This is a genomic window from Rhodococcus sp. NPDC055024, from assembly GCF_053608585.1.
On the sequence record NZ_JBSGVT010000014.1, the window covers coordinates 57361 to 113758 of the forward strand.

The 56398-nt window shown below is 62.5% G+C and carries 57 protein-coding genes, 1 tRNA gene and 1 other RNA gene (2 of these 59 running past the window's edge); 39 read left to right on the forward strand and 20 right to left on the reverse strand.

The window, feature by feature from the left end; all coding sequences use genetic code 11:
- Positions 1–470 carry the end of an isopenicillin N synthase family dioxygenase gene (locus ACWF6P_RS25370; protein WP_452622935.1) on the forward strand. The gene continues 508 nt to the left of window position 1, outside the view, so only the last 470 of its 978 coding nucleotides appear in the window; its start codon lies off the left edge, out of view; it ends in the stop codon at positions 468–470.
- Between the two features lie 40 nt (positions 471–510).
- A complete protein-coding gene (locus tag ACWF6P_RS25375) occupies positions 511–1839 on the forward strand; it encodes an amidohydrolase family protein (protein ID WP_452622936.1) in 1329 nt (442 codons plus the stop codon).
- A gap of 6 nt (positions 1840–1845) precedes the next feature.
- Here ACWF6P_RS25375 and ACWF6P_RS25380 read toward each other — a convergent pair whose 3' ends face one another.
- The 3 genes from ACWF6P_RS25380 to ACWF6P_RS25390 all read right to left on the reverse strand — a co-directional run bounded on the left by ACWF6P_RS25380 (position 1846) and on the right by ACWF6P_RS25390 (position 6336).
- On the reverse strand, positions 1846–3483 hold the full coding sequence (locus ACWF6P_RS25380; protein ID WP_378635964.1) for an acyl-CoA synthetase: 1638 nt from the start codon (positions 3481–3483) through the stop codon (positions 1846–1848).
- Positions 3484–3654: 171 nt separating this feature from the next.
- On the reverse strand, positions 3655–4860 hold the full coding sequence (locus ACWF6P_RS25385) for an acyl-CoA dehydrogenase family protein (protein WP_378449181.1): 1206 nt from the start codon (positions 4858–4860) through the stop codon (positions 3655–3657).
- Between the two features lie 27 nt (positions 4861–4887).
- Positions 4888–6336 carry an acyl-CoA dehydrogenase family protein gene (locus ACWF6P_RS25390; protein WP_452622993.1) on the reverse strand — a complete coding sequence of 483 codons (1449 nt, stop codon included), beginning with the start codon at positions 6334–6336 and terminating at the stop codon, positions 4888–4890.
- Positions 6337–6439: 103 nt separating this feature from the next.
- On the opposite strand from ACWF6P_RS25390, the gene ACWF6P_RS25395 reads away from it, so the two are divergent.
- On the forward strand, positions 6440–7585 hold the full coding sequence (locus ACWF6P_RS25395; protein ID WP_452622937.1) for a sensor histidine kinase: 1146 nt from the start codon (positions 6440–6442) through the stop codon (positions 7583–7585).
- Positions 7582–8220 carry a response regulator gene (locus ACWF6P_RS25400; protein WP_452622938.1) on the forward strand — a complete coding sequence of 213 codons (639 nt, stop codon included), beginning with the start codon at positions 7582–7584 and terminating at the stop codon, positions 8218–8220. The genes ACWF6P_RS25395 and ACWF6P_RS25400 overlap by 4 nt, the downstream gene beginning before the upstream one ends.
- Here ACWF6P_RS25400 and ACWF6P_RS25405 read toward each other — a convergent pair.
- The 3 genes from ACWF6P_RS25405 to ACWF6P_RS25415 form a co-directional block, all read right to left on the reverse strand.
- On the reverse strand, positions 8214–9752 hold the full coding sequence (locus ACWF6P_RS25405) for a multicopper oxidase family protein (protein WP_452622939.1): 1539 nt from the start codon (positions 9750–9752) through the stop codon (positions 8214–8216). The genes ACWF6P_RS25400 and ACWF6P_RS25405 overlap by 7 nt on opposite strands.
- A 136-nt stretch (positions 9753–9888) precedes the next feature.
- Entirely contained in the window at positions 9889–10671 is a 783-nt protein-coding gene (gene hisN, locus ACWF6P_RS25410; protein ID WP_064112620.1) for a histidinol-phosphatase, read from the reverse strand.
- Between the two features lie 19 nt (positions 10672–10690).
- Entirely contained in the window at positions 10691–11185 is a 495-nt protein-coding gene (locus ACWF6P_RS25415; RefSeq protein ID WP_452622940.1) for a beta-class carbonic anhydrase, read from the reverse strand.
- Between the two features lie 133 nt (positions 11186–11318).
- On the opposite strand from ACWF6P_RS25415, the gene prfB reads away from it, so the two are divergent.
- The 7 genes from prfB to ACWF6P_RS25450 all read left to right on the forward strand — a co-directional run bounded on the left by prfB (position 11319) and on the right by ACWF6P_RS25450 (position 16977).
- The gene (gene prfB / locus ACWF6P_RS25420) at positions 11319–12425 is read left to right on the forward strand and encodes a peptide chain release factor 2 (protein ID WP_058038579.1); all 1107 of its coding nucleotides are present in this window, start codon (positions 11319–11321) and stop codon (positions 12423–12425) included.
- Positions 12426–12447: 22 nt separating this feature from the next.
- Complete coding sequence (locus ACWF6P_RS25425; RefSeq protein ID WP_003942304.1) at positions 12448–13332, forward strand: mechanosensitive ion channel family protein; 885 nt, start codon at positions 12448–12450, stop codon at positions 13330–13332.
- Positions 13329–13811, forward strand: coding sequence for a hypothetical protein (locus tag ACWF6P_RS25430; protein WP_452622941.1), 483 nt, complete (start codon positions 13329–13331; stop codon positions 13809–13811). The genes ACWF6P_RS25425 and ACWF6P_RS25430 overlap by 4 nt, the downstream gene beginning before the upstream one ends.
- A gap of 71 nt (positions 13812–13882) precedes the next feature.
- Positions 13883–14563 carry a cell division ATP-binding protein FtsE gene (gene ftsE / locus ACWF6P_RS25435; RefSeq protein ID WP_020969258.1) on the forward strand — a complete coding sequence of 227 codons (681 nt, stop codon included), beginning with the start codon at positions 13883–13885 and terminating at the stop codon, positions 14561–14563.
- A gap of 81 nt (positions 14564–14644) precedes the next feature.
- Positions 14645–15550: a permease-like cell division protein FtsX gene (gene ftsX, locus ACWF6P_RS25440; protein ID WP_378449174.1), complete on the forward strand. Its 906-nt coding sequence runs from the start codon at positions 14645–14647 to the stop codon at positions 15548–15550.
- 87 nt (positions 15551–15637) lie between these two features.
- Positions 15638–16111: an SsrA-binding protein SmpB gene (gene smpB, locus ACWF6P_RS25445; protein WP_003942330.1), complete on the forward strand. Its 474-nt coding sequence runs from the start codon at positions 15638–15640 to the stop codon at positions 16109–16111.
- A gap of 8 nt (positions 16112–16119) precedes the next feature.
- Positions 16120–16977, forward strand: coding sequence for a DMT family transporter (locus ACWF6P_RS25450; RefSeq protein ID WP_317553422.1), 858 nt, complete (start codon positions 16120–16122; stop codon positions 16975–16977).
- Positions 16978–17029: 52 nt separating this feature from the next.
- On the opposite strand, the gene ACWF6P_RS25455 is transcribed toward ACWF6P_RS25450, so the two are convergent.
- Positions 17030–17614, reverse strand: a complete 585-nt coding sequence (locus ACWF6P_RS25455; protein WP_283303635.1) for a helix-turn-helix domain-containing protein — start codon at positions 17612–17614, stop codon at positions 17030–17032.
- A gap of 65 nt (positions 17615–17679) precedes the next feature.
- Between ACWF6P_RS25455 and ACWF6P_RS25460 the strand changes: the two genes are divergently transcribed.
- From ACWF6P_RS25460 to ssrA, 3 genes are all read left to right on the forward strand, one after another.
- Entirely contained in the window at positions 17680–18639 is a 960-nt protein-coding gene (locus ACWF6P_RS25460; RefSeq protein WP_452622942.1) for an NAD(P)/FAD-dependent oxidoreductase, read from the forward strand.
- 20 nt (positions 18640–18659) lie between these two features.
- Entirely contained in the window at positions 18660–20234 is a 1575-nt protein-coding gene (locus tag ACWF6P_RS25465; RefSeq protein ID WP_452622943.1) for an SDR family oxidoreductase, read from the forward strand.
- A gap of 66 nt (positions 20235–20300) precedes the next feature.
- Positions 20301–20671: a transfer-messenger RNA gene (gene ssrA / locus ACWF6P_RS25470) on the forward strand.
- Positions 20672–20783: 112 nt separating this feature from the next.
- Here the strand turns inward: ssrA and ACWF6P_RS25475 are convergent.
- The 3 genes from ACWF6P_RS25475 to ACWF6P_RS25485 all read right to left on the reverse strand — a co-directional run bounded on the left by ACWF6P_RS25475 (position 20784) and on the right by ACWF6P_RS25485 (position 24090).
- On the reverse strand, positions 20784–21773 hold the full coding sequence (locus tag ACWF6P_RS25475; protein ID WP_452622944.1) for an alkaline phosphatase family protein: 990 nt from the start codon (positions 21771–21773) through the stop codon (positions 20784–20786).
- Between the two features lie 92 nt (positions 21774–21865).
- Complete coding sequence (locus tag ACWF6P_RS25480) at positions 21866–23176, reverse strand: DUF222 domain-containing protein (protein ID WP_452622945.1); 1311 nt, start codon at positions 23174–23176, stop codon at positions 21866–21868.
- An 83-nt stretch (positions 23177–23259) separates the two neighbouring features.
- The gene (locus tag ACWF6P_RS25485; protein WP_452622946.1) at positions 23260–24090 is read right to left on the reverse strand and encodes a GNAT family N-acetyltransferase; all 831 of its coding nucleotides are present in this window, start codon (positions 24088–24090) and stop codon (positions 23260–23262) included.
- A gap of 53 nt (positions 24091–24143) precedes the next feature.
- Here ACWF6P_RS25485 and ACWF6P_RS25490 point away from each other — a divergent pair, with 53 nt between their 5' ends.
- The 14 genes from ACWF6P_RS25490 (at position 24144) to ACWF6P_RS25555 (ending at position 36664) form a co-directional block, all read left to right on the forward strand.
- The gene (locus ACWF6P_RS25490; RefSeq protein WP_452622947.1) at positions 24144–24788 is read left to right on the forward strand and encodes an alpha/beta hydrolase; all 645 of its coding nucleotides are present in this window, start codon (positions 24144–24146) and stop codon (positions 24786–24788) included.
- Positions 24785–26065 carry an NAD(P)/FAD-dependent oxidoreductase gene (locus ACWF6P_RS25495; protein WP_378449167.1) on the forward strand — a complete coding sequence of 427 codons (1281 nt, stop codon included), beginning with the start codon at positions 24785–24787 and terminating at the stop codon, positions 26063–26065. Before ACWF6P_RS25490 ends, ACWF6P_RS25495 begins: the two co-directional genes overlap by 4 nt.
- Entirely contained in the window at positions 26056–26799 is a 744-nt protein-coding gene (locus ACWF6P_RS25500; protein ID WP_452622948.1) for a DUF1365 domain-containing protein, read from the forward strand. The genes ACWF6P_RS25495 and ACWF6P_RS25500 overlap by 10 nt, the downstream gene beginning before the upstream one ends.
- Positions 26796–28085, forward strand: coding sequence for a class I SAM-dependent methyltransferase (locus ACWF6P_RS25505; RefSeq protein ID WP_452622949.1), 1290 nt, complete (start codon positions 26796–26798; stop codon positions 28083–28085). The genes ACWF6P_RS25500 and ACWF6P_RS25505 overlap by 4 nt, the downstream gene beginning before the upstream one ends.
- On the forward strand, positions 28082–29398 hold the full coding sequence (locus ACWF6P_RS25510) for a class I SAM-dependent methyltransferase (RefSeq protein ID WP_452622950.1): 1317 nt from the start codon (positions 28082–28084) through the stop codon (positions 29396–29398). The genes ACWF6P_RS25505 and ACWF6P_RS25510 overlap by 4 nt, the downstream gene beginning before the upstream one ends.
- The gene (locus ACWF6P_RS25515) at positions 29395–30198 is read left to right on the forward strand and encodes a DUF1295 domain-containing protein (RefSeq protein WP_452622951.1); all 804 of its coding nucleotides are present in this window, start codon (positions 29395–29397) and stop codon (positions 30196–30198) included. Before ACWF6P_RS25510 ends, ACWF6P_RS25515 begins: the two co-directional genes overlap by 4 nt.
- Before the next feature lie 23 nt (positions 30199–30221).
- Positions 30222–30599 (forward strand): fluoride efflux transporter FluC, encoded by a 378-nt coding sequence (locus ACWF6P_RS25520; protein WP_378544758.1) that lies wholly within the window; start codon positions 30222–30224, stop codon positions 30597–30599.
- Positions 30596–30940 (forward strand): fluoride efflux transporter CrcB, encoded by a 345-nt coding sequence (gene crcB / locus ACWF6P_RS25525; RefSeq protein ID WP_452622952.1) that lies wholly within the window; start codon positions 30596–30598, stop codon positions 30938–30940. The genes ACWF6P_RS25520 and crcB overlap by 4 nt, the downstream gene beginning before the upstream one ends.
- A 97-nt stretch (positions 30941–31037) precedes the next feature.
- Entirely contained in the window at positions 31038–32675 is a 1638-nt protein-coding gene (gene pgm, locus ACWF6P_RS25530) for a phosphoglucomutase (alpha-D-glucose-1,6-bisphosphate-dependent) (protein ID WP_452622953.1), read from the forward strand.
- A 42-nt stretch (positions 32676–32717) separates the two neighbouring features.
- On the forward strand, positions 32718–33971 hold the full coding sequence (locus tag ACWF6P_RS25535) for an MFS transporter (RefSeq protein ID WP_452622954.1): 1254 nt from the start codon (positions 32718–32720) through the stop codon (positions 33969–33971).
- A 25-nt stretch (positions 33972–33996) separates the two neighbouring features.
- Positions 33997–34485, forward strand: a complete 489-nt coding sequence (locus ACWF6P_RS25540; RefSeq protein WP_452622955.1) for a MauE/DoxX family redox-associated membrane protein — start codon at positions 33997–33999, stop codon at positions 34483–34485.
- A 42-nt stretch (positions 34486–34527) separates the two neighbouring features.
- Entirely contained in the window at positions 34528–35268 is a 741-nt protein-coding gene (locus ACWF6P_RS25545; RefSeq protein WP_452622956.1) for a DsbA family protein, read from the forward strand.
- A gap of 145 nt (positions 35269–35413) precedes the next feature.
- A tRNA-Ala gene (locus tag ACWF6P_RS25550) sits at positions 35414–35486 on the forward strand.
- A gap of 62 nt (positions 35487–35548) precedes the next feature.
- Positions 35549–36664 carry an NAD(P)/FAD-dependent oxidoreductase gene (locus ACWF6P_RS25555; RefSeq protein WP_452622957.1) on the forward strand — a complete coding sequence of 372 codons (1116 nt, stop codon included), beginning with the start codon at positions 35549–35551 and terminating at the stop codon, positions 36662–36664.
- 10 nt (positions 36665–36674) lie between these two features.
- Here the strand turns inward: ACWF6P_RS25555 and ACWF6P_RS25560 are convergent, their stop codons facing one another.
- Positions 36675–39209 (reverse strand): AMP-binding protein, encoded by a 2535-nt coding sequence (locus ACWF6P_RS25560; RefSeq protein WP_452622958.1) that lies wholly within the window; start codon positions 39207–39209, stop codon positions 36675–36677.
- Positions 39210–39412: 203 nt separating this feature from the next.
- Between ACWF6P_RS25560 and ACWF6P_RS25565 the strand changes: the two genes are divergently transcribed.
- The 3 genes from ACWF6P_RS25565 (at position 39413) to bluB (ending at position 41775) form a co-directional block, all read left to right on the forward strand.
- Complete coding sequence (locus ACWF6P_RS25565) at positions 39413–40015, forward strand: lipocalin family protein (protein ID WP_452622959.1); 603 nt, start codon at positions 39413–39415, stop codon at positions 40013–40015.
- Between the two features lie 81 nt (positions 40016–40096).
- On the forward strand, positions 40097–41149 hold the full coding sequence (locus ACWF6P_RS25570) for a CobW family GTP-binding protein (RefSeq protein WP_452622960.1): 1053 nt from the start codon (positions 40097–40099) through the stop codon (positions 41147–41149).
- Positions 41146–41775 carry a 5,6-dimethylbenzimidazole synthase gene (gene bluB / locus ACWF6P_RS25575; protein WP_452622961.1) on the forward strand — a complete coding sequence of 210 codons (630 nt, stop codon included), beginning with the start codon at positions 41146–41148 and terminating at the stop codon, positions 41773–41775. The genes ACWF6P_RS25570 and bluB overlap by 4 nt, the downstream gene beginning before the upstream one ends.
- A gap of 33 nt (positions 41776–41808) precedes the next feature.
- Here bluB and ACWF6P_RS25580 read toward each other — a convergent pair whose 3' ends face one another.
- The 4 genes from ACWF6P_RS25580 to ACWF6P_RS25595 form a co-directional block, all read right to left on the reverse strand.
- Complete coding sequence (locus ACWF6P_RS25580; RefSeq protein ID WP_452622962.1) at positions 41809–43254, reverse strand: DEAD/DEAH box helicase; 1446 nt, start codon at positions 43252–43254, stop codon at positions 41809–41811.
- Between the two features lie 228 nt (positions 43255–43482).
- Positions 43483–43896, reverse strand: a complete 414-nt coding sequence (locus ACWF6P_RS25585; RefSeq protein WP_007731311.1) for a molybdenum cofactor biosynthesis protein MoaE — start codon at positions 43894–43896, stop codon at positions 43483–43485.
- The gene (gene moaCB, locus ACWF6P_RS25590; protein ID WP_452622963.1) at positions 43889–44875 is read right to left on the reverse strand and encodes a bifunctional molybdenum cofactor biosynthesis protein MoaC/MoaB; all 987 of its coding nucleotides are present in this window, start codon (positions 44873–44875) and stop codon (positions 43889–43891) included. The genes ACWF6P_RS25585 and moaCB overlap by 8 nt, the downstream gene beginning before the upstream one ends.
- Positions 44876–44903: 28 nt before the next feature.
- Positions 44904–46106: a molybdopterin molybdotransferase MoeA gene (locus tag ACWF6P_RS25595; protein WP_452622964.1), complete on the reverse strand. Its 1203-nt coding sequence runs from the start codon at positions 46104–46106 to the stop codon at positions 44904–44906.
- 111 nt (positions 46107–46217) lie between these two features.
- Here ACWF6P_RS25595 and moaA point away from each other — a divergent pair, with 111 nt between their 5' ends.
- The 3 genes from moaA to ACWF6P_RS25610 all read left to right on the forward strand — a co-directional run bounded on the left by moaA (position 46218) and on the right by ACWF6P_RS25610 (position 48596).
- Positions 46218–47276 carry a GTP 3',8-cyclase MoaA gene (gene moaA / locus ACWF6P_RS25600; protein WP_452622965.1) on the forward strand — a complete coding sequence of 353 codons (1059 nt, stop codon included), beginning with the start codon at positions 46218–46220 and terminating at the stop codon, positions 47274–47276.
- Positions 47269–47526 (forward strand): MoaD/ThiS family protein, encoded by a 258-nt coding sequence (locus ACWF6P_RS25605; RefSeq protein WP_317555389.1) that lies wholly within the window; start codon positions 47269–47271, stop codon positions 47524–47526. The genes moaA and ACWF6P_RS25605 overlap by 8 nt, the downstream gene beginning before the upstream one ends.
- A 314-nt stretch (positions 47527–47840) precedes the next feature.
- Entirely contained in the window at positions 47841–48596 is a 756-nt protein-coding gene (locus ACWF6P_RS25610) for a hypothetical protein (RefSeq protein ID WP_452622966.1), read from the forward strand.
- Positions 48597–48609: 13 nt separating this feature from the next.
- Here the strand turns inward: ACWF6P_RS25610 and nadE are convergent, their stop codons facing one another.
- Positions 48610–49434, reverse strand: a complete 825-nt coding sequence (gene nadE, locus ACWF6P_RS25615; protein WP_378650131.1) for an ammonia-dependent NAD(+) synthetase — start codon at positions 49432–49434, stop codon at positions 48610–48612.
- Between the two features lie 68 nt (positions 49435–49502).
- Between nadE and ACWF6P_RS25620 the strand changes: the two genes are divergently transcribed.
- A complete protein-coding gene (locus ACWF6P_RS25620; RefSeq protein WP_452622967.1) occupies positions 49503–50057 on the forward strand; it encodes a nucleosidase in 555 nt (184 codons plus the stop codon).
- 19 nt (positions 50058–50076) lie between these two features.
- Here ACWF6P_RS25620 and ACWF6P_RS25625 read toward each other — a convergent pair whose 3' ends face one another.
- Positions 50077–50856 (reverse strand): META domain-containing protein, encoded by a 780-nt coding sequence (locus tag ACWF6P_RS25625; protein WP_452622968.1) that lies wholly within the window; start codon positions 50854–50856, stop codon positions 50077–50079.
- Positions 50857–50891: 35 nt separating this feature from the next.
- Positions 50892–51491, reverse strand: coding sequence for a TetR/AcrR family transcriptional regulator (locus ACWF6P_RS25630; RefSeq protein ID WP_003944690.1), 600 nt, complete (start codon positions 51489–51491; stop codon positions 50892–50894).
- Positions 51492–51597: 106 nt separating this feature from the next.
- Between ACWF6P_RS25630 and ACWF6P_RS25635 the strand changes: the two genes are divergently transcribed.
- Positions 51598–52164 (forward strand): NAD(P)H-dependent oxidoreductase, encoded by a 567-nt coding sequence (locus tag ACWF6P_RS25635; RefSeq protein ID WP_283303672.1) that lies wholly within the window; start codon positions 51598–51600, stop codon positions 52162–52164.
- A 72-nt stretch (positions 52165–52236) separates the two neighbouring features.
- On the opposite strand, the gene ACWF6P_RS25640 is transcribed toward ACWF6P_RS25635, so the two are convergent.
- Complete coding sequence (locus ACWF6P_RS25640; protein ID WP_452622969.1) at positions 52237–53064, reverse strand: siderophore-interacting protein; 828 nt, start codon at positions 53062–53064, stop codon at positions 52237–52239.
- Between the two features lie 291 nt (positions 53065–53355).
- Between ACWF6P_RS25640 and nrdH the strand changes: the two genes are divergently transcribed.
- From nrdH to nrdE, 3 genes are all read left to right on the forward strand, one after another.
- Positions 53356–53586 (forward strand): glutaredoxin-like protein NrdH, encoded by a 231-nt coding sequence (gene nrdH / locus ACWF6P_RS25645; RefSeq protein WP_019747886.1) that lies wholly within the window; start codon positions 53356–53358, stop codon positions 53584–53586.
- A gap of 82 nt (positions 53587–53668) precedes the next feature.
- Positions 53669–54148 carry a class Ib ribonucleoside-diphosphate reductase assembly flavoprotein NrdI gene (gene nrdI / locus ACWF6P_RS25650; RefSeq protein ID WP_230812772.1) on the forward strand — a complete coding sequence of 160 codons (480 nt, stop codon included), beginning with the start codon at positions 53669–53671 and terminating at the stop codon, positions 54146–54148.
- A complete protein-coding gene (gene nrdE / locus ACWF6P_RS25655) occupies positions 54106–56289 on the forward strand; it encodes a class 1b ribonucleoside-diphosphate reductase subunit alpha (RefSeq protein ID WP_378449137.1) in 2184 nt (727 codons plus the stop codon). Before nrdI ends, nrdE begins: the two co-directional genes overlap by 43 nt.
- Before the next feature lie 60 nt (positions 56290–56349).
- On the opposite strand, the gene ACWF6P_RS25660 is transcribed toward nrdE, so the two are convergent.
- Positions 56350–56398, reverse strand: partial view of a hypothetical protein gene (locus tag ACWF6P_RS25660; protein WP_003944723.1) — the 3' end only. It continues 164 nt past the right edge of the window; 49 of the gene's 213 nt are visible here — the last part of the coding sequence; its start codon lies beyond the right edge, outside the window; it ends in the stop codon at positions 56350–56352.

Consider the following 56398-nt stretch of genomic DNA (forward strand, 5'->3'; position numbering starts at 1 on the left):
TCACCAAGGCGCACGATCCGTCGGTGGAGAGCTACCAGAGCACACTGCGGCTGCTGCATTACTTCCCCCTTGCCGCCGACGCGGATGTCGAAGGGATGTGGCGCGCCGGTGCGCACACCGATTTCGATTGCCTGACATTGCTTTTCCAGCGTGACGGTCAGGGTGGTTTGCAACTGTGCCCGGGCAAGGAGATGGACACCCAGGAATGGACGTCGGTGGTGCCGGCTGAGGAAGCGATCACCTGCAATATCGGCGACATGCTGATGAGATGGAGTGATGATGTCCTGCCGTCGAACTTTCATCGGGTGAAGAGTCCCGGCGTCACCGACTACCGGGGACCTCGCTACAGCCTCGCGTTCTTCGCTCAGGCGAACCGCGACGTGACCATCGAGGGCCCCGCGGGCAAGTACCCTCCGATCACCGCGGAGGACTACATCGACCAGCGAGTACGCGCGAACTTCGCACGTTGATCCGCACCCGTTCCGTCACACACTTTCAGGAGAATTGTCGATGACTACCGCACACCGGAACTCGGCCGACACGATCGTCACGGACGTCACGCTCTACAGCGGCGGCCAATGGCTGAGCGGCCGCGATGTCGTCGTCTCGAACGGCGTTGTCGAATCGATCGAGGTTTCCGCCGGGAGCGCCGGCGCAGGCAGTGTGGACGGATCGGGGGCGTATCTGATCCCGGGGTTCGTCAACACCCATACGCACCTTCAACAGTCACTGATGCGTGGGATCGCCGAAGGGACACCGCTTCTCGAATGGTTGCTCGCGGTCGCGGAAGAGTCCGTCCAGATCACTCCGGAGCGCGCCTACGCGGCCGCCGTCGCAGCATCGTTGGAAGCGTTGCGCAGCGGTACGACCACCCTGGTCGAACACATGTGGCCGCACCCGTCCAGTGAGGTGCACGACGCCGTGATCCGGGCGTTGCGCGACACCGGGATTCGAGCAGTGTTGGGGCGTGGGGCCGCAGACAGGGCGGACCCGACGAGGAAGTGGGGGTTCGATCCACGGCTGATGCAGCCACTCGGAGATGTTCTCGCACATACAGATCAGATGATGCACGACGTGACTGGTTCCCGCGTCGACGTGGCAGTGGCGGTACCGAATCCGCGATCGTTGACCCCGGAGGGGATGTCGGCAGTGCGTGAATTCGCGCAGTCTCGCGACATGACGGTCTCGATCCACCTGCTCGAGACGCAGACCGACAACACGATGTGTACCGAACATGCAGGCGTGAACGCTGTCGACTACCTCGATTCCCACGGATTTCTGTGGGATCGGGTGCTGGCGGTCCATTGCGTGGAACTCGACGACCGTGGCCAGAAAGTGTTGGCGGAGCGCGGCGTCGGAGTGTCGTACAACCCGGTCAGCAACATGCGCCTCGGCAGTGGAATCGCACCGGTCCCGAGCTTCCTCGACGCGGGAATCGCGGTGGGGTTGGGCGTGGACGGTGCGGCCAGCAACGACACCCAGGACATGCTGGAGACGCTGCGCACGGGCGCCTACGTGCAGCGAGCCGCGCGCGGCCGCGCCGACCTGTTCGGCTTCGAAGCCATGATCGACATCGCGTCCGGCGGCGTGAACGCAGCGCTCGGTCTACCCGCCAGGTCCGGCGGAATCTCCGTCGGTGATCTCGCTGACCTCACCATGATTCGATTCGAACGAGACTTCGGGTGCCTCCCGGTACGAGATCCGGGTGCGTCCATTCTCACGACGGGAAGTCGTCAGATCGTCGACACGGTGTTGGTTGCAGGCGAGGTCGTGATTCGTGACGGGCATTCCACTCGCGTCGACGAGGCGGAATTGATCCGGACGCTCAGCGCGTTGTGACTGCGCTCAGTCCTCACTGACCTCCATCTCGATGAGGACGCGGCGCAACAGCTTTCCCGTGGCGTTGCGGGGAAGTTCGTCGATGAAGACGATCTCGCGGGGAACCTTGTAGCGGGCCAGGTTGGACCGAACGTGGTCTTTCAATTCGTCGGAGTTCTGCTCGGCGCCGTGAGCGACGACGACGAAGGCTCGCAGGCGGTGGCCGAAGTCGGCGTCTTCGACTCCGATCACGGCGGCTTCCAGGACGTCCTCGCGGTCGGCGAGGAGGTTCTCGACCTCGAGCGGGTAGACGTTCTCGCCGCCGGAAACGATCATGTCGTCGTCGCGGCCGTCGACGAAGAGGAGGCCGTTGGCGTCGAAGTGTCCGACGTCGCCGGTGGAGAGAAGTCCGTCGATACGTTCCTTGTCCCGCCCGTCGGTGTAGCCCTCGAAGCTCAGTCCGCTCGCGACGAAGATTCGGCCGATCGTGTGGGGAGTGGTAATTCTCTTGTTGTTTTCGTCGAAGAGTTCGACGTGGCACGTCACTGGAGCTCGGCCCGCGGTTCCCGGAGCGATGGTCAGGTCCTCGGGAGTCGCGACCGTGGCCACGGCGACCTCGGTGGATCCGTACAGGTTGTAGAGGACGTATCCGAACGAGGCAGTGACTCGCTTACACAGGTCGGGGGAGAGCGACGAACCTGCCGAAAAGATGATCTTCAGGTTCGACGTGTCGTACTTGGACAGCACCTCGGGGCCGAGGTCGATGATACGAGTGAGCATCGTCGGGACCACTACCAGACTGTCGCACTTGTGTTGCGCGACAAGTTTGATCGTGTTCTCCGGGTCGAACTTTCGATGCATGATCACGGTCTGCCCGAGCGCCAACGCGAGAGCGAACTGCGAGACGCCGGTGCCGTGGAAGGCCGGGGCGGCCATCATCATGGTCTGTCCGCGGCGCAACGGAACGCGGTCGAGGAACTGCGCCGAAGCGAGCGGGGAGGTGTGTCCGCGCGGCGCGCCTTTGGGAGTTCCAGTCGTACCGCTGGTGAGGAGGACGAAGCCACCGTTCTTCTCGGGAGCTTGCACCGAGGACGTGGTGCGTCCGGCGATGGCCTCGTCGAGAGTCGTCGCTGAGGAGCTTTCGGCGGACGCGTCCGTCTCCGGCCACGAGCGATACCGGACGACGTCGCCTGGCAAGGCATCGGCGACGTTCGCGAACTCGTCGTCGTAGACGAAGGCGACAACCTTCTCGCGCGCGGCGACGTCCACGAGTTGGGGTCGAGCGAAGCCCGTGTTCATGAGGACGAGCTTGGTTCCGTTCTTTGCCGCAGCCAGCATGGTCAGCACCAAGCCACGATGGTTGCGGCACATCGCGCCCATGACGGAGTCGGACGTGATGCCGTCCGCCTGCCATGCTCGGACCAACGCGTTGCTCTGACGTTCGAGTTCGGCGTAGGTGATGGGTCCACGTTCGTCGATGATCGCCACCGCGTCGTAGCCGTTCTCGGCGTGCGCGTGAACCGGCCCGGCGAAGGGCCCGTACTTGTCTACCGCTGCAATGGATTTGAGTCCGCGATCGAGGCGGGGGAACGGAACGAGCCCGGCTCGGAACATGACCCCCGCCGCGCCGATGGTGTCAGTGACCTTGGTGACCAATCCGGGCATACGTGAACCTCTTCCGAGCGTCGTTGTAGGACTGATTACACACTAATGCGCAAACACGGCTCGGTGGTGGAATTTCCGGATGGCGACCGAGCACTCCGCCCCGCCATCTCGGAAGGTGGCGGGGCGGAGCATGTGCGATGTCGTATTTCTGGTGACCGACCTACGGAGCCGTCACTTCAGTTCGGCGGACGACTTTCCGAGCAGACGGCGAGCGACGATCAGCTGCTGGATCTGCTGAGTGCCCTCGAAGATGTCGAGAATCTTCGAGTCGCGGCCCCACTTTTCGAGCAACGGGCGCTGCGAGTAGCCGTAAGTGCCGGCCAACTCCACTGCCTTGAGCGTCACGTCGGTGCCGGTGCGGCCGGCCTTCGCCTTGGACATCGACGCTTCCAGCGAGTTCGGCTTCTTGTTGTCGGCCATCCACGCCGCGCGCAGAGACAGCAGGTATGCGGCCTCCCAGTCGGCTTCCAAACGGATGAACTCGGCTGCAGCTGCATGCTGGTTGTAGACCGGTGTGTCGTAGGAGATCTCGACTCCGGCTTCGGTCAGGATGGTGCGCAGTTCTTCGAGAGCTGCGCGTCCGACGCCGACGGCCATGGCCGCAACGAGCGGGCGGGTGTTGTCGAACGTCTGCATGACGCCGGCAAAGCCCTGCTCCACGTTGACCTCCGGGCTGCCGAGGATGTTGTCTGCCGGAATGCGGCAATCCTGGAGTAGGAGGACGGCGGTGTCGGAAGCCTTGATGCCCAGCTTGTGCTCGAGACGAGCGACGCTCAGGCCCGGGGCGTCACGAGGTACGACGAACGACTTGATGGCCGCGCGGCCCTTCGACTTGTCGACCGACGCCCACACGACGATGTGCGTCGAACGCTCACCGGCGGTGACGAAGATCTTCTCGCCGTTGAGGACCCACTCGTCGCCGTCGAGAACAGCGGTGGTGGTGACGGCAGCGGAGTCGGAACCGAAACTCGGTTCGGTGATGGCCATCGAGGCCCACACCTTGCCGAAACGTTCGAGCTGCTCGTCGGTGGACACTGCGGCGATCGCGGCGTTGCCGAGTCCCTGGTAGGGAATCGAGAGCATGAGTCCGACGTCGCCCCAAGATGTTTCGAGCGAGTTGAGAAGCGCGGACATGTTGCCGCCGTTGGCGTTGCCGCCCTTGGCGCTCGCGTCGGAACGTCCGCCGCTGGCACCGCCGATGTCTCCACCGGAATCGGAGAGGCCTTCGACCATGGCGGCCATGGTGTCGAGCTCGACGGGGTACTCGTGCTCGGCCAGATCGTACTTACGTGAAATGGGTCGGAAGATCTGCGCCGCGACCTGATGTGCCTGGTTCGCTGATGCTTTGAGCTTCTTGGGAAGTTCGAGGTTGATCATCGTGGTTCTCCTGGAAGTTCAGCGGCGTCAGATGAGGACGATGCCCTCGGCAACGCCGATGGCACGGAGGTCGCGGTACCAGCGCTCGACCGGGTGTTCCTTGGTGAACCCGTGTCCACCGAGGAGTTGCACACCGTCGAGGCCGATCTGCATGCCCTTCTCGGAAGCCAGCTTCCGGGCCAGAGCGGATTCGCGGGCGAAGGACAAGCCCTGCTCGGCGCGTGAAGCGCCGCGAAGCGTGACCAGACGCAGTCCGTCGAGTTCGATGCCGATGTTGGCGACCATGAAGGCAACCGCCTGGCGGTGGCTGATCGGCTCGCCGAACGCTTCGCGCTCGTTGACGTACGGAATCACGTAGTCGAGAACTGCCTGGCTGGTTCCGACGGCCATGGACGCCCAACCGAGGCGGGCCAGGCGAATCGCGTCGGCGTATTCGGCCTTGCGCTGATCGGCGTCACCGTCACCGAGCAGTGCGGCTTCCGGCACCGCGACGTCGGTGAGGATCAGCCGACCCAGACCGGCGGCGCGCAGACCCATGCTGGGATCTGCCTCGACGACAAGTCCCTTGGTGTCGGACTCGACGATGAAGAAGGACGGCTTGCCGTCGAGTTCTGCGGCGATGACGAAGAGCTCGGATGTGGCCGCTGCCGGCACCAGGCTCTTGACGCCGTTGAGCTTGTAGCCGCTGGGGGAGCGAACTGCCTTGGTCTGCAGGGCAAACGGGTCGAACAGAGCGCGAGGCTCGTTGACCACCACTGCTGCGCCGGGTACCTGCTCGCCGGTGAACGCCGGGAGGTAGGTCTTCTGCTGCGCGTCGGTGCCCCACTGCGTCAGTGCGACTGCAACACCACTGGGTGCGAGGATCGGCAGTGCCAGACCCATGTCTCCGTGCGCAAGTGCCTCGGCAACAAGAGAGTTGGTGACTGCGCCACGATCGGCGGCCGCTCCGTCGAGTTCTTCGGGAACGTTGATCAGCGTGATACCGAGCTCGGCCGCACGCTTGGAGAGATCGGCGGGTGCCTGAGCTGCACCGTCGGCGTCGTAGGCCGCGGGACGCAGAATTTCGGCCGCGAACTCGCGCACGGTCTCGACGATCATCTTCTGATCGTCGTCCGGGGTGAGGTCGAAGTAGTCGGCGTTCTTGCTCGGGTTGTCGGGGAGGCGCTTGGGTGCACCGTTGCCCGAGACCTTCTGGAATCCACGAGTAGCGGCGCCCAGGGTTTTGAAGCCCGTCTTGGTGCCCTCGTAGGTCACACGATCGATGGTCTGACGCAGGTTGAACTTCTCGGCCAGTTCCGAACCGGTGATCTTGGTAAGCACGCGCATGGCTGCGCCCATGGCGTCGCGTTTGATCGGGTTCAGGCCGACGGCGGACGTGTCGCGGGGCGCACCCTTGGCGCCGCCGCGCTGCGCGCCCGATTCGCTGCGCTGAGCGCTCTTGTCGGAGGCAACACTGTCTTGCTTGGTCATGATCACCAGCTGTTTCTCGGTGTTGGGGCGTTGGACGATTCTTATCTTACTCATCAGTAAGGTCTGTTGTCGAGAAACGGCAAAATGATGCGCGTCATAGGCTCGACGGGTGAACCGGACAGAGGTGCCAGATCGGATACAGCGGTACGTGCGCTACGCGCCGCTGGTGGTTGTTCCGTGCCTGTTGATCGCCAGCACGTATCCCGGGGAGTATCGAGTCCCGCTCACCTACTGGATCTTCTCGATGCTGTCGGCGCTCGTCTTCGTCGCCGGCCGTCGATGGCCGGTCCTCGCGTCCCTGGCCGTCTCGGCGCTGGCCATTCCGATGTTCGTCGCCGACGCCTGGGGGCTGTCCGAACTTGTCCCGTACCTCGGCGCGGTAGCCGTTGTGGACGTCACGATGCGGGCCGATCGCAGAGAGTGGGTCGCCGTTTCGGCAGCAGGCTGGTGCGGTTCGGTGCTCGCGGGGATCTGGTTCGAATCTCACGAAGCACTCTGGTCGGTCACCACTGCTGTGAAAGTGCTTGCGTACGTTGGATTGCCGCTGCTGCTCGGACTGTATCTGCGCTCGCAGCGTGAATTGGCCGCGAACAATCTTGCGCAGACCCGCGCTGCGGAGCGAAGCGCGCTCGCCCGCGAACTCCACGACCTCGTTGCGCACCACATGGCGTCGATCGTCCTGAGAATCGGTGTGGGTCAGCATGTCTTGGCGCCCGAGGACGAGGCCGTGCGTGAGGTCCTCGCGGATGTGCGTGCGACGGCGTCGGATGCGCTGACCGATATTCGTCGCCTTCTGGTAGCACTTCGTGATCCCTCGCTCGGCGAGGTCGCTCTGGTCGAGCCGGATGCCGTCGACGCCGAAATCGCGGCGGCGGTCGATCGTGTGCGTGCAGCGGGTTTCGAGGTGCAGGCGGACTTCGATGTTCAGGGGAATGTCGAGTCAGGCGCAGCTGATCTCGATGCGATCGGCAGGCTGACGTTGTTACGGGTGATTCAGGAATCACTGACCAACGTCATGAAGCACGGCGATCGGAAGGGGTCGGTCTCGGTCTCGGTTCGTCGTTTCGACGGTCGGGTGGACGTAAGGGTGATCAACAGCTGCGAGGGATCGGCAAGGAGTGCCGGACACGGACTGGTCGGAATGCGTGAGCGTGCAGAACTGGTCGGCGGCGAGATGACTGCCGGCATCAACAGCGACGGGAAATGGGAAGTCCACGTGAGTATTCCACTCGTTACCACAGGCGGTGCCTCGTGATCAGCGTGCTCATCGTCGACGACCAGCGATTGGTGCGTGCGGGTTTACGGATGTTGTGCACGGCAGCCGAGGACATGACCGTAGCGGGTGAGGCGTCGAACGGGGTCGAGGCGGTAGCGCTAGCTGCCGAACTGGATCCCGACGTGGTTCTGATGGACTTGCGGATGCCGGGGCTCGACGGGATCGGTGCCACACAGCAGATCGTCAAGGCCGGTCGGCGAGCACGCATCCTCGTGCTGACAACCTTCGACGACGACGATCACCTGTATCCCGCGCTCGCCGCCGGGGCTTCCGGGTTTCTGGTGAAAGACACCGAACCGACCGAGTTGCTCGGCGCGATTCGACGGATCGCCGAGGGAGAGATGGTGTTCTCCCCGGAACTGCTCCGCCGTGTCGTGGATCGTGCCGTGATCGGCGCAGACGCCGACACTGCTGTGACAGTGAAGGTTCCGCTGACCGAGCGCGAATCACAGGTCCTCGCATTGGTGGCAGAAGGGCAGAGCAATCAGGAGATCGCGGACGCGCTCCATCTGGGTGTGACCACGGTCAAGACGCACGTTGCGAACCTGATGTCGAAGACCGGCTGTGACAATCGGGTTCGCCTCGCGGTGTACCACCTGCAGAACCGTCAGTGACCGGAGTGCGCACCAGACGACGGCATCGGCATGTCCATCGGCATGTCCATCTGCATCGGCATTGCTTTCTGTCCCGGCCCTAGTACGAGGAATTGGCCCATCATCCCTTGGTCCTCGTGCATCAGCAGGTGGCAGTGGAACATGTACGGGAAGGTGGGATCGGTGTACTCGGACCACTGCAGCGCGACGCGAATCCTGCTGCCCGGTGGTGTGTACACAGTGTCCTTGAGTCCGCGTAAGTGAGGCGGAGGAGTGCGGCCGTCGACGTCGAGGACCTGGAATTGCACGTCGTGGACGTGGAAGTTGTGCGGCCAGTTGTCTTTGTTGGTGATCGTCCACACTTCGGTCGCGCCAACCTCGGCCTCGAAGTCGATGCGGTTCATGTCCATTCGTTGCCCGTTGATCATGTACCACTGCAGATCGAAGGTTCGGGAAACGCGTGCCTTCGACGGGTCGAGGCGCGCCAGGGTGGCCAACGGCGCCGGGAGACTCGACCGCGACGCGCGAGTGCCGACGCCCCGTAGTTCGACGATGTCGAAGCGGTCGTTCATGCCGAAGTTCTCTGCGTCCGACGAGTTCACACCACCGCCGTCCTCGATCGGGAACGACACCAATGTGGTCGTCGCGCCGGGGTCGACGCGAACCACGATCTCGGCTCTTTCCCCGGGGCTGAGCTGAATCCGCTTGATCGCAATCGGTGATTCGAGCAGTCCGCCGTCGGTGGCGATCAGATCGAAGGTCCGGTCGTCGGGGAACCCCAGGTTGTAAAGACGGCCGGAAGAGCCGTTCAGGATGCGCAGCCGGACGACCCCGGTGGTGACGTCGAGGTAGGCGTCGGAGATGCCGTTGGTGACGATGGTGTCGCCGAGCAGGCCGATGTCGGTCGGGTCGGACTCGTCGAAACTGCCGTCGCCAAGGAATCGACGATCCTGGATTATCAACGGAACATCGTCAACCCCATAAGTTTTGGGGACGTCCAGCCTGTCGGTATCGGCGTCGTCGATCAGGAACAGTCCGGCGAGTCCGCGCTGCACGTGCCGCTCGGTGGATCCGTGCGGGTGTGGGTGATACCAGAGCGTCGAAGCCGCTTGGTCGATCGTCCACGCTGGTTCCCAGCGTCCGCCGGCTTCGATGGTCTGGTGCGGGCCACCGTCGAACCTTGCCGGCAGATGCATGCCGTGCCAGTGGACGGTCGTCGGCTCGGCCAGTGTGTTGTCGATCGTGAATGCGACAGATTCTCCGCGTGCGGCTCGAATGGTCGGTCCAAGGATGGATCCGTTGAAACCCCAAGTCTCGGTGATCTTTCCCGCGACGATCTCGGTGGCTGCGGCACCGGCGCGGAGTGTGAAGTGGCGAACGCCGGCGTCGTCGACAGTCGATTCGGCCAGCGGCGGAACCGGTAGCGGGCGAGAGGTTCCGGGTACCGCCTGTGCGGCGCTTCGTGCTGCCGAGTCGGCCCCGCAGCCCACTGCGAGCCCGAGGGGCGCGGCGGCAAGACCGAACAGAATGGTGCGCCTGGAAATCCGGTTCATCGTTCTCCTGGAAGTAGTGCGTGATCAACTACTTCCAGTCAACGGGGCGCGACGTGCTGCCGAATCCTGCCGACGGGCCTGTCGGGACTCCTCCCTCGGACCCTTGCGGCGGGTGGGATCTTCTGGTACCCGGTTGTTACCGCAGGCGGGCGAGAACGTCTTCGTGCAGCAGGCCGTTGGTGGCGACCGCACTGCCGCCGTGTGGGCCTGCGCCACCGTCCAGATCTGTGAATGCGCCGCCGGCCTCACGGACCAGAACATCGAGCGCTGCCAGATCCCACAGGGAAACCTCGGGTTCGGCAGCGATGTCGACGGCGCCCTCGGCCACGAGGCAGTAGGAGAAGAAGTCGCCGTAACCGCGCACGCGCCACACATGGTCGGTGAGTTCGACGAACTGGTCGCGAATTCCGCGGTCCTTCCAGCCGGACAGGCTCGAGAAGCTCAGGCTCGCCGATTCGCTGCGATCGACGGCGGATACCTGGATTGCCCGCGCATCGCCGTCTCCGAAAGACGTATGTGCGCCCAATCCTGTTGCAGCCCACCATCGCCGATTCAGTGCCGGTGCGCTCACGACGCCGATGACCGGGACGCCGTCCTCGAGCAAGCTGATCAGAGTGGCCCACACCGGTACGTTCCGAACGAAGTTCTTGGTCCCGTCGATGGGATCGACCACCCACTGCCTGCCCTCGAAGACTGCGTCGCCGCCGAATTCTTCGCCGAGCACGGAGTCTGCAGGCCGATGCTCACCGAGCGTCGCGCGCACTGCCCGCTCGACAGCGAGGTCGGCGTCGGAGACGGGGGTGAGGTCCGGCTTGTCGTCCACTCGAAGATCGAGTGCGCCGAAGCGGGCGCGAGTGATCGCGTCAGCCTCGTCGGCGATGCGGAGGGCGAGTGCGAGGTCGGATGCGCGATCGGTCACGGGTACACAACCTACCGGCTCAGACGGGGAGGACTTCCTTCAGCTTTCCGGTCGCGACGTCGAAGACGAATCCGCGGAGGGACGTCGTCGCGGTGATGAACGGACTGTTCTCGATACGCTTCAACGACTGACGGACGTCCTCGTCGATGTCGGGAAACGATTCGGCGGCCCAGTTGGGTTTGATGCCGATCTCGTCTTGGATCGAACGCTTGAAGTCGTCGTCGGTGAACGTCAGCATTCCGCAGTCGGTGTGATGGATGAGGATGATCTCGGTAGTTCCCAGCAGCCGCTGGCTGATGGCCAGGGATCGGATCTCGTCGTCGGTGACGACTCCACCCGCATTGCGGATGACGTGCGATTCACCTTCCTTGATTCCCAGAACCCGATAGACGTCGATGCGGGCATCCATGCAGGCGAGAACGGCAACGTGTCTGCTGGGTGGGAGGGGGAGCGGTCCGGTGAACTGCTCGGCGTAGACGGCGTTGTTCTGGAGGTATTCGTCGGTGACAGTCATCGTTCCAGTAGGTTCCCTCGGACCGACGTTGGCAAGGCTTCGAGTCCCGGTGATCTCAATACGTGACGCGCGGCGGACCTGAGAAGGTGACGCACGGCAGAGCCGAGGTCGGCACCCGGTAGCCTTGAGAACCGTGCATCCCGACGTAATTGCAGACCTGAACGCCCTCGACACCACCCTTCGTACCTGCGAATCGGTTGTGGACGTCGAGGAGCTGCGCCGACGCATCGACGAGCTCGAGCACCAGGCAGCCGACCCGGGTCTGTGGAACGACCAGGAACACGCCCAGCAGGTCACCAGCCAGCTCTCCCACGCGCAGGCCGAACTGCGGCGCATCGTGGCACTGCGCGAGCGGCTCGACGAGATGCCGATCCTCTACGAATTGGCCGAAGACGAAGGCCCCGACGCGCTGGCCGATGCCGACGCCGAGCGAGCCAGCCTGCGTGAAGACATCGCGGCGATGGAAGTCAAGACCATGCTCTCGGGCGAGTACGACGAGCGCGACGCACTGATCAACATCCGCTCCGGTGCCGGCGGAATCGACGCCGCGGACTGGGCCGAGATGCTCATGCGCATGTACATCCGCTGGGCTGAGAAGCACGACTACGGCGTCGAGGTCTACGACACGTCGTACGCCGAAGAAGCCGGACTCAAGAGCGCGACGTTCGCGATCAAGGGCCCGTACACCTACGGAACGCTGTCCGTCGAGATGGGCACTCACCGGCTCGTCCGGATCAGTCCCTTCGACAACCAGGGACGCCGCCAGACGTCGTTCGCCGAGGTCGAGGTCCTGCCGGTCGTCGAGACCACCGACCACATCGAGATCAACGAGAACGACATCCGAGTCGACGTCTATCGCTCGTCCGGTCCCGGTGGTCAGTCGGTGAACACCACGGACTCCGCAGTTCGACTCACACACATCCCGACCGGAATCGTCGTCACCTGTCAGAACGAGAAGTCGCAGCTCCAGAACAAGGTGTCGGCGATGCGCGTTCTGCAGGCCAAGCTGCTCGCGGTCAAGCGTCAGGAAGAGCGCGCCGAGATGGATGCGCTCAAGGGCGACAGCGGCAGCTCGTGGGGCAACCAGATGCGTTCTTACGTCCTTCATCCGTACCAGATGGTCAAGGACCTGCGTACCGAGTACGAGGTCAACAACCCGTCGGCAGTGCTCGACGGTGACATCGACGGGTTCCTCGAGGCCGGCATCCGTTGGCGCATGAGCGAGAACCAGTCCGCATAGCGTTCGGATATCGAAAGGCACGATGACTTTACTCAGACCTGGGCAGAACCTGCTCGATTGGCTTCAAACCACCGGTTTGTCCGTCCTCATGACCGTACTCGGCGCGATGATTCTCGCCCGGTTGGTCAGTTGGGGAGGCAACAAGGTCACCGACCAGATCGACTCCAACTATCAGTTGGGCGATGCGCTGGTGCGCTCGGAGGCGACCAAGCATCGTCACTCGGTCGCACAGGTCATCACCTGGGTCGTCATCACGTTCATCTACGTGATCGCGACGCTGAAGGTTCTCGACCAACTCAACCTGCCGATCGGTAGTCTCGTCGCGCCGGCGACTGTTCTCGGTGCGGCGCTCGGTTTCGGCGCGCAGCGCGTTGTGCAGGACATCCTTGCCGGTTTCTTCATCATCACCGAACGCCAGTACGGCTTCGGCGACACCGTGCGACTTGCAATCACCGGTTCCTCCGACGACGCCGAAGGTGTCATCGAGGACGTGACCCTGCGCGTGACGCGGATGCGTAACTCCGACGGCGAGGTCATCACCGTCCCCAACGGCCAGATCGTGAAAGCGACCAACCTGTCCAAGGACTGGGCCCGCGCCGTCATCGACGTTCCGGTACCGGCGACTGCCGACCTCACCCGGGTCAACGAGGTACTTCGTCAGGTCGGAGTCGACGCGATGGCCGACCGCGGACTCAAGAAACTGCTGCTCGACGAGCCCACCGTCATGGGCGTCGAAAGCCTCGAGGTCGATCAGGTCAACGTGCGGATGGTTGCGCGCACGCTTCCTGGCAAACAATTCCAGGTCGGACGCGCACTTCGGGTCCGCGTCGCGGCAGCGCTGCGACGTCAGGGGATCACGGTGTCACCGGATCTGCACACCGTACGGACCGAGGAGGCGAGCGAATGACCGATCAGGAACCGCGTCGCGGACTCGACCGACTGATTTACCTGGACTGGCTACCGTCGCGGATCTTCGGCGGCCGGATGCGAACTTCGACTTTCATCCTCATCGTGGCGTGGATACTGACGTATCTGCTGCACACGTACCTCAATCCGGAAGTTCCGGCAGCGACTCCGCCACCGAGCGCAGACACGTCGGTGACCGAGCCGTACGTTGCTCCGTCGGTCAAGCCGTCGACGACGACCCCCGTGCCGTCCTCGACCGAGCAGACGACTACGTCCGAGACCCAGTCTCCGGAATCGAGCACGGGCAGTTCCGGTTCTCCGACGCCGACTTCGGGTCCCGCGCCTGCGCCGGGCAACGCCGAACAGTCCGCGACCACCGTGCCGACCACTCCTGCGACGACGACCGTCCCGCAACCCGGCGCGGCGATGCAGGCACCGACGTCGGTGCCGCAGTCACCTGCGACCACCGGTACCGGATAAGGACGAGGGTGCTCGCGCGTGGCGCCAAGGTCACCGTTAGATAACGGCTAGACTGGCTAGTTGTGATCAGCATGAAGAATGTGTCGAAGTCCTACAAGGCCTCCACCAGGCCGGCGCTCGACAAAGTCAGCGTGGAGGTGGAGAAGGGGGAGTTCGTCTTCCTCATCGGCCCCTCCGGCTCTGGCAAGTCGACGTTCATGCGGTTGCTGCTCAAGATGGAGTCGCCCACGTCCGGCGATATCGAGGTCGCGGATTTCCACGTCAACAAGTTGGCGGCCCGCCGTGTGCCGAAGCTTCGCCAGAGCATGGGCTGTGTGTTCCAGGACTTCCGCTTGCTTCAGCAGAAGACGGTCTCCGAGAATGTCGCCTTCGCGTTGGAAGTCATCGGCAAGCCCCGCAACGTCATCGCGCGCACTGTTCCCGAGGTGCTCGACATGGTCGGTCTGGCCGGTAAAGCCGACCGACTGCCCACCGAGCTCTCCGGCGGTGAGCAGCAGCGCGTCGCCATCGCTCGTGCATTCGTGAACCGCCCACTCGTCCTGCTCGCCGACGAGCCCACCGGCAACCTGGACCCCGAAACGAGCCAGGACATCATGCTGCTGCTCGAGCGGATCAACCGCACGGGCACCACCGTCGTCATGGCGACCCACGATCACCACATCGTCGACTCCATGCGTCGACGCGTCATCGAACTCGATCTCGGCAAGGTGACCAGAGACGAAGCGCGGGGTGTGTACGGCGTCGGCAGGTAGCGCCGACTACGACCACACGTCCCGTACGCCCACCGGTTGTCGTGAAACAACCGGCCTCTCGAAAAGGAATCGGATTCCCCGATGCGCGCCAGCTTTATTTTCAGCGAAGTACTGACCGGCCTACGCCGCAACATCACGATGACCATCGCCATGATCTTGACGACGGCGATCTCCCTCGGTCTCTTCGGCGGTGGTCTGCTGGTCGTGCAGATGGCAGGCAAGACCCAGCAGATCTTCCTCGAACGCGTCGAGGTGCAGATCTTTCTGACCGACGACATCTCTTCGGCCGATCCAGGTTGCGAGCAGGAGATCTGCAGTTCGCTGCGCAAAGAACTCGAGCAGACTCCGTCCGTCGTCGCGGTTCAGTACCTCAACCGTGAAGACGCGGTGAAGGACGCCACCGAGCGCGTGTTCAAGGACCAGCCCGAACTGGCAGCGCTGGTGAGCCCGGACAGCTTCCCGGCGTCGTTCAAGGTCAAGCTCAGTGACCCCGAGCGGTTCGGCGTCATCAACGACACCTTCGGTTCGAGGCCCGGCGTCGAGAGTGTGCTCAATCAGCGCGAGTTGGTGGACCGACTCTTCAGCGTGCTGGGTGGAGTGCGCAACGCGGCATTCGCGATCGCGATCGTCCAGGCGATCGCAGCGATCCTGCTGATCGCCAACATGGTCCAGATCGCGGCGTTCACGCGTCGGACCGAGGTCAACATCATGAGATTGGTCGGCGCGACGCGTTGGTACACCCAGCTTCCGTTCCTCCTCGAAGCAGTCGTCGCGGCCTTGATCGGCGCGGTGCTCGCCATCGCCGGACTGTTCACGGCGAAGAACGTCTTCATCGACGGGGTCCTGGCCGACGTCTACGAAGCCAACATCGTGGCGCGGATTTCCAACAGCGACGTGCTGTTCGTTTCGCCGATCCTCGTGCTTGCCGGAGTCGGAATGGCCGCGGTGACGGCGTACGTGACGCTGCGTCTGTACGTCCGCGAATAATCGGTTTGCACGAGCTTCTATGCTGGAACTGTATTTGACGGTAAGACAGTATTCGACAGCAAGACAGCGGACTGAGAGGCCCGGACAGTGAAGGAAAAGGGCCGCAAGGTCATTGCGACCAATCGCAAAGCACGCCACAACTACACGATCATCGACACCTACGAGGCCGGCATCGCTCTCGTCGGGACCGAGGTCAAGAGTTTGCGTGAAGGCAAGGCATCGCTCGTCGACGCCTTCGCAACCGTGGACAACGGCGAAGTATGGCTGCGCTCGTTGCACATTCCGGAGTACACGCAAGGCACGTGGAACAACCATTCGCCGCGTCGTACCCGAAAGCTCCTGCTGCACAAGCGTGAGATCGAGCACCTCGTCGGCAAGACCCGCGAGGGAAACCAGACGCTGGTCCCGCTGTCGATGTACTTCAACGACGGCAAGGTCAAAGTCGAACTCGCGCTGGCAAAGGGTAAGCAGGACTACGACAAGCGCCAGGACATGGCCAAGCGCACCGCCGAGCGCGAGGTGACCCGCGAGCTCGGTCGTCGTATCAAGGGCATGCGCTGACCTCCATCCTGCTTGCCCTTGTGGCGGCAGTTGCCTACGGAGTCAGCGACTTCGTAGGCGGAGTTGCGTCACGACGGGTTGCCGCACTGCGAGTGGTGATCGTCTCGTATCCGCTTTCGCTCGTCATCGTGTTGATCGCAGCACCTTTCGTCTCCGGGACGCTGACGCTGAACGGGTTGATCTGGGGTGCGATCGCCGGCATCACGAGTGGTCTGGCGGTGTGGTGGTTCTATCTCGCGTTGGCGACCGGCCCCATGTCGGTGGTTTCGCCGCTCACCGCCGTTCTGGTGGCGGGTATTCCGGTGCTCGTCGGATTCGCTTTCGGTGAGCGGCCGGGACTGATCGCGTACCTGGGTATCGCCGTCGCGTTGGTCGCCGTCGTTCTGGTCAGTCGCGAGTCGCCCGACGACACCGCGGGTGAAGTTGCCGGCGGAATCACTCTCCGCTTCACCAGACAGGTGGCGCTGCTGACCGTCGGAAGCGGTGGCGCATTTGCACTCTCGTTCATCGCACTTCACCAGATCGGCGAGGGTAGTGGGCTGTGGGCGTTGGCCGTATCTCGCGGCGCCGCGACCGTCGTGGTGTGGTTGGTCGCTTTGGCGGCCGGTCACTTCGTTCTCCCGCGAGGTGAGCCACTCAAGCTCGCGGTGTACGTCAGCGTCCTCGACGTCGTCGCCAACGGGACGATGATCTACGCCTTCCAAGGCGGAATGCTCTCGCTCGTCAGCGTGATCGGTTCGCTGTACCCGGCTGCGACGGTTCTGCTCGCGATGGTGATGCTGGGCGAGCGAGTCAGCCGCGTGCAACAAGCGGGAATGCTGTTGGCCCTGGCGGCAGTCGGCATGATTGCCGTCGCGGGTGCCTAGATTCTCTTCAGCTCCAGCGTTATCAGCTCCAGCGTTTTCAGTCCCAGTTGTTTCAGCCGCGTCTGTCGGCCGGTGCAGCGCGTAGGTGAACCCGCTCGCCTTGTTTTCCGAAGAGGCTTATCGCCTCGGCCGGTCGACCGTCGGCAGCACTGATGCGGTGCGGGATGTGTGTATCGAACTCGGCTGCCTCGCCGGCACCCATGATGAAATCACGGTCGCCGAGTTGGAGTCTGATGCGCCCGGACAGAACGTAGACCCACTCGTAACCCTCGTGAGATCCTGGCTCGCGATCGTCGTCGGTGGGGGAGATGATCATCTTGTAGGCCTGCAGATTGCCGGGCTGGCTCGTCAGCGGAATGACCGTCATACATCCGACCGTCCGAGGTTCTTCTCGCACACGCGGATCTTTGATCTTGCTGTTCACGAGGTCGTCCAACGGGACGCCGTGTGCCTTGGCAATCGGCAGCAGAAGCTCCAAGTTGGCTCGGCGAGTACCTGATTCGAGTCTCGACAGTGTGCTCACACTGATGTCGGTGGCCTCCGACAAATCGGCCAGGGTCATGTCGGACTGTTGGCGCAACGCACGTAGGCGAGGGCCGATGCCGGCCAGTACGGCTTCGAACGATGTTTCGGTCATGCATTCATTTTGCCAAAGTGGCAACAGCATTTGTCAAGATTGCGTTCTCTTGTCATTCTGGATTCATGACGCAGAACTCATTCGACGTAGCAGTAATCGGAGCCGGTGCGGCGGGCCTCAACGCCGCACTCATTCTCGGTCAGGCACGCAGGTCCGTGATCGTCTTCGACAACGGATCGCCACGAAACGCGGCCGCCGACCACATGAACGGATTCCTCTCCCGTGACGGCATGAACCCTGCCGAACTGTTGACCATCGGCAGAGGTGAGGTCCGTAAATTCGGCGGCGAGTTCCACGACGGCACGGTCGTCTCCGTGACACGGGACAGTGAGGATCTTTCGGCCGATTTCTCCGTCGAACTCGCTGACGGCAGCAAGATTCAGGTACGCAAAATCCTTGTCGCAACGGGCCTGACGGACCGTCTACCGGCAGAACTCGAAGTCTTCGGTGAGCGATGGGGCCGCGACGTCTTGCACTGCCCGTACTGCCACGGCTACAGCGTGCGTGATCAGCCGCTCGGCGTGATCGCCAAGAGCGGGGAGTTTGCGATGCACCAGGCGCTCATGGTGCGCCAGTGGTCCGACGACGTGGTTCTCTTCCTCCATCGAATCACCGAACTGAGTGCCGAAGATCGGGAAAAGCTTGCAGCCCGCGATATTTCGATCGTCGAGGGTGAGGTTGCCGGTCCCGTCGTAGAGGACGATCGGTTGGTGGGCGTGCGATTGGTGGACGGCACTGTGGTCGCGCGTTCGGCAGTTTTTGTCGGCGGCGCCCTCACGATGGATCCCAACGATGCGATCTTGCGTACATTCGGCGCGCAGCGCGCAGAGACGATGATGGGCGATTTCGTCACTGTCGACATGATGGGGGCCACAAGCGTGCCCGGCGTGTTCGCCGCCGGCAACGTCGTCGACCCGGGTGCCCAGGTCATCATGGCCGCAGCCGCCGGGGCGAAGGCCGGGGCGGGGATCAACATGATGTTGACGAACGACGACCTCGAGGTTGCACTCGCGCTTCGGAGCTGAATTCTGCGTAGCGTGGGGTGATGGACGCAGTGAGAGTGTTGATCACGGGTGCGACCGGATACATAGGCGGACGTCTTGCCCCTCGCCTGGTCGAAGAGGGGCACCACGTGCGGGTGGTGGTGCGAAGTCCCGAGAAGCTTCGCGATGTGCCCTGGCATGATTCGGTGGAGATCAAGCGCGGGGATTTGACCGACAGTGATTCACTCGCAGGTGTTTTCGACAACATCGACGTGGTCTACTACCTCGTTCACGCCATGGGCGGGGGAGGGTCTTTCTCTGACATCGACAAGCGGAGTGCGCAAAACGTCGCCGCCGCCGCACGCGATGCGGGGGTGCGCCGGATCGTCTACCTCGGTGGGCTTCATCCGTCCGACCGAGAGCTGTCGACTCACTTGCAGTCTCGGCTCGAAGTCGGTCGGATCCTGCTCGACTCCGAGGTTCCGACGGTTGTGTTCCAAGCTGGAGTGGTGATCGGATCGGGATCGGCGTCCTTCGAAATGGTGCGCCACTTGACCAATCGACTTCCGGTGATGACCACCCCCAAGTGGGTGCACAACAACATCCAGCCGATCGCGGTGCGTGACGTACTCCACTATCTGACCGCAGCCGCGGCAACAACGCCGGAGGTCAACCGCGCCTTCGACATCGGTGGGCCGGATGTCATGCAGTACGGCGAGATGATGAACACCTACGCCGACGTTGCAGGACTGGTACGTCGGCGCATCCTCGTCTTGCCTGTCCTCACGCCGAGGCTGGCAGGTCACTGGGTGGGATTGGTCACCCCGATCCCACGAGGCTTGGCGATGCCGTTGATCGAGTCACTGCAGAACGACGCGGTGATGCACGATCACGACATCGACGACTTCATCCCGCCTCCCGCCGGTGGCCTCACGCCGTATCGGGAAGCGGTGCGTTTGGCACTTCACAAGATCGAGACCGGTGAGGTGGAGACGGCGTGGTCCGGTGCAACGATCGCGGGAGCACCCTCCGATCCCCTTCCATCCGACCCGGATTGGGCTGGTGAAGCGGTCTACGTCGATCATCGCGAACGCGACTGTGCTGCCGATCCGAAAACCCTCTGGTCGGTCGTCGAGTCGATCGGCGGTGAGAATGGTTGGTATTCATTCCCTTTGGCGTGGGCGATCCGGGGGTGGATGGATCGAGCAGTTGGCGGTGTCGGCCTACGCCGAGGTCGACGCGATCCCCGGCGACTCAACACCGGTGAAGCCCTGGACTTCTGGCGCGTCGAAGAGATCGATCGAGGCAAGTTGCTCCGTTTGCGCGCCGAGATGAAGGTTCCCGGCGGGGCATGGTTGGAGTTGCGAGTATCGGAAGGTCCGACGGGCGCGGACGGCCGACCGGTGGGTTCGCACCTCGATCAGCGGGCGGTCTTCTTTCCGCGTGGGCTCGCCGGCCGGGCGTACTGGTACTCGATCCTGCCTTTCCACGGAGTTGTCTTTCAGGGCATGATCACCAACATCACCGGTGCTGCCGAGCGTGAGATGGCTGCAGTGCAGGAAACGGCTGGGGCGAAGGACACGGCTGGGGCGAAGGACACGGCTGGGGCGAGGGACACGGAAAGTGCCGCCGATTAATTGGTATGACTTCCGAACTTCGGCGCGTTATAGTAAATAGCCCCACGAAAGACGCGGGGCACACACGGGGCTGAACGGTTTCGACTGCGTGTGTTGAGTTAGGGGAAGCGTGTCGGTGCAGGCAAGAGACCACCGTAAGCGTCGCTGCAAACCTATAAGCGCCGATTCCAATCAGCGCGACTACGCTCTCGCTGCCTAAGTAGCGAAGCGTGTCTGTCAGCCCGGGGTTGCCCTCGACCCGGTTCCTGGCATCAGCTAGAGGGCTTTACTGTTCGGCTCGGTCACGGAGTCGAATGGGACATCAAACAGTGACTGGGATCGTCATCCTGGCTTGTTCGCGAGACTGGGAGATCCAAGTAGAGACTTAGCGAACTGCACACGGAGAAGCCCTAGCGATTCAACGTAGGACCCGGGTTCAATTCCCGGCAGCTCCACAACAGGTCGGGCCGGAGAGCACACGCTCTCCGGCCCGACCTTTTTGCTGTCTTGCTGCTGTCTTGCTGCTGTCATGTTGCGGCGCTTTGCGGCCGCGCAGGGGCTTTCTTGCGATCAGGAGCCGAAGAATCCCAGGTCGACCGAGCCGACGAAGCCGGGAGCTTCCTCGGCTAGCGGCTTGCCGTCCAGGTCGGCAGGCAATGCAACGCCCAGACTCTGGAGGATTGTCGGAGTGATGTCGGCGATCGTGTACGCGTCGGTGGTCTTACCGGCCGCGTATCCCGCACCGCGCGCTATGACGAATGTCGTTGCTTCCGCCGGTGTCTGACCGCCATGCCCGCCGGTGGGCTTGTGCCCGTGATCCGCAGTGACCAGTACAGTCCACTTCTCGCCGGTCTTCGCTGCGCGCTGATCGACAGCATCGACAATCTTGCCCACCTGGGCGTCGACCGAGGCAATCGACTCGTCGTACGCAGCGCCGTTGGTGCCGCCGCTGTGCCCTGCGCCGTCCACCTGATCGAGTTGGGTGAAGATCAGGTCAGGTCCCTTGTCGGTGATGTCCCGGGCGACGGCGTCTGCCGTTGCAGCGTCGGTGGCCGCTTCGGAACCTGCATCGGCCGTGGTCACGACAACGTCAGCTTTCGGTGTCCCACTGGAAGCGATGTTGTCGATGCCGCCCCAGGTGGAGATCGATTCGGTGAGGAGGGAGGGCTTTGCTGTTTCCAATCGGGTGAAGACACTCGGGTAGAGGTCGAAGCGGGCGCCCGCGTACGTGTTGTCCTTGACGCCGTGCTTGGTGTCCCAGACCCCGGTCAGGATGGTCGACCACGACGGTCCGGAGATGGTGGTGTGGCCGAGGATGGAAGATTCTCCGCTGGTTCCTTCGGCGATCAGCTTCTGGAGACGGGGAGCGTCGGCGGTCTTGATGTGGCTGAGCATGGTGCCGTCGAGGCCGATGACAACTGTCTTCTCGGTGGCCGACGGATTGAGGTCGGATGATCCGGGAATTGCTGCAGCGTTTGCAGTTCCGGCTGCTACCGCGCCGGCAAGGAGGAATGTGATGGCGGCTGAGGTGCGTGCGATTTTCTTGGTCACGCTAAGCATCTTGCGATAGGACTAGACCAATTGCACTACCTGGATGTGAGGGTTGTCCTGTTGTTCACGGCAGATTCAGATTGGACTAGACCAATGTTTCCTCAGGCGGCCCAGCCATCGAGGATGACGCTGACCGCGTGATCGAGGTGGAGGGGTTCGCCGTCCCATGTCGCGGCGATCGCATCGTCGGGTATGTCTCCGCGCAGTAGGCCATCGGCGAATCCTTCGGTCGGCGGTGCTGGGTCGATGACGTCACCATTGGCGTAAAGGAACTCGAACTTCTGCTCGCCGAGTGCAGTGATGGTGAACTGGCCGTCGTGCAGCGCGCGGTGGCAGGTTCCACAAAGCATGATCAAGTTGTCCAGATCCGTGGTGCCGCCGCGTCCCCAAAATTTGACGTGGTGCGCGTGCAGGAAACGAGTCCGCCCGCAACCTGGTGTGCGGCAACATCCGTCGCGGTAATTCAATGCCAACATTTGTTTGGCGCTGACGACACGGGTCCGTCGGCCCAGATTCAGAACGCATCTCTCCTTTGTCGTTCCCAGGCGAAGTTTCGCGTTGCAGAGCACTTCCTCGGCGGCATTTCGGGGGAGCGCGGGTCCACTCGGTACTCGGACGGTGTTCGCTTCGTGGAAGAACACAACTTCGTTGGTGGCGGCCTTGGACGTGCGGTCTGCGACCACGGTGGTGGCGAGCTCGGCCATGGCGACCAGGACTGGCCCGATGTTTCCGACTGGGGTCTTCGTGGCCGTCTCGTCGACGGGGTGGATGGACGCAGTTCGGGTGCGTTCACGTTCCGCCACCGCCAGCGCTGCGAGGATTCGGGCGCCGTCCTGTGCGGGCAGGCGTCCTTTGATGACAAATTCGCCCGTATCCGGGTCCCAATGCCACCGGACCTGAAGGTGTTCGGGTGCTTTGCCTTTGCCGGATTCGTTGTCGGTTGCTTTACGTAGACCGGCGGCGAGGCGATCGATCTGGGCTGCGGGTGCTTCACAGCCGAACCGAACCATCTGCTTTTCGTTGGACGGCGTGGTGACCCGAGTGAGTGCGCGAACCTTCGAGTAGGACAGCCGGCCTTGCTCGAAGGCCTTCCGCATCTCAGGTAATGGTCGGAGTGCCTTGGCGACGCGAACGTATTCCCTGCCGGTATGCAGGCTCATTCCACATTTCCACGACAGCCAGTGGGCGCACGAGTGCAGTCCAGGGCCGGTCCAGCCGCGGTCTTCGTCGAATTTCGACAGGAGGGTGAGGAATCGGGCAGTGGCCGCGGCGATCTGGCCGGCGAGAGCGCAGATTTCGGAGCCGAGTTCCTCCACGTCCTCTCGGGCGGAGCACCGCGTCTCTTCATCGGTCAGTGCTGCGGTATCGGTCAGTGCTGCGTTCATCGTTGCCCCCCGGCGCGCGTCCGACATCGTTTCGAATGTACGTTCGATATTAGTTGTGGGTACCGACACGCATCCATGGATGCGGACTGAAAGCGTCCCCGCGGGGACGTCTAACCGCAGCCGATCGAGTACTCGGCGTAGGTGCCGACATCCTCGAAGCCGAGGTTTCGATAGAGCTGGGCGCCGTCGCTGGACGCCTGAAGTACGGCGATTCGGGCACCTCGCTCGCGGGCGATGTCGAGCGCGGCAAGGGTGACCGCCGAGCCGAATCCGCGTCGGCGGGCCGCGTCGAGTGTGACGACGCCGTACAGTCCGGCGACGCCGGCAGCAAAATGGACCTCGGCTCCGGCGACGGGCTGGGAGTTCGCGTACCCGACGACAAACGAACTGCGCGAACGCTCATCGACAACGGCATCGGCAGTTTCTTCGAAGAAGCCAATTGTTGCCGCCGAGGGCGGCGACCAATTGGCGGCCATCACGGCGGCATAGTCGGCGAGCTGTGAACGAGTCGTCACTCGCTGAACGGAGAGTTCTGCGACAGGCGTTGGGCGCGGGACGACGTCTAGGTCTGCCGTCATCGCTCGTTCTTCCTCGGAGCGCACACAGCCGAGGGCTGACAAGCGAGCGCCGAGGTCTGAGGGCTTGTCGCGCGGACCCGTCCACCAGGAGAACGGACGTCCCGTTGCTCGAATCGACGAGAGAATGTCGAACAGGCGTCGGTCTTCGTCGGGGCCTTCGTCGGGGCCTCCATCAGGTACGGCTAAGCGAGCGCCGGCGATGATGTTGAAAGTGTCGTCGGCGAGGCCGCTGTCTGCGACGGCAACATCTGCAGCGCGAGTGACCGACGCCGCCGGTAAGTGTTCATGCAGGTGGCAGGCATGGGAGACCAAGTTGGCGTCCATAGCGTCGAGGACGTCACCGACGGGTGCTTCACGATTCACAAAAGAAATTCTACGAACCCCATCCAAATGGTTTTCGGCTCCGAATGCCTTGCATGACGCCTACCCGACGGCAAGAGCAGGACGGTGACCAGCACCTGGTGGTGCTCGTGCTGCCTGGAGGAAAGGTCTCGAGCCATCGCCCTGCCCGAGCGTGGCACCTGTCCAACCTTCGGATGCGCCCGTTCACTGCTCAGATTCGCCGCTCCGGTGTGACAGCGGTGCAGGTTCGGTACCGGGTCCGTGGTTGGAACGGCGCCGAGCGCAGTCCGGTTACCGATGCCCGAGCCGCACTCGACGCGATCACGAGACGTGATGCACAAGCTCGGGTGATCCTGCTCGGGCACTCGATGGGTGGACGAGTTGCCGCTGAACTGTGTGGTGATCCGGCGGTGGTCGGTGTGGTTGCGCTGGCGCCGTGGTGGCCGGAAGGAACGCTCGAAGGAACGTCGGTGAATCTGCGCTCCGACACACCACTGGTGGTGCTCCACGGCACGGCCGACTCGTGGACTGACCCGGCAGCGTCTCGTCGGAAAGTTGACGAACTGCAGAAGTCTGGAAAGAGCGCCGAATGGTTCGGTATCGACGGCGCCGGGCACTTCATGCTCCGCCGGGCGGCGACCTGGCATCGCCTCGTCGCCGATGCAGTTGCAGGGATGAGCCGCGGGGTAGCCGCGACGAAGACGGGAGAACGACGATGAGTTCCGACAAGCGCAGGGTTGCAGTCGTCGGCAGTGGCGTCGCGGGTCTGACAGCGGCGTGGGTGCTGAGTAAGGACAGTGACGTGACGCTCTACGAAGCGGATTCACGGCTCGGTGGGCACGCGGACACCCATTCGGTCACCGACCCGGAAGGGCGAAGCCTCGCCATCGACACCGGGTTCATCGTCCACAACGATCGCACCTATCCGACTTTGTTGCGATTGTTTGCAGAACTCGACGTGCCTACGCAGGAATCCGATATGAGTATGTCGGTCAGGTGTGGGGGTTGCGGGCTCGAGTACTCGGGAGGGCAAGGGTTGCGCGGCGTTCTTCCGACGCCGGGGTTGCTGGTGAATGGCAGTTTTCTGTCGATGTTGATGGAGGTCAAACGTTTCCATCGCCGTGCCCGTGCTTTGCTCGACAACACGGATCCGTCGGCACCCGACCAGACACTGGGAGTGTTTCTGCGCAGCGGCCGGTTCTCCGACTACTTCACCGCTCATTTCATGACGCCGCTGGTGTCGGCAGTCTGGTCGTGTGATCCAGGCTCGGCGCTGAAATATCCTGCGCGGTATCTGTTCTCGTTCCTTGATCATCACGGAATGTTGAGTGTGACGGGATCGCCGACCTGGCGGACGGTTACCGGGGGATCAGCTGAATACGTTCGCCTCGTTGCCAAGAGTATCGGCGACATCAGGCTGAACACCCCGGTGCGCGCCATCCACCGGTTCGGCGATCGCGTCGACATTCGCGACGGCGACGACCAAATCCAGACCTTCGACGCAGCTGTAGTTGCAACGCATCCGCAGCAAGCGCTGAAGATCTTGGCCGAACCGACGGCCGTCGAATCGCAGGTCCTCGGCGCAATGCCGTACTCCGTCAACCACACCCAACTTCACACCGACGAAAATGTGCTGCCCGACAACACTAATGCGCGCGCGTCATGGAACTACTACATCCCGGAATGCAATGCGAAGCCCGATCACGTTCTGGTCAGCTATGACATGACGAGGTTGCAACGGCTCCCAGATACCGGCCGGCGATACATAGTGACCTTGGGGGGAGGCGAGATGGTGTCGCCGGAGTCGGTGATCGATCAGATGACTTACGAGCATCCGCAGTACACACCGACTTCCGTCGCAGCTCAGGGACGGCTTCCCGAGTTGGACTCGAACGTGCTCGCGTTTGCCGGCGCGTACCACGGTTGGGGCTTTCACGAGGACGGTGCACTGTCGGGCCTGCGCGCCGCCGAACGCGTCGGAGGTCGGTGGCCGTGACCGCACCCATCACACCGTCCATCGTTCACACGAGCATTCGGCATGTACGAACGCAGCCGTTGCACAACGAGTTCGAGTACCGAAGCTACAGCTGGCTCGTCGACGTCGACGATTTGCCCGAGCTTCCGAAGGCATTGCGCCCCTTGGCTACGTTCGACGCCGGAGATCACCTCGGCGACCCCGCCCGATCGATTCGTACCAACGTCGAGACTTTTCTGGCGACCAATGGATTCGACTTCTCCGGTGGCCGGATCCTCATGCTTGCGAACGCACGTGTGTTCGGCCATGTTTTCAACCCGCTGAGCGTGTTCTGGTGCTTGAACGACGACGGAACTCAGCGTTGCGTTGTCGCAGAGGTTCACAACACCTACGGCGAGCGGCACTGTTACCTGCTCGAACCCGACGAACGTGGCGCCGCTCGCACGTCCAAAGAGTTCTACGTGTCTCCGTTCAACGATCTGGACGGCGAGTACCGGATGCGACTCCCATTACCCGACACCGCGCTCGCGCTTTCGATAGTTCTGGCCCGAGACGGCAAGGCGCCATTCGTAGCCACGGTGTCAGGTCGATGCGTGCCGGCAACGACGCGCGAGATCGTCCGCAGTGCGCTCTCTGTTCCGCTGGCTCCGCTCCGAGTCGCCGCGCAGATCAGATTTCAAGGAATCCGGCTGTGGGCCAGGCGCTTACCCATCGTTCCCCGACCGCAACATCACCCGCAGGAGGCAGTGCAATGACCACAACTACTCTCGGCACCGAACCTTCCGCTCACACGATCGAAACCGAGCGATGGCCAGGCGTTGCCACAGTGCCCAGCGGATTCAAAGTGCGGGTTGCGTCGCCGGTTGCCCGCTCTCTGTTCCACAAGGCGGTCGCGCGCTTGCCGCTGCGTGTTCAGATGCCGAATGGTGAGTTCTCCGGCGGCGGCAGTCCGGATTCGCCGTTGATGGTCATTCATCGCCCGGACGACTTCGCCGCTCGTGTGGGAGACAGTGGCTTGATCGGATTCGGCGAGTCGTACATGGCGGGCGATTGGGAAGCTTCCGACCTCACCGCGGTCCTGGAAGTCTTCGCCTCCCGCGTCGCGACGCTGATTCCCGACTTCCTGCAGCGGTTGCGAGGCCTGTATATTCCGAAGCAGCCTCGCAGTGAACGGAATTCGACGCAGAACACGCGCTCGAACATCTCCCGGCACTACGACCTCTCGAACGAGATGTTCGAACTGTTCCTCGACGACACCATGACGTATTCCAGTGCTCTCTTCGAGGATTTGTCGGTAGGAGCTACCCCGTCGTGGGACGTGTTCGCAGCGGCGCAGCATCGGAAGATCGATCGCCTGCTGGACGGCGCGGGCGTCGGTCCAGGTTCACGAGTACTCGAAATCGGCACAGGCTGGGGAGAATTGGCAATCCGAGCGGCCCAGCGCGGCGCCACGGTGCGCTCGGTGACCCTTTCGGTCGAACAACAGGAATTGGCAGCGAAGCGCATAAGCGCTGCGGGACTGGCAGATCGCGTTCAGGTCGACCTCCTCGACTATCGGCAGGTGCAGGGGGAGTACGACGCCGTTGTTTCGGTCGAGATGATCGAGGCCGTCGGCCACCAGTACTGGGGCAGCTACTTTCAGACGATCGACGCTTTGTTGGCTCCCGGTGGGCGCGCGGCGATTCAAGCGATCACAATGCCCCACGATCGAATGCTCGCGACCCGCAACACCTATACCTGGGTGCACAAGTACATCTTCCCCGGCGGGTTTCTCCCGTCGGTGCGGGCGATCGAGGATGTCACCGAACGCATGACAACCCTCCGGGTGCGTGAACGGATGTCGATGGGCGATCACTACGCGCAGACGTTGCGGCTGTGGGACGAGCGTTTCAGCGCTCGCACCGACGAAGCGTCTGCACTCGGGTTCGACGCGGTGTTCGAGCGCATGTGGCATTTCTATCTCTGCTACTCCGAGGCAGGCTTCCGATCGGGGTATCTCGACGTCCAGCAAATTGTTCTCGATCGGAGGAACCAGCGATGACCGCCACGATGGATCGAGCGATCCAAGGCACCGGTGTTGCGGGCCGACTGTCGGAAATTCTGAGTCCACTTGTCGGCGGTGAGCTTCCGGTGCGCTTGACTGCCTGGGACGGCAGCACGGCAGGACCCGAGGACGCTCCGAAGGTGACGCTCTACAGCGCGAACGTGTTGCGACGCCTGCTCTGGAATCCCGGCGAGTTGGGAGTTGCGCAGGCATATGTTCTCGGCGAACTCGACGTCGAGGGTGATCTGGGCGATGCGCTCACACACGTGTGGAAGGTGTCTGCCGAGCGGGGACTCGGGTCGATTACCCCGACGCCGTCGCTCGTCCTGGCTGCGGTCAAGGCCGCGCGGTCCTTCGGTGCTTTCGGGAGACCTTTGGCTCCACCGGCGTCGCAGGCTCAAGTGAAGGGCCGCTTGCACAGTCTCGCCCGCGACCGCGAGGCGATCGGGCACCACTACGATTTGTCGAACGATTTTTACGAGCTGATCCTCGACGAGAACATGGCGTACTCCTCGGGATACTGGACTTCCGATGCACCGGAATACACGCTCGAAGACTCGCAGACAGACAAGCTGGACCTGGTGTGCCGCAAGGTCGGTCTTGATCGGGCGCGAGGCCTGCGGTTTCTCGACGTCGGCTGTGGTTGGGGCTCGCTGAGCCTGCATGCAGCGCGGGAGTACGGCGCTCGGGTCGTCGGCATCACGATCTCGGCTGAGCAGAAGGCATTTGTCGACGCTAAGATCCGCGCACTCGGTTTGGAAGACTGGGTCGAGATCCGATTACAAGATTATCGCGAGATCCCCGACGGTCCGTTCGATGCGGTCGCGTCGATCGAGATGGGTGAGCACGTCGGCGAAGACAACTATTCGACGTACGTGAAAGCGCTCCACGACAACGTGATTGCGGGTGGGCGTGTGCTGATTCAGCAGATGTCGCGCAGCGGCTCGCATCCCGGGGGAGGCCCGTTCATCGAGTCGTTCATCGCGCCGGACATGTACATGAGGCCTGTGGGCCGGACCGTTGCGATGATCGAGGAAGGCGGACTCGAAGTCCGTGACGTCCACGCCCTGCGGGAGCACTACGTGCGGACGGTGGACGCGTGGATCGAGACTTTCGAATCGAATTGGGACCGCGTCGTGGAACTCGTAGGCGTCGAAGTCGCTCGGGTGTGGCGTCTCTACCTCGTCGGCGGGGGAATGGCTTTTCGGGACGGCAGGATGGGCGTCGATCAGATTTTGTCGGTCCGGCCGCTCGGCGATGGTCGATCGGGCATGGAACCGGTACGGCCGCAGTGGGTGTCGCGGCGATGAACGGATTCGACTGGGGCGCATTCGGAGTGGTCACGCTCACGAGTCTGCTGGCGATCGCCATCGGAATGGCAGTGACAGCCACGATCGGTGTACGGATCGGGCGCCACAATGTTGTTGACGTGTCGTGGGGCGCCGGCTTCGTTCTCATCGCGCTCGTGTCCGCGATAGTTGGAACCGGCGACCTCTGGCGCCGGTTGCTGATGCTTGCGCTGGTGGCGATCTGGGGTCTGCGGTTGGCGACTCACATGGCGATCCGATCGCGTGGCAAGGGTGAAGATCCGCGGTACGAGGAAATGCTCGGACGGACGACGGGCAATCGAACGCTCTACGCGATCCGCAAGATCTATCTCACGCAGGGGATTTCATTGTGGTTCGTCTCCCTGCCGATCCAGGTCGCTGCGGTGTCGCACGGCAGCTTCGGGCTACTCGTTGTACTCGGTATCGCGCTGTGGATTGTTGGCGTCACGTTCGAGACGGTTGGCGATCGGCAGATGGAGGAGTTCAAATCCGATCCGGGCAGCCGTGGCCACATCATGGATCAAGGTTTGTGGGCCTGGACGCGTCATCCCAACTATTTCGGCGACGCGTGCGTCTGGTGGGGAATCTTCCTCGTCTCGGCGTCGGTGTGGCCGGGGGTGTTGACCATCCTCTCGCCGATCGCGATGACGTACTTCCTGGTCTTCGCCACCGGAGCGCGGTTGCTCGAGCGACACATGGAACAGCGCCCGGGCTATCGCGAGTATCAGCAGCGGACAAGCTACTTCATTCCGCGCCCGCCGAAAGCCCGATCCGGGACGTAGGCTCTTTCGGATGAGGCGAGAGCATGGGTGATCTGAAGCTGCCGGCTGCAGTGAGCGCGGTTGCCGTCGGTGGAGCATTGGGGGCACTGAGCCGATACGGTCTGGGAGAGCTGTTCCCCCACATCTGGACGACGCTGGTCATCAACGTTTTCGGCTCACTCATTCTCGGCATACTCGCGGCCCTGCTCGTCCACAACAAGGTGGGGTACCTCTTTCTCGGCACCGGGTTCTGCGGCGGCTTCACGACCTTCTCGTCATTCGCGGTTCACGCGGTGACGGAGAGTCCGTGGCGATCGATTCTCTACGTACTCGGGACGCTGATTCCTGCCATCCTCGCCGCAGCGCTGGGCAAAGGGCTCGGAGAACGCTGGATCCGTGCGCGGGACGGGGTGTCGGCATGACGGTTCTCCTGGTGGCACTCGGCGGCGGCGCGGGTGCGAGTGGCCGGTACCTGTTGGCGCGGTATGTGCCCGCTTACAAGGGGTTCCCGGCTGCGACGTTCGCCGCGAACGTGATCGGCTGCTTCCTGCTCGGATTGTTCACCGGGGCAGCTCTTTCCACCGAAATGGCCGCGCTCCTGGCGACTGGCTTCTGCGGTGGCCTGTCCACGTACTCGACCTTCGCGACCGAGAATGTGGGCATGGTCGAGCGGCGTCAGACGATGCTTTCGCTGACTTACATCGTCGTCAGCCTGGTCGTCGGCTTGTCCGCTGCGTGGGTGGGAATCCAGATCACGGACTGACGTATTCGGCGTCGAGCGTGCACGCCACGCGGCCAGGGTAGACAATTGTCCACAGTCGCGTCGACACAGTGGTCGACCACCGGGCCGAGGGGGATTCGTGGCGCACGAACGAGCAGGACAAGTGGCTCTGCCAGAGGATCTGATCGACGTTCCTCATCTGGTCACCGCGTATTACACGCGCACCCCGGATCCCGAGAACCCGATGCAGCAGGTACTTTTCGGTACTTCCGGACATCGCGGTTCCAGCCTCGATTCCGCTTTCAACGAAGCCCATATCCTGGCCACGACCCAGGCGATCGTCGAGTACCGCGCTTCGCAGGGTATCGACGGTCCGCTGTTCATCGGCCGGGATACACACGCGCTGTCCGAACCTGCCTGGCTCTCCGCGTTGGAGGTCCTCGTCGCCAACGACGTCGTCGTTCTTGTCGACTCGCGCGACGCCTACACGCCTACCCCGGCAGTGAGCCACGCGATCCTGCGATACAACTCGACGGGGCCGGAGGCCAAGGCCGACGGTATCGTCGTGACACCGTCACACAATCCGCCTCGTGACGGCGGCTTCAAATACAACCCGCCGCACGGCGGACCCGCGGACACGGATGCGACGTCGGTTATCGCCGACCGAGCGAACGAGCTACTGCGCAAAGGGCTTTCCGGGGTAAGACGCGTCACGGCAGCGCAGGCGCTGGACCGCGTCGAACGCTACGACTTCCTCCGCTACTACGTCGAAGATCTCCCCTCTGTCCTCAACCTCGATGCGATCCGCGACGCCGGAATCCGGATCGGTGCAGACCCCCTCGGCGGGGCAAGTGTCGACTACTGGGGCGCGATCGCCGAAACTCACCGGCTCGACCTCGAAGTGGTGAATCCTCTCGTGGATCCGACCTGGCGGTTCATGACGCTGGACACGGACGGCAAGATCCGCATGGACTGCTCGTCGCCCGACGCGATGGCGTCGCTGATCGGGATTCGGGATCGCTACGATATCGCGAGCGGAAACGATGCGGACTCCGACCGCCACGGCATCGTCACTCCCGACGGCGGATTGATGAACCCGAATCACTATCTCGCCGTTGCCATCGAGTATTTGTTCGCGAACCGCCCAGGGTGGGGTGCAGATACCAAGGTCGGCAAGACCCTCGTGAGTTCCTCGATGATCGACCGCGTGGTCAGAAGCCTGGGCCGCGAATTGCTCGAGGTCCCGGTCGGGTTCAAGTGGTTCGTTCCAGGATTGCTCGACGGGTCTGTGGGATTCGGCGGCGAGGAAAGCGCCGGCGCGTCCTTCCTCCGGCACGACGGTTCCGTCTGGACGACGGACAAGGACGGCATCATCCTTGCGCTGCTCGCATCGGAAATCACCGCCGTGACGGGAAAGTCTCCGTCAGCGCACTACGCCGCGTTGGCCGAGAAGTTCGGGAGCCCCGCGTACGCACGTATCGATGCGCCCGCAACACGCGCACAGAAGGCAGTCCTGGCAAAACTGTCTCCTGATCAGGTGAGTGCAACCGAACTGGCGGGTGAACCGATCACTGCGACACTGACGGCGGCGCCCGGAAACGGTGCGGCGATCGGTGGTCTCAAGGTGACGACGGAAAATGCGTGGTTTGCAGCGAGACCGTCCGGAACGGAGGACGTGTACAAGATCTATGCCGAGTCGATGAAGGGCCCCGATCATCTGGCCCAGGTGCAGGCAGCGGCCAAGGACTTGGTGTCCGGCGTCTTGAAGGCGAACTAGCTCGCGGACCCCTCATGTCGCCCGGTTAGAATTCCGGGCGACATGAAAACTCGTGCAGCCAAGCTGCCACAGGAAATTTGGGTACTGGTCGCCGCCAGCTTCGTCATCGCCCTCGGGTTCGGATTGGTCGCTCCGGCACTACCGCAGTTCGCGCGAAGCTTCGACGTATCGGTCACCGCCGCCACGATCGTGATCTCATCTTTCGCGTTCATGCGATTGGTGTTCGCGCCGATGAGCGGCTCCTTGGTACAGAAACTCGGTGAGCGACCGGTCTACATCGTCGGCCTTCTGATCGTCGCGGTCTCGACCGGCGCGTGCGCTTTCGCGGGGGAGTACTGGCAACTTCTGCTGTTCCGGTCGTTGGGCGGCATCGGGTCGACCATGTTCACCGTGTCGGCCCTCGGGCTGATCATTCGCATGTCACCGCCGGACAGTCGCGGCCGCGTGTCGGGTCTGTACGCGACAAGCTTTCTCATGGGATCGATCGGCGGCCCGCTGGTCGGCGGTGCGCTGTTGCAGTTCGGTCTCCGGATGCCGTTCATCATCTACGCAATTGCGTTGGTGATCGCCGCGCTCGTTGTCTTCGTGAGCCTTCGTGGATCTCATTTGGCGTCACCGGACAAGGCTGTCGATGTGAAGTCGATGACTCTCACAGAAGGCCTCCAGTCGCCGGTGTACCGGGCAGCGCTCGGATCGAACCTCGCCTTCGGCGGCGTGATCTTCGGAGTTCGCGTGGCCATGGTCCCTCTGTTCGTCGTCGAGTTCCTCGGCCGAGACCCCTCGATTGCGGCGTACGCCCTCACGATCTTTGCCGTCGGAAACGCATTGGTACTGATCGTTTCCGGACGACTCTCGGACCGCCTCGGACGCAAGCCCTTTGTCGTGAGCGGCCTGCTCATCTGTGGTCTGGGGACCATCGCGATGGGATTCACCGACAACCTCGTGGTGTTCTTTGCCATCGCGGCGGTGACGGGCGTCGGTTCAGGGCTCATGAGCCCGGCCCAACAAGCAGCAGTTGCCGATGTGGTCGGATCGACGGCTCGCGGCGGACCCGTCCTGGCGGTATTCCAGATGATGTCGGACATCGGTGGGGTAGTGGCGCCGATTTGTGCCGGGCTGATCGCCCAGCATGTGTCGTACTCGGCGGCCTTCGCGGTGATGGGAGCCGTTGTCGTCGTGTCGGCTACGGGTTGGTTGTTCGTCCCTTCTCGAACGAAGACAGTCGAATCCGTCGTCGAAGACCTGACTGATGTGACGGTGCTTACGGATACGCCTGCGCGGACAAACCTGGACTGACCGGGCATTCTGTACTCTCGATCGGGTGGCAATTCGTATCGCGAGTCTTGTAGCCCGATTGGGCTTGGCGGCCGTCTGGCTGATTTCCGGCGGGCTCAAGTTCCTCGATCCTGTGCAGACGAAGATCGCGGTGCGCGCCTATCAACTGTTGCCCGAGTCACTGGTGGGTCCGGTGGCGACGGCTCTTCCCCTGGTCGAGATAGTCCTGGGACTGCTGATCCTCGTCGGTCTGGCGGTTCGAATATCCGCCGCAGTCTCGGTGGTGATTCTCACGGTCCTCATTGCGGTCATCATTTCGGTGTGGGCCAGGGGATTGTCCATCGACTGTGGATGCTTCGGCGGCGGTGGTGCTGCTGACGTCGGTGCTTGGGACTATCTGAAGGAGATTCTCCGGGACCTCGGCTTCATGGCGCTTGCCGTGTGGCTGCTCGTGTTCCCGCGTTCGCCGATGGCATTCGGCCCCGGATCGCGCGCGGCGTTCTCAGTGGATACTCAGTCTTCAGTGGCAAGGTAAGCAATCGGTAAATCGTTTCGACGCACGAAGGACTGCATCAGCGTGAGCACCAAGAGCAGCAAGAACAAATACTCGCCGGAACCGGTCTCGAGCCGCTCCACCTACATCATCGGTGGCCTCGCGGTGCTCGTGATCGCGGCCCTCGTCATCGGCGGTGTCTTGTGGACGAACAACAAGAACAAGCCACAGAACGACGGCTACGGCTCTGTGCAGAATTCCGAAGTTGCCGTCACGGTGCAGGACAACGGCGTGGTGCTGCTCGGCAAGCCCAGCGCCGCAACGACCATCGATCTCTTCGAGGATCCGCTGTGCCCGGCCTGCGCTGCTCTCGAGCACCTCAGTGGCCAGGCGCTCTCAGCGGCCGTGGACAACGGTGACGTCGCCGTTCGCTACCACATGCTCAACTTCCTCAACCGGGCGTCGGGCAGTGGTGACTACTCCACGCGGGCCGGCGCCGCTCTGCTGTGCGTCGCTCAGAGTGGCGACGCGATCGCGTACTCCGCGTTCCACACAAAGCTTTTCGCGACCGACACGCAGCCTGCGGAAGGCGGCAGCAGCGACCACACCAACGACGACCTCGCCAAGATCGCTCGGGACGCGGGAGCATCCGAGGACGTGGCAACCTGCATCTCTTCCGGCACCAACGTCGAGGCCGCAGCAGCCAACGCCGCTGCCGCGAGCCAGGCGCTCAAGGATGCCGGATCGACCGGGACCCCCACCGTCGTGGCAAACGGCAAGATCGTTGACACACGCAGTAGCGACTGGGTTTCCAAGCTCTCCTGAGTCGAAGCGGCCGCTCCGATGAGGAGCGGCCGCCTCCCTCTGAGCAGGCGATTTGTTGCCCAGGATCGAAGTGGTGTAACTTTCTTCAAGCAAGCGGAGAGCAGAAAAGCCGCTGCGAGTTCGACTGTTAGAGTTAATTCAATACGGGGCTATGGCGCAGCTGGTAGCGCACCACACTGGCAGTGTGGGGGTCAGGGGTTCGAGTCCCCTTAGCTCCACCCAAGACAAATGCTCTGCACCAATCGGTGCAGAGCATTTGTTGTTTTCGGAATGGGGAGTCATGCGCGCGCACGTGGTGGTAATCGGCGCAGGATATGCGGGCGCCATGGCAGCGAAGCGGCTGCTGAGAACTCGTTCGGACGTCGCGGTCACCGTCGTGAATCCGCGCCCACACTTCGTGCAAAGAATCAGGCTCCATCAGATGATCGCCGCTGGCTACGACGCGAGGGTCTCGTTCGACAGGGCGCTACCGCGTGCGGCACACCGAGTCTTCGGAAAGGTGACGACGATCGAGGCGGCGCTCGGCAGGCTCACCCTCGACGACGGCAGTGTGCTCGATTACGACTATCTGGTCTACGCAGTCGGAAGTGGGCAGTTACCAAGCACTATCGCCGGAGCGGCGGATCACGGGTTCAGCGTCTCCGAATTCGAGGACGCGGTACGCCTCGAATCCAGGCTGGCGACTCTCGACGAGAAGGCTACGGTCTGCGTTGTCGGCGGCGGTCTCACCGGGATCGAGACTGCCGCAGAACTGGCTGAGCAGCGAAGCGGCCGAATCACCTTGGTGACCGGCGGGATCATGGCTCCGGACCTTTCGGAGCGCGCGCGATCAGCGATAGTCAGATCGTTGACCGATCTTGGGGTCGATATTGTCACCGAATCGCGGGTGACTCGGCTCGACGGTTCGTCCCTCGAGCTAGCGGGAGGCATACGGGTGGAGTCCGAATGCACGATCCTCGCGACGGAATTCGGTGTCCCCGAGCTGGCGCGCCGAAGTGGCCTTGCCGTCGACGATCTCGGTCGCCTGAAACTCGACAACCGCCTCGAATACCCGTCCTATCCCAACATCGTCGGTGCGGGTGATGCGGTTGCGGTCGGTGATCTGTCACTGAGGATGAGTTGCCAGGCCGCTATCCCCTTGGGAGTTCATGCGGCAGAAACGATCCTGCATCGACTCGACGGTTCCGCGCCGCGTCCGGTGGTTCCGAAGTTCGCCGGACGGTGCATCAGTCTCGGTAGGCGACAAGGGGTTTTCCAGCGGACCACTCGCGTCGACGAAGCAACGGGCATGTTCATCGCAGGCAGGGCGGGTGCATTCGTCAAGGAAAGAGTCTGTTCGTCGACGACCGACTGGGCTGTCACCCCGCGCCGCTCTTTCTTCTACAGCTGGACATGAGCAGCGCTGGTCACGCTCGATCACAGACTCGATCGATGATCGCCGCAGTCTTGCGGACGTACGGTTGGCGGGCGACGTCTTCGTGGCACGCGTCGACGTCGTCGAAATCGAGGGATCCTGTGGCGACGAGTGACCAGATCTCATGTCCGCGGTTATTGGTCGCTCCACGGATCACGGTGACGGGCGCAGCGCACGCCCGCATCCGATGCTTCCGGAGCGCCTGGCCTCCGATGTAGAGGAACACCGTCCACTGGGTGGCCGGTGGGTACTGCAGAATGCCGGCGAACAGCGTGCGGATCCACATCGCCGCGACGGTGCGCCTGGTCGGCTTCCATCGAGTATTGGTGGATGGTTGTGGTGCGAGGTCGACGATTGACGGATCCAAAGTGATGCCCGCTCGGTCGGCTAGTCGTGCGGCAGTCTCGGTGGGGATTCTGGTGTCGATAACGGTGACGTGCTCGACAGTGTCACCGGACTCGGACAGCTGTGCCGCCATTTCCAACGCCACGTAGCCGCCGTACGAGTATCCGGCGAGGAGGTATGGCCCGGTGGGCTGAATCTTTTTGATTTCGAATATGAAACGGCGAGCGCTTGCTTTCACCGACCGATCGGGCACTCCGCGAGATTCGAAGCCGTGCGGCTGAAGTGCGTAGACCGGGCGATCGGTGTGGAGCGCATTCGACAAGGTGGACAGCGTCGTCGAGGGACACCCTGCACCGTTCATGATGAACAGCGGCCGCCCGGACCCTTCGAGCTTCAGCGGAACCATCATGTTGTGGGAGACTCGATCATCGGGATCGATTGTGCACCGATCGATCAGCGCTGCAAGCTCTTTGACGGTGCTCGCGGTCGCGAACTCTGCCGCCGAGATCCGGACCTTGAACATGTCGTGAATCTTGGCCACCACCTCGGTCGAAGCGAGGGAGTCGCCGCCGAGCTCGAAGAAGTCGTCGTCACGGTCGATGGAATCGATGCCGAGAATCGACTCCCAGATCGAGGACAGCCACAATTCGGCAGGCCCGGCGAGAGTGGGCGGAGTGGACCTCGCCGGGACAGGTGGCAGTGTTGTTCGGTCGACCTTTCCCCTTTCATTTCGGGGTAGCTCGGCCATGAGAACAAAATGTCGCGGAAGCATCCAGGCCGGCAGATGTTTCGCCAATTCGCGCCGCATCTCGGCGCCAGACCGTGCCATCACGGCTTTGGTCAGGACCACGTAGGCGACAATCTCCGGTCGATCGTTCTCGAGTACGGCAGCCACGAAAGCATCGGCGACGCCAGGAATTCGACGAATATGCGACTCGACCTCCATCGGTTCTACCAGGTAGCCCCGAATCTTGACGGCGTCGTCGACGCGTCCTCGCAGTTGTAGTTCGCCGCGTTCGTCGATGCGGCCCCGGTCACCGGTCCGGTAGATACTCACTCCGTCGCCGAGACGTGTGAATCGTGTTGCAGTTCGATCCGGGTCGCCGTGGTATCCGTCGGCAAGATCGCTGGAGACAACTTGAATCTCGCCGATCTCGCCGTCGGGGAGTGGCACGCCGTTCACATCGACGATCTGTACATCCTTGCCATCGCGAGCACGTCCGGCCGGCACCACGCCGGCGGGGAGTTCGGAGTGCGGCGGGAACGCGTTGTATGCGACGACGCCGGTCTCAGTGGTGGCCAGCCAGTTGACGTACGTGACACGTGCAAAGCCGTGACGGCGATGGCGCGCGTAGTCCTCGCCGTGAACTGGTTCCCCGTACGTCACGACGACCCGCAGCGATCCGAGCGAATTATCCGGTGCTTCATCGGATTCGAGATCTGACCATGCTCGCAGGAATGACGGTGCGCAGTGCGCGGTCGTGATCGAGTTCTCGATCAGCCAGTCGTCGATTCCCGAGACGCCGTCTATGCGTGGATCCCAGCAGAAGACTGTGACTCCGTTCATCAGTCCCATGATCAGTGCCGTGATTCCCGCTCCGAAACTGACGGGCAACAGGTTCCCGATGTGATCGTCGGGTCGCAGGTCGATTGCTGCGGCAAGTTCGTCGGCTTTGTTCAGGCACATGGAGTGGCTCAGCACGACTCCCTTGGGCGCTCCACTGGTCCCGGACGTGATCGCGATCATGGCAGGGTCGGAACTGGACGGTTCGAGTGCGTTGTCGAAACGGAAGCCCGTTGCGGCCGATTCGTCGAGTATCGATTGCAGCGCGACGGCGCCCGAGGTGCTCATGATGTGCGCTCGCCGGGCCTCGGGGAGTTGTGGGTCGATCATGACCAAGGGCCGCCCGGAAATCAGGGTAGCGAGGATGGCGGGCACCGACTCGGCGGTTGGTTCGAGATCGACCGCAACCGGGCACGCCCCGTGTGACCCACGTAGGCGAAGTTCGCGGACCATTGCGTCGGTCCGGAGTTCGAGTTCGGCGAAAGTGATCCGGTCTCGCGGAGTCACGACGGCAATGGTGTCGTGCTGCATCGAGGCGACTCGGCGCCACCTCGACTCGATCGTCTCGTCGATGACTGCATAGCGCGTGCGCTCGAGACCTAAGTCGACAACCTTCATCACAGTAGCTCCGTTCGACTATCAGCTATCTTTGAGCAAAGACTACATAAGGTTTGTGAGATAGGTCCATAACAAACCGAAAGTAGTTTTACATACTTCGCCAATCCGCCGGGCCGACAGCTTCGAATGCATTGTTGAAGCAACGCCGGTCGGGCGTTGCACGAACCGGTGAGCCAACCGGTGCGTCAACGAGGAGGAATGGCATGAAGTGGTCGGGGCGAAGTGCGATTGCGATTGCGGGAGTGTGCGCCGCAGCGGCGATGTTTTCGGGAACCGCGCAGGCGAGCCCACTCTGGGAACCCTTGCAGCCCGTGGCGAACCTGGACGCCGCCCGCTACGTCGGTGAGTGGAACCAGGTAGCGGCGATTCCTCAGCCCTTCAACCTCGCGTGCGCCAAGGACACCCGGGCTAGTTACGGGATTGTCGATTCCACGAACGTGAGCGTGAAGAACACGTGTACGACGTGGACCGGCCAAGCCAACGAGATCGTCGGGAATGCCCGAGTTACCGATCCAGCAACGGGTGCCCAGTTGCATGTGAGCTTCCCCGGGGTGCCCTCACAGGAAAGCTTGGACGGTCCGCCCAACTACATCGTCACCTACATTGCCGACGACTATTCGTGGGCCCTGGTCGGTGATCCGCTCAGGCTTTCCGGGTTCGTGCTCTCACGGTCGCCGGTCGTCGACGCGGCAGGCTGGAGTGAAATCCGCCGGGTCGCCGAATCCCGTGGATACAACGCGTGCACGATCTTGACGTCACCGACCACCGAGGGCACTTCGGACATCCGCCCACTCTGCACGGTGTGAGTCTGCTGTCAGCGTGAACCTTCCGGAGCCACACTCCACTACGATCACTGATCGGTACGTGTGGTTTCGGAAGGTTGTGTGGTGGCGAAGAAGCAGATTCCCGTAATAGTCGTCGCAGGCTTTCTCGGTTCGGGCAAGACGACGCTGCTCAACCATCTCCTGCGTAACAACGACGGCGTACGCATCGGCGTGATCGTCAACGACTTCGGCTCTGTCAACATCGATTCGATGATGGTCGCCGGTCAGGTCGATTCGATGGTCACGCTCAGCAACGGCTGTTTGTGCTGTGCTGTCGACGTCTCCGACATGGACGAGATGCTGAGCAAGCTGGCGCACCGGCAATCCGGGATCGACGTGATCGTCGTCGAGGCCAGCGGGCTTGCCGAGCCGCGGAACATGATTCGTCTCGTCCTCGGGAGTGGGAACCCGTCCGTCGTCTACGGCGGACTGGTGGTCATGGTCGACGGAGCCAATTTCTCGACCGTTCGCAGCGAACATCCCGAACTCGATCAACATGTTCGCCTGGCAGATCTGGTGGTAGTCAACAAGATCGACAGCGTTCCCGTCGCCGAGCGCGAGCGATTCACGGCCGGAATTCGTGAGTTGAATCCGCGAGCGCCCATAGTGGAAACGTCGCACTCGCGGATAGACCCCGCTCTGTTGTTCGATTCCGGCGAGGTGATCCCTCCCGCTCCGGGTGATCAACTGAGCCTCGACGAGCTCCTGCGCGACGGACACGACCACGATCACGAGGACGGCTCCTGTCACCACGATCACCTGCACCATCGCTACGAGTCGGTTGATTTCATATCGGAGATGCCACTCGATGCCAGGGCTCTGACACACTTTCTCGAGAATCAGCCGTCGGGTGTTTACCGCATCAAGGGATTTGTGAACTTCGAGATTCCGGGCTACACAGGGAAATTCGAGATCCAATCGGTGGGTGATCATGTCCGGATCACCCCGCTGCGATGGAAGTCGGGCGAACCTCGAACTACGCAACTGGTCGTGATCGGTACCGGGATGGATTCGGGAGCGGTGGGCAGCGCCCTGCGCACCTGCGTACGAGAAGAAACGGTCGAACCGCACCCCGACGCCATGCTGGGATTGCACCGCTATACCGTCGGAGCGTGAGTGAATCAGCGGTATCCGTGTACGAAGCGATTCGGCGACGACGAGACGTTCGCGCCGAGTTCTCGGGAGAGATCATCCCGGACGAAACTCTCATGCGAATTCTCGACGCCGCTCATCGCGCGCCGAGCGTGGGAAACACGCAACCATGGGATTTTGTCGTCGTTCGTAATCCGGAGACGCTCGACACCTTCGCGGCACACGTCGCCGATGCCAGGCTGAATTTCGCGCAGTCTTTGCCCGAGGATCGCCGCCCGACGTTCGACCCCATCAAGATCGAGGGAATCGCCGAGAGCGGTACCGGGATTGTCGTCACTTACGACCCGTCACGCGGTGGCCCGAACATCCTCGGCCGCCACACCGTCGACGACACCGGCCTGTTCTCGGCAGTGCTCGCGATTCAGAATTTGTGGCTCGCCGCGGTCGCCGAGGAGATCGGCATCGGCTGGGTTTCGTTCTACGACGAGAAGTACCTCACCGAACTCATGGGCATTCCGTCACCCGTTCGCCCCATTGCGTGGCTGTGCGTCGGGAAGGTGACTGAATTCCAACAGGTTCCGGATCTCGAGCGCTTCGGATGGCGACAGCGTCGGCCATTGGCCGACGCTGTCCACTACGAAACCTATTGAATTGTGCCTGTGTGGCCTAGCGCGCGGGACGACCTAGCGTGCGGGACGGCCACCGGTGGAGCCCGCAGTGCGAGCGCCGCCGCCGCCGCCGGTGCGGGGACGGCGAGCGCCGCCGCCGGCATGTTCCTGACGGGCAGCGCCGCCGGTGCGTGCACCGCGTGACTGACCGCCCTGTCCGGAGCGAGCCTGACCCGAACGTGCTGCGCCGCCGCGTCCACCCTGGCCGGCGGGGCGCTGTCCGCGTCCACCGTTCGGCTGGGCCGGAGCCTTCGGAGCCGGAGTGACGTGCGGTGCGATGTCGCCGACCAACTTGACGACGTGCTCGGAGTTGGCCGTCGAACGAACCGGCGTCACCTTGATGGCTGCCTTACGCATGAGGATCGCGAGATCCTTACGCTGCTCGGGCAAGACCACTGTGACCACGTCGCCGGCGCTGCCTGCGCGAGCCGTGCGACCACTGCGGTGCAGGTAAGCCTTGTGCTCGGCCGGGGGATCGACGTGAACGACCAACTCGACATCGTCGACGTGGACGCCGCGCGCTGCGACGTCGGTGGCGACGAGGACGCGCGCTTCACCGGCGGAGAAAGCTGCCAGGTTACGGTCGCGAGCGGCCTGCGAGAGGTTGCCGTGCAGGTCGACGGACGGGATGCCCGACTCGGTGAGCTGGCGAGCCAACTTGCGAGCCTGGTGCTTGGTGCGCATGAACAGGATGCGACGTCCGGTACCGGAAGCGAGCTTCTCGACCAGAGCCTTCTTGGCTTCGACGCCGTCGACGTCGAACACGTGGTGCGTCATCGCGGCGACGGGGGAGTTGGCCTCGTCGACCGAATGCATGACCTCGTTCTTGAGGAAACGCTTGACGAGCTTGTCGACGCCGTTGTCGAGCGTTGCCGAGAACAGCAGGCGCTGCCCGTCCTGCGGCGTGGACGAGAGGATGCGGGTGACGACGGGCAGGAAGCCGAGGTCGGCCATGTGGTCGGCCTCGTCGAGCACGGTGATCTCGACGGCGTCGAGGCTGACGAACTTCTGCTTCATGAGGTCTTCGAGGCGACCGGGGCAGGCGACGACGATGTCGACTCCGGCCTTCAGAGCCTGAACCTGGCGGTGCTGCGACACGCCGCCGAAGATCGTGGTCACGCGCAAGTCGTATGCGGCGGCCAACGGTTCGAGGGTTGCGGTGATCTGGGTGGCTAGCTCACGCGTGGGTGCGAGCACCAAGCCGAGCGGTCGACCCGGGCGACGCTTGCCGCCGGACAGTTCGCCGGCGAGGCGAGAGACCATGGGGATGGAGAACGCGAGCGTCTTTCCGCTTCCGGTCTTTCCGCGGCCCAGTACGTCGCGACCCGAGAGAGTGTCGGGGAGGGTGTCGATCTGGATCGGGAACGGAGAAGTGATTCCGCCGTCTTCGAGAGCTTTCACCAGCGGTGCGCGCACACCGAGGGCTGCGAAGGTGGTAGCGGGCGTAGAGATGTCAGACAAGTGTGTTCAGAGCCTTTCGGGCACGTGTTCGTGCCCGGATGCCGACACGGGAATTAACCGGTCGAACAATCAAGCACAGTGGTGGCGGCGCTGCCGGTCGGCAGGCTTCTTCGCCGTAAGAAGAGCGGGTGCATTGAGCACTCAGCAAGAAATTTTGCGTTCTACGACGCTGGATGCCCGATTTCAGGCACCTAGTGATCGCAACTCTACCTTCCCGGAGCGTTCGACCTACAACCCGACCCATTCGGAGACGCCGTTCGCGAAGTGTTGCCGCTTCCAGATCGGTACCTCGTGCTTGATGCGCTCGACAAGTTCGGCGCACGCGGCAAACGCCTCCGCGCGGTGTGGCGCGGCGACGGCGGCGACCAGCGCGAGGTCTCCGATCTCGAGATGCCCGACGCGATGAATCGCGGCGACCGGTAGGCCGGTCGAGGCTGCAACTTCTTGGCAGCATGTCTGGAGGAAGCGTTCGGCATCCGGATGCGCTTGGTACTCCAACGCCGAAACCGCTTGGCCTCCATCGTGATTGCGCACCGTTCCCGTGAACACCACAACAGCACCGTTCTTCGGACCGGCCACGGCCGCGTCGACGGTGTCTGCATGAATCGGTTGCTCTGAGATCCGAGCCAGTAGCTCACTCATCGTGTGCTCCTCCGCCTGCGACCTGCGCGAGCAGGTGATCGATGATGGGTTCGAGGACGGCGAGACCGTCCTTCACTCCGCCGGGAGAACCCGGAAGATTGACGATGACCGTCGTACCTGTGAGACCTGCCACACCACGGCTCAGTGATGCGTGCGGGGTCTTCTCGAGTCCCTTGGTTCGGATCGCTTCTGCGACCCCGGGCAACTCACGGGTCAAGACCGAGCGGGTAGCTTCCGGGGTTGCATCCGTGGGGGAAGCGCCGGTGCCGCCGGTACTGATGACAAGCGACGGGGAGCCCTGCTTCGCGTCCGCTATGCCCGCCGCGATGTCTGCGTCGGCGTACACGAGCGGTCCACGCACCTCGAAATCTCGTTCGCGTAGCCAGGCCGCGATCGTCGGCCCGGTGGTGTCGGGTCTGGTTCCGTTGGCGCCGCCGGTGGAAGCGACGAGGACGGTCGCGGACCGTGCCGAGGTGAAGACGTGCGCCGGAGAAGCCGGGGTGCCCTGAGTGTCGCGGGTCCAATGTCCGTGTTTACCACCGTCTTTGGTGAGCAGACGCACACCGTTCATGGTGGCGCCGGGATCGACTGCTTTGACCATGTCGTGCAAGGTCAGGCCGGCCACCGCGACGGCGGTGAGTGCTTCCATCTCGACGCCGGTCTGTCCGCGAGTCTTCGCCGTCGCTTCGACGGTGATCGAGGTTTCGGTGAATCCGAATTCCACCTTGACCGACGAAAGTGCGAGCTGATGACACAACGGAATCAGTTCGGACGTCTTCTTTGCGCCGGCGATTCCGGCGATGCGTGCGGTGGTGAGGACATCGGCCTTGGGCATGCCGTCGGCGCGGACGAGGCGGACCACCTCGGCGGTCGTGACAAGTTCACCGGCAGCGACGGCGATCCGCGTCGTCTCGGCCTTGGCGCTGACGTCGACCATGCGTGCGCGGCCTTCGCTGTCGACGTGTGTCAATTCGGTCATGAGTGTCCTTCGAATCAGATCGAGTGAATCAAATCGAGGTAGTCGAGAGTGGAATCACGTCGACGAGATCGCCCGCACCGAGTTCGGTGACGGCAGCGGGGATGTCGATCAAGACGTCGGCCCACGCCATTGCTGCGACGAGGTGTGAACCGGGTCCGGCCACGAGTTCGATTCCGCCCGGAGTTTTGCGCGCTCGCAGGAACTGTCGCTTGCCTTCCACCGAACGCAATGGCGCATTCAACGGGCGTCGCTCGCGAGGTATCGCGGGCAGGCCCGCCGCGCGGCGCAGTTCCCCGCGTGCGAAGACCTCGAACGAGACCATCGTGCTGACCGGGTTGCCCGGGAAGCTCAGTACGGGTACTTCGTTCACCACGGCGGTGCCTTGAGGGCCACCTGGTTGCATTGCGACGTGGCCGAATTGCGCACCCAAGGGTGTGAGGGTTTCCTTCACCACTTCGAAGTCGCCCATCGATACTCCGCCGGAGGTGAAAACCAGATCGGCGACCGAGGTTGCGTACGAGAGCAATTCGCGAAACTCAGCCGGATCGTCACTGCTTCGAGCGACGGATACGACATCGGCACCGTTGGCTTCGGCCAATGTTGCCAAAGCTGCACCGTTGGAATCGTAGATCTCGCCGGGTTCGAGAGTTGTTCCGGCACTCTTGAGTTCGGCGCCCGTCGTGATGACAGCGACCCGTGGCCTCGTGTACGTGTCGAGTGAGGCCAACCCGACGGCACTCAGTGCAGCGATATGGCGAGGTTCCAAGTGCGTTCCCGCCGTGACCAGTAGCATTCCGGCAGTGATGTCACTGCCGCGTTCGCGAACGAATTCGCCTACAGACCTGCCCCGTTCGATGGTGACGACGTGTTCGGTGACGCCCGTGGTGTCCTCGACGGGAACGACGGCGTCGGCACCCTCGGGGAGCGGCGCACCGGTCATGATGCGAAATGCCGATCCTGGAAGGTGTTTCGGTGGTTTTCCGCTTCCGGCGGCGATCACACCTCGAACCGTCAGCGTGGTGGGAACCGAGGCCACGGAGGCGGCGTCGACCGCATATCCGTCCATCTGAGAGTTACGAAAGAGCGGGAGGTCCACTGGAGATGCGATATCAGAGCAAGTTATGCGCCCCAACGCTTCTGCCGTCGGAACCTCCGACGGAGAGAGGGTGTGCAGGCCCGAGAGCAATTCGGAGATGTGCGACGCGTGTTCCTCGACCGAACGCGCGCTCATGACAGTAACCTCGACAACCTCGACATGTTTTGATCCTAGGCGGTGTGGTCCGTCCGACACACGGAGTACGGCTTTCGGTCATACTGGAGCAATACGGAAGTTGGTGAAGTGATGACAGTGGTCTCGATGGGAATTCCCACCGTGCGGTTTGACGCCGCCGCCCTCACCGGCCGTCCCGAGACCGATCTCCTGGTCGACAGGTTCGGGCGTGTTGCCCGAGATCTGCGAGTGTCGATCACCGAGAAGTGTTCGCTTCGTTGTACGTATTGTATGCCGGAGGAAGGCCTACCGGCCATCGCCGCGGAAGATCTTCTGAGCGCTGACGAGATCATTCGAGTGGTCGGAATCGGCGTCGAACGAGCCGGTATTCGTGAAGTGAGGTTCACCGGCGGGGAACCACTGATGCGCAGCGACCTCGAAAAGATCATCGCCGGGTGCGCTACTCGCGTGCCGGGTATTCCACTTGCCATGACTACCAACGCCGTTGGGCTCGAACATCGTGCTGCGAAGTTGGCCGCAGCGGGTCTGACCCGCGTCAATGTTTCTCTGGATTCGGTTGACCGCGCCCACTTCGCAGAATTGACACGTAGAGACAGGCTGCCATCGGTTCTCGCGGGAATTCGAGCAGCTGCGGCGGCCGGACTCGCGCCACTGAAGATAAATGCGGTTCTCATGCGTGAAACGCTCCTCGGCGCGGCGGACCTTTTGCAGTGGTGCCTCGATGCCGGCGTCGAATTGCGTTTCATCGAGCAAATGCCTCTGGATGCAGATCACGCATGGGCCCGCGAGAATATGGTGACCGCGGCTGAATTGTTGTCCGTTTTGAGTGGCCGTTTCGAATTGGAAGCAATAGGCCGCGAAGACCCGTCGGCTCCAGCTGAAGAATGGCGTGTCAATGGGACCTTGATGACGGTAGGAATCATCGCTTCCGTGACCCGTTCCTTCTGCAGTGATTGCGACCGGACCCGAATGACCGCCGAAGGGACAATTCGGTCATGTTTGTTCAGTGATCGCGAAGTCGATTTGCGTGCGGCGCTCAGGTCGGGAGCAAGTGATGACGAACTTGCGGATTTGTGGCGCGGTGCGATGTGGAACAAGTGGGCAGGGCATGGCATCGACGCCGCGGACTTCGTTCCGCCGGAAAGAAGTATGGGAGCGATTGGTGGCTGATTCGCATTCGATCTCGGTTCGATACTTTGCTGCTGCAGCGGATGTGTCCGGGTGTCGCAGCGAGGTAGTCGCTATCTCGCCCGACAACACACTTGCAGAGTTGGTGGCGGTGCTGGTCGGGCAATACGGGCCGGAGATGGAGCGAGTGCTGTCGGTCTCGGCTTTCCTAGTGGGTGACGAGTTGACTCGAGACGTCACTCGGCCCTCCGGTAGTGCTGTCGATATTCTTCCGCCATTCGCGGGAGGATAGTCCGAGCATTGTCGGCGTAGCTATTTGTCGGCGGCAGATTTATTGTCGGATTTTAGCGGTCCGGTTCAAATGGGCTGAGTGATATTTCTGCACTTCACGTAGCGTTTATCCTCATGTTCTCTATTCTTGGTCAATTGTCCAGAATTGGTCGTTTTGTTTCATTTCTCCTACTTTTAGGGGAGTGATTGCATTTTTGTTTGCCGATGCCAATTGTCATCTGTTCGGATGACAAAAGAAATTCCTCCGCTGTTGGTAATTGTCGACATGTGTTAATTTTGGCGCAATTCCAGTCGGGATATGCGAAAGGTATTTCAATGTCGATTAATTCCACGCGCCGTGTCGGAGTCGTCGTAGCACTCCTCGGAGCAGCTGCACTCACTGCTCCGGCAATTGCTACTGCACTTCCGTCCACCGGTTCGCTCGGCTCTTCTGCTCCGGAAGCCTCGTGCTCGACCCTGTCCACCGAAACGACGCCGAACGGATGGGGCATCCCGTTCGCCGACGAGAAGGACCAGACCGCGTCGTACTCGGCCGAAAATGTCCTGGACAAGGACGGTTCACTGAAGCTCGCCGTCGACGGCACCGGCGATCGTTCGGTTTCCTATCATTCGGCCGGCGGCATCAAGCTCTCCGACGCAGTCAGCAAGGCGATCGGCTTTGCCGAGCGCGCCGCCACGCCGACTGCAGCGTTCCAGCTCCGCCTCACCGGAACCACCGGCGGAAAGTTCGAGAACGGATTCACCACCCTGGTATGGGTCCCCGGACCTGACGCGACGCCGACGGCTGACGGCGGCGTTCACGCGGATCTTCAGAAGGGGGTGTGGTGGAGCACTCAGGACATCGACGGTGCCAAGAACCGCGTGTCAGTGCCTTTGGCGGACATCGTTGCTGCGAACCCGAACGCGGTTGTCGATCACTACGGCGTCAGCGTGGGAACCGGTTCGGCAGCGACTTCGACGCTGGTCGATGCGGTGCAGTTCAACGGATGCACCACCAACTTCGCGAAGAAGGATCCGGCCTCGGGAACGGGTTCGCTGGGCAACATCTTCGGCAGCCTGTTCGGTAGCTAGTCGCGGATAAGAGCTACTGCCACCAGTTATCGAGGGGGGTTACCGGCACCGTGCGCTTGTGACGAGTGTTGGTGAACATCTTCTCGAGCTTTTCGGCTACCTCGGAGGAAACGTCCTTTCCTTCGAGGTAGTCGTCTATCTGTGAGTAGGTGACACCCAGGGCAACTTCGTCGGGCAGTGCGGGCCGGTCGTCCTCGAGGTCGGCGGTCGGAACCTTGCGCCACGTGCTCTCCGGTGCGCCCAATTCCTGCAGGAGCGCAGCGCCCTGACGTTTGCTCAGGCCGGTGAGCGGGGTGATGTCGACGCCGCCGTCACCGAATTTCGTGAAGAAGCCGGTGATCGCTTCCGCGGCATGGTCGGTACCGATCACCAGGTAGCCGAGCTGCCCGGCAATCGCGTACTGAATGACCATTCGTTCGCGCGCTTTGATGTTGCCTCGGACGAAGTCGCGCAGTTCGCCGTTCCCCAACGCCTCGGACGCCTCGCGGGCTGTGGCGTCGGCGCCCGGCTTGACGTTGACCGTGAGCGAGCGGTCCGGCTTGATGAAGCCGAGTGCGATCTGTGCATCGGATTCGTCGGCTTGTGCGCCATAGGGGAGTCGGACCGCGACGAACTCGGCGTCGTGGCCTTCTTCGCGAAGCTCGGTGACGGCGCGTTGGGCGAGAGCCCCGGCGAGCGTGCTGTCCTGACCGCCGCTGATTCCCAGCACGAACCCTGTGGCGGGGGTCGAGCGCAGGTAGTCCTTCAGGAACTGGACTCGCGCGCGAACCTCCGCTGCGGCGTCGATTGTCGGCTTTGTGCCGAGTTCTTCGATGATGCTTTCACGCAGTGTGGCCATGAATGGACTCTAGCGATGTGAGCAGGCGCGTGCAGTGCCACCGCAACGTGGGCGGTACGGTCGCGCACATGAGTGCGAACAACGTTCTGGTGGTCAGTGCGACGAAGTCGGAAGCGGCCTATGTGCCGCAAGGATACGAATTGCTGATCACAGGGATCGGAAAGGTCAGTGCTGCAACAGCAGTCGCCTCCGCTCTCGCGCGGTACGAGCGCGAGAACCTCCCGCTGGTCGTCAACATCGGGACAGCCGGTGCGCTGCATGCGCACCACGGTGGTCTCTATGTTCCCGGCGTTGTCGTCAATCACGACATCAGCAGCACCGCGATTCGAGCGTTGGGACACGACGTCGTGGATCGTCTGGTGCTCGACGACGGGGACGACTCTGTATTGGCCACCGGCGACGCATTCATCGCCGACGCGGTGACCCGCGATGCCCTCGCTCAGCGCGCAGATCTGGTCGACATGGAGGGTTTTGCCATCGCATTCGCCGCGCAGGCAGCGGGTGCCACCTGTCGCCTCGTCAAACACGTCAGCGATCACGCGGACGACTCGGCCATGGACTGGCCGGCGATGATCGATGCCAGCGCCCGTGAGTTGGGACGCTGGCTGCTGGACAATGTTTGATCAGGCCTGCACCGTCTGATCAGGCCTGCGCAGTCAGTATCAATCCGGTGTTGTCGGGCTTGCGCAGTGTCAGCGTGTCGGCGTCGATGGTGTAGCTCACTTCACCGTCGAGCACTGCCAGGACCTGACGCTCGATGTCCATGTTCTCCTCGGGACACGCCATGCGAGTGGTTCCCATCGGCGCGAACGTGACTGTGGTGTCGGATACCTGGGCGCTTCCGGTCATGCGATTGCATCCGGTGGTCCCGCTGACCGAACCGTCTGTGGCGATCGTGAGCTCGGGAGCTGACGTCTCGAGCGCCTGACTCGTACTGATCGCGTCGGGGCTGATGAGAGACGTGACGGTCCAGGTCGTGCCTTGGAGCACTCGATCCGGCGTGACGATTTTCTTGTCCTGCAGGGTGACGGTGGCATCGCCGGAGGTAAGGGTGAGGGTGTCGCCGTCGAGGCTCCACGCCGGCGCGGCGGTCAGCAATGTTGTTGTCCAGGCGTCGGATTCGGCGATACCGGGAGGACAGCCCATCATGGTCGACGCCATGGTTCCGGTGGTCAGTTTGCCGTCAGTGAACTCGACCGAGCCGTTCGCGGTGTTGCATCCGGCGCTCGCGGATACTCGACCGGCTTGGCTGAAGTCGAGAGTCAGCGGGCCGCCGCCGGGAATCGGTGTTCCGTCGACCGAGGTCGAGATGAAGACGCGCCCGGAGGGGTCCGACTTGTCCTCGGGGGAGTCGGACGAAGCGGAGCAACCGCTTACCGCGGCGATGGTCAGGAGGCCGATGACGGCTGCAGCGATGCGCATGGGCTCACATTAAGTGGTGGGACGGATCTGGGGAGTCAACATCGAGTAACGCGTCGGGCAAGGTCTTCCCAGCCGGCCGCCAGGCGCTCGGTGGTCATCCCGAGATCGCGTACCTGATGAAGGACAAGCGACGCTTCGAGTGGTGCCAGCAGCGCCGAAGCGAGCAGATCCAGGTCGCCCTCGACGCCGGCTCCTCGGAGAAGTCCGATGACGTGAGCGATGCCGAGTGCTCGGGCCGGACCGCCGAAGCGGTATTCGGGGGCATTCTCCGCGGCGCGGAGAACTTCGCCCTGTACTTCCACCATGGCGATCCGGGCGCGGCCGAACGCGATGAGGCGCTCGATCGGTGGCGCACCCGGGCCCAACGGTGGGGGGCCGAACATGAATGCCTGCTGCAACTCTCGCTCCGTGTGATCGAGCAGAGCCTGCATCAGTCCTGATCGATTGCCGAAGCGCCGAAAAACTGTGCCCTTGCCCACACCGGCTCGGCAGGCGACGGCATCCATCGTCACCGCGTCGACACCTCGCTCAGCGACGAGGAGGGCTGCGGCGTCGAGCAGAAGTACGCGGTTACGTGCTGCGTCACCGCGCTCGACCGGCGCGGCGCCGATCTGGGGGAGGGGGATTGCGCTCACGGGATCAGATTACAGGGCTGGGGAATGTAAGTGGACCGCGGTCCGTTTAGTTGATATAACTTTCAACCGGAGCCACCAACCGCACCACTCTCGAAGGAAACTCGTTATGTCACAGACCAATGTTCTCGTTCTCGTCGGCAGCCTGCGCGCCGGATCCGTCAATCGCCAGCTTGCCGAGACTGCTGTGTCCGCCGCGCCCGAGGGTGCTGCGCTGACGGTCTTCGAAGGCCTCGCCGACGTTCCCTTCTACAACGAAGACATCGACGTCGAGGGTGCTTCCATCCCCGCTGTCGATGCGCTGCGCTCCGCTGCGAGCAACGCGGACGCGTTCCTGCTCGTCACGCCCGAGTACAACGGCACCATCCCCGCAGTGCTGAAGAATGCCATCGACTGGATTTCGCGTCCGTACGGCGTCGGCGCTGTCAAGGACAAGGCTGTAGCAGTCATCAGCGCTTCGCCCAGCGGCAACGGCGCCAAGTGGGCACACGAAGACACCACCAAGGCAGTCGGTATCGCCGGTGGCAAGGTTGTCGAGGACACCGCACTGAGCATCGGTGGAACCGGCGCACTGTTCGGCGAGCTTCACCCGCGTGAGAACGCAGAGGTGCTCGCTCAGGTCTCCAAGGTCGTCTCCGACCTCGTCGATGCCAGCAAGCAGCTCGTCAACGCTTGATCCGTTTCACAGCTGAGGGCCATGCCGAAAGGCGTGGCCCTCACTCGTATGTGGGTCAGGCCCACATGTGCGCTAGAGCCCTTCGCGTTCCATCGCGTCGTCGACGGCGTCGCGAATCGACTCGAAATCCTTGCCCGCCATCATCGCTTCGCCCATCGCGGCATCGATACGGTCGGCGGCGACGGCGTACCGACGCTCCCAGTTCTCCTTGTCCTCGCGCCAATAGCCCATCACGTGCATGTGCGTTGCCGGGATTTTCCACGTTCGACGCAGATGGGTGCGGATGCGTCTGGCAGCCGCGGCCTCGACTGCGCACCAGATGTAACCGGTGCCGGGAGGTAAGGGATCGGCAACCAGCTCGGTGAGGAGAGAGTCCGCTGTGTCGATCCACCGGAAGTGAGCGTCGGCGCGCGTGGTGAACGTCTGCTGTTCGCTCGGTGCGGGTACCTGTGCGAGGACGCGGATCGGCAGACCGTCCGGGGCCTCTTCGAGAATCCGTCCGACTGCCGGCAGGGCGGCGTGATCGGCGACGAGTAGGAGCCAGTCGCACACTGCCGGCGGCTTGAACCATCCGCTGGCAGTCGAGAGGTGGACGGTCTCGCCTGCTTGCGCATTCTCGGCCCAGAGAGCGGCTCCGCCATGACCATGCAGAACGAAGTCGATCTCCAGTTCGTTCGTCGACGGCTGCCAGCGCCGGACCGTGTAACTGCGGGCGTGAGGGGGATCGAGAGGGAATCTGACGAGCACCCGTTCGTCGGGGCTTCCGCTGGTGTCGAAGTCGCTCAGGCCGGTGCCGCCGAAGGTGATTCTGCGCATCAGTGGTGTCACCTGCTGCGTTCTCGTCACGGTGGCCTGGTGGCGCGGTGCTTCGTCCTTCGGGGGTGTTTCCACGACGCTCATGGTAGGTCCGTGGCGCGGTTCCGAGTGGCCGGCGAGCACCAAAAGAGAATGTGACGGGCGACACGCCGACGCGCCGGGAAATGAGGGCGCTGAACTGGGGCGACCTGGGAATTTCAACGATGTGACTCACAACATCTCGCGTTATGTGTTTCTGTCGGCCACTAGGTGTAGTGTCTTGAGCACTGAGAGACCACAACGCGGAACGCCTTGAGCGAGACTCCGGCAATCGGTCGAATCGGTGCTGAACATCACTACATCGGCCTTTGTTGGCTAAGCGAAAGAGGGACTCTCATGAGCATCACCGTCTACACCAAGCCCGCTTGCGTTCAGTGCAATGCCACCTACCGCGCCCTCGACAAGGCCGGTCTCGAATACAACATCATCGACATCACCGAGGATGCCGAAGCCCGCGACTACGTCATGGCTCTCGGGTACCTCCAGGCGCCCATCGTGGTTGCCGGTGAAGATCACTGGTCGGGCTTTCGTCCCGATCGCATCAAGACCCTGACCGTCGCTGCTTGAAGCGCCGCAGTGTCGGCGGTGGACACCTCCGCCGACACATCTGAGTAGTTCCGGGCACCGTACAAGAAAATGGTGACAACCGATGACTTCGCTGGTCTATTTTTCCAGCGTGTCGGAGAACACCCACCGATTCGTTCAACGTCTCGGCCTGCCTGCGACACGTATACCCATCCATGACCGTGACGGCTCATTTCGCGTAGACGAGCCCTATGTGCTGATTCTGCCCACCTATGGTGGCGGGGCCACCGTGACAGGGCGCGACACCAGTTATGTGCCGAAGCCGGTCATTCGTTTTTTGAACAATCCACACAACAGGTCGTTGATCAGAGCAGTGATCGCGGCGGGAAACACCAATTTCGGTGAGTCCTTTTGCTATGCAGGAAACATCATTTCCCAGAAATGCCACGTTCCTTTTCTGTACCGGTTCGAACTCATGGGCACTGCCGAGGACGTAGACCGAGTACGAGAAGGCTTGGGGGAGTTCTGGAATCATCTCGAAACAGAGAAGGAGCACGGGCAGTGGCGCCAACCATCACTGACACGATCGCGGCAGGAAGCGTAGAGCGTGATGCACGCGGCGGTGATTCCACCAACGGTCTCGACTACCACGCACTCAACGCCATGCTCAACCTGTACGGCGCCAACGGTGAGATCCAGTTCGAGATGGATGTCGCCGCAGCCCGTCAGTACTTCTTGCAGCACGTCAACCAGAACACCGTGTTCTTCCACAACCTCGACGAGAAGTTGGACTACCTCGTCGAGGAAAACTATTACGAGCCTGAGGTTCTCGATCAGTACTCACGTACTTTCGTGAAGTTCCTGATCGATCACGCGTACGCCAAGAAGTTCCGCTTCCCGACGTTCCTGGGCGCGTTCAAGTACTACACCTCCTACACACTCAAGACCTTCGACGGCAAGCGTTACCTCGAGCGGTTCGAAGATCGTGTCTGCATGGTTGCGCTCACACTGGCCGCAGGCAACGAAGACCTGGCCGTCGAACTCGTCGACGAGATCATCGCCGGACGCTTCCAGCCCGCCACCCCGACGTTCCTGAACTCGGGCAAGAAGCAGCGCGGCGAGCCCGTGTCCTGCTTCCTGCTTCGCATCGAAGACAACATGGAGTCCATCGGTCGCTCCATCAACTCGGCACTGCAGCTTTCCAAGCGCGGTGGCGGTGTTGCCTTGCTGCTCACCAACGTTCGTGAGCACGGCGCGCCGATCAAGAAAATCGAGAACCAGAGTTCGGGTGTCATCCCGATCATGAAGCTTCTCGAGGACTCGTTCTCCTACGCCAACCAGTTGGGCGCGCGTCAGGGCGCCGGAGCTGTGTACCTGCACGCGCACCACCCCGACATCTACCGCTTCCTCGACACCAAGCGTGAGAACGCCGACGAGAAGATCCGTATCAAGACGCTCTCTCTGGGCGTCGTGATCCCGGACATCACTTTCGAACTGGCGAAGAAGAACGAGGACATGTACCTGTTCTCGCCGTACGACGTCGAGCGCATCTACGGTGTTCCGTTTTCCGACATCAACGTCTCCGAGAAGTACTACGAGATGGTCGACGACAAGCGAATTCGCAAGTCCAAGATCAAGGCTCGTGAGTTCTTCCAGACCGTCGCCGAATTGCAGTTCGAGTCGGGCTACCCGTACATCATGTTCGAGGACACGGTGAACCGGGCCAACCCGATCGAAGGCAAGATCACGCACTCGAACCTGTGCTCGGAGATCCTGCAGGTTTCGACGCCCTCGCTGTTCAACGACGATCTTTCCTACTCGAAGGTCGGCAAGGACATCTCCTGCAACCTGGGTTCGCTGAACATCGCGAAGACCATGGATTCGCCCGACTTCGCCAAGACCATCGAGGTCTCGATCCGCGGTTTGACAGCAGTGTCCGACCAGACGCACATCTACTCGGTGCCGTCGATCGAGCAGGGCAACAACGACTCTCACGCCATCGGCCTCGGTCAGATGAACCTGCACGGATACCTCGCTCGTGAGCGGATCTTCTACGGCAGCGAAGAAGGCATCGACTTCACGAACATCTACTTCTACACCGTGCTCTTCCATGCGTTGCGTGCGTCGAACAAGATCGCCATCGAGCGCGGCTCGTACTTCAAGGGTTTCCCGGAGTCGAAGTACGCCTCGGGTGAATTCTTCGACAAGTACACCGACCAGGTCTGGGAGCCGGCAACCGACAAGGTCCGCGGACTCTTCGCCGATGCGCAGCTGCACATCCCCACCCAGGACGACTGGCGTGAGCTGAAGGCTTCGGTCCAGAAGCACGGTATCTACAACCAGAACCTTCAGGCCGTCCCGCCGACCGGCTCGATCTCGTACATCAACTACTCCACCAGCTCCATCCACCCGGTGGCGTCGAAGATCGAGATCCGCAAGGAAGGCAAGATCGGTCGCGTCTACTACCCGGCGCCCTACCTGACCAACGACAACCTGGAGTACTACCAGGATGCCTACGAAATCGGGTACGAGAAGATCGTCGACACCTATGCTGCCGCAACGCAACACGTCGACCAGGGCTTGTCCCTGACGCTGTTCTTCAAGGACACCGCCACCACGCGCGACATCAACAAGGCGCAGATCTACGCGTGGCGTAAGGGCATCAAGACGCTGTACTACATCCGTCTGCGTCAGATGGCACTCGAAGGCACCGAGGTCGAGGGCTGCGTTTCCTGCATGTTGTAGGGGCTTCGCCCCCGTGCGCCTTTTTGGTAGTGACTGCTACCGAAAAGGCGCACAGGGGTATCAGGCCGGCGGACGGCCGGGGCCGTGCATCTTGCCGGCATTCTTCGGC

Excerpts from the sequence above, each read along its gene's own strand:
- ACWF6P_RS25490 (WP_452622947.1), top strand. The coding sequence starts at position 24,144 with ATGACGCCTACCCGACGGCAAGAGCAGGACGGTGACCAGCACCTGGTG.
- ACWF6P_RS25610 (WP_452622966.1), top strand. The coding sequence starts at position 47,841 with ATGTCGATTAATTCCACGCGCCGTGTCGGAGTCGTCGTAGCACTCCTC.
- ACWF6P_RS25455 (WP_283303635.1), bottom strand. The coding sequence starts at position 17,614 with ATGACCGAAACATCGTTCGAAGCCGTACTGGCCGGCATCGGCCCTCGC.
- ACWF6P_RS25625 (WP_452622968.1), bottom strand. The coding sequence starts at position 50,856 with ATGCGCATCGCTGCAGCCGTCATCGGCCTCCTGACCATCGCCGCGGTA.
- nrdI (WP_230812772.1), top strand. The coding sequence starts at position 53,669 with ATGACTTCGCTGGTCTATTTTTCCAGCGTGTCGGAGAACACCCACCGA.
- ACWF6P_RS25380 (WP_378635964.1), bottom strand. The coding sequence starts at position 3,483 with ATGCCCGGATTGGTCACCAAGGTCACTGACACCATCGGCGCGGCGGGG.
- ACWF6P_RS25430 (WP_452622941.1), top strand. The coding sequence starts at position 13,329 with ATGACCGATCAGGAACCGCGTCGCGGACTCGACCGACTGATTTACCTG.
- ACWF6P_RS25555 (WP_452622957.1), top strand. The coding sequence starts at position 35,549 with ATGCGCGCGCACGTGGTGGTAATCGGCGCAGGATATGCGGGCGCCATG.
- ACWF6P_RS25495 (WP_378449167.1), top strand. The coding sequence starts at position 24,785 with ATGAGTTCCGACAAGCGCAGGGTTGCAGTCGTCGGCAGTGGCGTCGCG.
- ftsX (WP_378449174.1), top strand. The coding sequence starts at position 14,645 with ATGCGCGCCAGCTTTATTTTCAGCGAAGTACTGACCGGCCTACGCCGC.
- ACWF6P_RS25425 (WP_003942304.1), top strand. The coding sequence starts at position 12,448 with ATGACTTTACTCAGACCTGGGCAGAACCTGCTCGATTGGCTTCAAACC.
- ACWF6P_RS25460 (WP_452622942.1), top strand. The coding sequence starts at position 17,680 with ATGACGCAGAACTCATTCGACGTAGCAGTAATCGGAGCCGGTGCGGCG.
- crcB (WP_452622952.1), top strand. The coding sequence starts at position 30,596 with ATGACGGTTCTCCTGGTGGCACTCGGCGGCGGCGCGGGTGCGAGTGGC.
- ACWF6P_RS25635 (WP_283303672.1), top strand. The coding sequence starts at position 51,598 with ATGTCACAGACCAATGTTCTCGTTCTCGTCGGCAGCCTGCGCGCCGGA.
- ACWF6P_RS25585 (WP_007731311.1), bottom strand. The coding sequence starts at position 43,896 with ATGAGTGAGCTACTGGCTCGGATCTCAGAGCAACCGATTCATGCAGAC.
- ftsE (WP_020969258.1), top strand. The coding sequence starts at position 13,883 with ATGAAGAATGTGTCGAAGTCCTACAAGGCCTCCACCAGGCCGGCGCTC.
- ACWF6P_RS25375 (WP_452622936.1), top strand. The coding sequence starts at position 511 with ATGACTACCGCACACCGGAACTCGGCCGACACGATCGTCACGGACGTC.
- nrdH (WP_019747886.1), top strand. The coding sequence starts at position 53,356 with ATGAGCATCACCGTCTACACCAAGCCCGCTTGCGTTCAGTGCAATGCC.
- ACWF6P_RS25620 (WP_452622967.1), top strand. The coding sequence starts at position 49,503 with ATGAGTGCGAACAACGTTCTGGTGGTCAGTGCGACGAAGTCGGAAGCG.
- ACWF6P_RS25465 (WP_452622943.1), top strand. The coding sequence starts at position 18,660 with ATGGACGCAGTGAGAGTGTTGATCACGGGTGCGACCGGATACATAGGC.
- moaCB (WP_452622963.1), bottom strand. The coding sequence starts at position 44,875 with ATGACCGAATTGACACACGTCGACAGCGAAGGCCGCGCACGCATGGTC.
- ACWF6P_RS25480 (WP_452622945.1), bottom strand. The coding sequence starts at position 23,176 with ATGTCGGACGCGCGCCGGGGGGCAACGATGAACGCAGCACTGACCGAT.
- ACWF6P_RS25405 (WP_452622939.1), bottom strand. The coding sequence starts at position 9,752 with ATGAACCGGATTTCCAGGCGCACCATTCTGTTCGGTCTTGCCGCCGCG.
- ACWF6P_RS25385 (WP_378449181.1), bottom strand. The coding sequence starts at position 4,860 with ATGATCAACCTCGAACTTCCCAAGAAGCTCAAAGCATCAGCGAACCAG.
- ACWF6P_RS25510 (WP_452622950.1), top strand. The coding sequence starts at position 28,082 with ATGACCGCCACGATGGATCGAGCGATCCAAGGCACCGGTGTTGCGGGC.
- ACWF6P_RS25595 (WP_452622964.1), bottom strand. The coding sequence starts at position 46,106 with ATGAGCGCGCGTTCGGTCGAGGAACACGCGTCGCACATCTCCGAATTG.
- ACWF6P_RS25475 (WP_452622944.1), bottom strand. The coding sequence starts at position 21,773 with ATGCTTAGCGTGACCAAGAAAATCGCACGCACCTCAGCCGCCATCACA.
- ACWF6P_RS25415 (WP_452622940.1), bottom strand. The coding sequence starts at position 11,185 with ATGACTGTCACCGACGAATACCTCCAGAACAACGCCGTCTACGCCGAG.
- ACWF6P_RS25505 (WP_452622949.1), top strand. The coding sequence starts at position 26,796 with ATGACCACAACTACTCTCGGCACCGAACCTTCCGCTCACACGATCGAA.
- ACWF6P_RS25640 (WP_452622969.1), bottom strand. The coding sequence starts at position 53,064 with ATGAGCGTCGTGGAAACACCCCCGAAGGACGAAGCACCGCGCCACCAG.
- ACWF6P_RS25515 (WP_452622951.1), top strand. The coding sequence starts at position 29,395 with ATGAACGGATTCGACTGGGGCGCATTCGGAGTGGTCACGCTCACGAGT.
- ACWF6P_RS25560 (WP_452622958.1), bottom strand. The coding sequence starts at position 39,209 with ATGAAGGTTGTCGACTTAGGTCTCGAGCGCACGCGCTATGCAGTCATC.
- nadE (WP_378650131.1), bottom strand. The coding sequence starts at position 49,434 with ATGGCCACACTGCGTGAAAGCATCATCGAAGAACTCGGCACAAAGCCG.
- ACWF6P_RS25565 (WP_452622959.1), top strand. The coding sequence starts at position 39,413 with ATGAAGTGGTCGGGGCGAAGTGCGATTGCGATTGCGGGAGTGTGCGCC.
- ACWF6P_RS25535 (WP_452622954.1), top strand. The coding sequence starts at position 32,718 with ATGAAAACTCGTGCAGCCAAGCTGCCACAGGAAATTTGGGTACTGGTC.
- moaA (WP_452622965.1), top strand. The coding sequence starts at position 46,218 with ATGACAGTGGTCTCGATGGGAATTCCCACCGTGCGGTTTGACGCCGCC.
- ACWF6P_RS25520 (WP_378544758.1), top strand. The coding sequence starts at position 30,222 with ATGGGTGATCTGAAGCTGCCGGCTGCAGTGAGCGCGGTTGCCGTCGGT.